This is a genomic window from Cellulosimicrobium sp. G4 BAM 1002, assembly GCF_057126935.1.
Genome location: NZ_CP182109.1, coordinates 4,053,926 through 4,109,942 on the forward strand (window position 1 = coordinate 4,053,926; position 56,017 = coordinate 4,109,942).

General features: G+C 73.8%; 51 protein-coding genes and 1 pseudogene (2 of these 52 cut by a window edge). 26 read left to right on the forward strand and 26 right to left on the reverse strand.

Annotated features, from left to right (window positions below; translation table 11 throughout):
* A protein-coding gene (locus ACMXGY_RS18050) for a sigma-70 family RNA polymerase sigma factor (RefSeq protein ID WP_483774342.1) crosses the window boundary here: on the reverse strand, window positions 1-1,439 show its 5' portion. 3,202 nt of this gene lie to the left of the window's left edge; 1,439 of the gene's 4,641 nt are visible here — the first part of the coding sequence; it begins with the start codon at window positions 1,437-1,439; its stop codon lies off the left edge, out of view.
* Window positions 1,440-1,648: 209 nt separating this feature from the next.
* Between ACMXGY_RS18050 and ACMXGY_RS18055 the strand changes: the two genes are divergently transcribed.
* Window positions 1,649-2,416 (forward strand): hypothetical protein, encoded by a 768-nt coding sequence (locus ACMXGY_RS18055; protein ID WP_483774343.1) that lies wholly within the window; start codon window positions 1,649-1,651, stop codon window positions 2,414-2,416.
* Window positions 2,417-2,510: 94 nt separating this feature from the next.
* Here the strand turns inward: ACMXGY_RS18055 and ACMXGY_RS18060 are convergent, their stop codons facing one another.
* The 7 genes from ACMXGY_RS18060 to ACMXGY_RS18090 all read right to left on the reverse strand — a co-directional run bounded on the left by ACMXGY_RS18060 (window position 2,511) and on the right by ACMXGY_RS18090 (window position 9,842).
* The gene (locus tag ACMXGY_RS18060; protein WP_483774344.1) at window positions 2,511-2,819 is read right to left on the reverse strand and encodes a DUF1540 domain-containing protein; all 309 of its coding nucleotides are present in this window, start codon (window positions 2,817-2,819) and stop codon (window positions 2,511-2,513) included.
* Window positions 2,820-2,998: 179 nt separating this feature from the next.
* A complete protein-coding gene (locus ACMXGY_RS18065; RefSeq protein ID WP_483776902.1) occupies window positions 2,999-3,400 on the reverse strand; it encodes a heat shock protein transcriptional repressor HspR in 402 nt (133 codons plus the stop codon).
* Window positions 3,401-3,468: 68 nt separating this feature from the next.
* Window positions 3,469-4,467 (reverse strand): DnaJ C-terminal domain-containing protein, encoded by a 999-nt coding sequence (locus ACMXGY_RS18070; protein ID WP_483774345.1) that lies wholly within the window; start codon window positions 4,465-4,467, stop codon window positions 3,469-3,471.
* A 186-nt stretch (window positions 4,468-4,653) separates the two neighbouring features.
* Window positions 4,654-5,325 carry a nucleotide exchange factor GrpE gene (gene grpE, locus ACMXGY_RS18075; RefSeq protein WP_483774346.1) on the reverse strand — a complete coding sequence of 224 codons (672 nt, stop codon included), beginning with the start codon at window positions 5,323-5,325 and terminating at the stop codon, window positions 4,654-4,656.
* Window positions 5,322-7,205: a molecular chaperone DnaK gene (gene dnaK / locus ACMXGY_RS18080; protein ID WP_483774347.1), complete on the reverse strand. Its 1,884-nt coding sequence runs from the start codon at window positions 7,203-7,205 to the stop codon at window positions 5,322-5,324. Before dnaK ends, grpE begins: the two co-directional genes overlap by 4 nt.
* Window positions 7,206-7,380: 175 nt before the next feature.
* Window positions 7,381-8,775, reverse strand: a complete 1,395-nt coding sequence (locus tag ACMXGY_RS18085; RefSeq protein ID WP_483774348.1) for an alanine--tRNA ligase-related protein — start codon at window positions 8,773-8,775, stop codon at window positions 7,381-7,383.
* 140 nt (window positions 8,776-8,915) lie between these two features.
* The gene (locus ACMXGY_RS18090) at window positions 8,916-9,842 is read right to left on the reverse strand and encodes a cold-shock protein (protein WP_483774349.1); all 927 of its coding nucleotides are present in this window, start codon (window positions 9,840-9,842) and stop codon (window positions 8,916-8,918) included.
* A 158-nt stretch (window positions 9,843-10,000) separates the two neighbouring features.
* On the opposite strand from ACMXGY_RS18090, the gene ACMXGY_RS18095 reads away from it, so the two are divergent.
* Both ACMXGY_RS18095 and ACMXGY_RS18100 read left to right on the forward strand, forming a co-directional pair.
* Window positions 10,001-10,486 carry a MarR family winged helix-turn-helix transcriptional regulator gene (locus tag ACMXGY_RS18095; RefSeq protein ID WP_483774350.1) on the forward strand — a complete coding sequence of 162 codons (486 nt, stop codon included), beginning with the start codon at window positions 10,001-10,003 and terminating at the stop codon, window positions 10,484-10,486.
* Window positions 10,479-11,345, forward strand: coding sequence for a haloalkane dehalogenase (locus tag ACMXGY_RS18100; RefSeq protein ID WP_483774351.1), 867 nt, complete (start codon window positions 10,479-10,481; stop codon window positions 11,343-11,345). Before ACMXGY_RS18095 ends, ACMXGY_RS18100 begins: the two co-directional genes overlap by 8 nt.
* A gap of 49 nt (window positions 11,346-11,394) precedes the next feature.
* Here the strand turns inward: ACMXGY_RS18100 and ACMXGY_RS18105 are convergent, their stop codons facing one another.
* Window positions 11,395-11,601 carry a hypothetical protein gene (locus tag ACMXGY_RS18105; RefSeq protein ID WP_483774352.1) on the reverse strand — a complete coding sequence of 69 codons (207 nt, stop codon included), beginning with the start codon at window positions 11,599-11,601 and terminating at the stop codon, window positions 11,395-11,397.
* Between the two features lie 201 nt (window positions 11,602-11,802).
* Here ACMXGY_RS18105 and ACMXGY_RS18110 point away from each other — a divergent pair, with 201 nt between their 5' ends.
* Window positions 11,803-13,092 (forward strand): APC family permease, encoded by a 1,290-nt coding sequence (locus tag ACMXGY_RS18110; RefSeq protein ID WP_483776903.1) that lies wholly within the window; start codon window positions 11,803-11,805, stop codon window positions 13,090-13,092.
* Between the two features lie 11 nt (window positions 13,093-13,103).
* Here ACMXGY_RS18110 and aspA read toward each other — a convergent pair.
* The 6 genes and pseudogenes from aspA to ACMXGY_RS18140 form a co-directional block, all read right to left on the reverse strand.
* A pseudogene (gene aspA / locus ACMXGY_RS18115) lies at window positions 13,104-14,504 on the reverse strand (aspartate ammonia-lyase); the annotation flags it as partial.
* A gap of 49 nt (window positions 14,505-14,553) precedes the next feature.
* Complete coding sequence (locus tag ACMXGY_RS18120) at window positions 14,554-16,158, reverse strand: glycoside hydrolase family 43 protein (protein ID WP_483774353.1); 1,605 nt, start codon at window positions 16,156-16,158, stop codon at window positions 14,554-14,556.
* Window positions 16,155-18,617 carry a beta-xylosidase/alpha-l-arabinosidase gene (locus tag ACMXGY_RS18125; protein WP_483776904.1) on the reverse strand — a complete coding sequence of 821 codons (2,463 nt, stop codon included), beginning with the start codon at window positions 18,615-18,617 and terminating at the stop codon, window positions 16,155-16,157. The genes ACMXGY_RS18120 and ACMXGY_RS18125 overlap by 4 nt, the downstream gene beginning before the upstream one ends.
* A 106-nt stretch (window positions 18,618-18,723) precedes the next feature.
* Window positions 18,724-19,617 carry a carbohydrate ABC transporter permease gene (locus ACMXGY_RS18130; protein WP_483774354.1) on the reverse strand — a complete coding sequence of 298 codons (894 nt, stop codon included), beginning with the start codon at window positions 19,615-19,617 and terminating at the stop codon, window positions 18,724-18,726.
* Entirely contained in the window at window positions 19,617-20,642 is a 1,026-nt protein-coding gene (locus ACMXGY_RS18135; protein WP_483774355.1) for a carbohydrate ABC transporter permease, read from the reverse strand. Before ACMXGY_RS18135 ends, ACMXGY_RS18130 begins: the two co-directional genes overlap by 1 nt.
* A gap of 8 nt (window positions 20,643-20,650) precedes the next feature.
* The gene (locus ACMXGY_RS18140) at window positions 20,651-21,937 is read right to left on the reverse strand and encodes an extracellular solute-binding protein (protein WP_483774356.1); all 1,287 of its coding nucleotides are present in this window, start codon (window positions 21,935-21,937) and stop codon (window positions 20,651-20,653) included.
* 197 nt (window positions 21,938-22,134) lie between these two features.
* Here ACMXGY_RS18140 and ACMXGY_RS18145 point away from each other — a divergent pair, with 197 nt between their 5' ends.
* The 3 genes from ACMXGY_RS18145 to ACMXGY_RS18155 all read left to right on the forward strand — a co-directional run bounded on the left by ACMXGY_RS18145 (window position 22,135) and on the right by ACMXGY_RS18155 (window position 25,154).
* Window positions 22,135-23,136 carry a LacI family DNA-binding transcriptional regulator gene (locus ACMXGY_RS18145; RefSeq protein ID WP_483774357.1) on the forward strand — a complete coding sequence of 334 codons (1,002 nt, stop codon included), beginning with the start codon at window positions 22,135-22,137 and terminating at the stop codon, window positions 23,134-23,136.
* Window positions 23,137-23,245: 109 nt separating this feature from the next.
* Window positions 23,246-23,665 (forward strand): transferase, encoded by a 420-nt coding sequence (locus ACMXGY_RS18150; protein WP_483774358.1) that lies wholly within the window; start codon window positions 23,246-23,248, stop codon window positions 23,663-23,665.
* A 208-nt stretch (window positions 23,666-23,873) separates the two neighbouring features.
* Window positions 23,874-25,154, forward strand: coding sequence for a PrsW family intramembrane metalloprotease (locus ACMXGY_RS18155; RefSeq protein ID WP_483774359.1), 1,281 nt, complete (start codon window positions 23,874-23,876; stop codon window positions 25,152-25,154).
* Here ACMXGY_RS18155 and ACMXGY_RS18160 read toward each other — a convergent pair.
* Window positions 25,118-25,822, reverse strand: coding sequence for a helix-turn-helix domain-containing protein (locus ACMXGY_RS18160; RefSeq protein WP_483774360.1), 705 nt, complete (start codon window positions 25,820-25,822; stop codon window positions 25,118-25,120). The two genes, ACMXGY_RS18155 and ACMXGY_RS18160, sit on opposite strands and share 37 nt — an antisense overlap.
* A gap of 86 nt (window positions 25,823-25,908) precedes the next feature.
* Between ACMXGY_RS18160 and ACMXGY_RS18165 the strand changes: the two genes are divergently transcribed.
* Complete coding sequence (locus ACMXGY_RS18165; RefSeq protein ID WP_483774361.1) at window positions 25,909-27,123, forward strand: benzoate/H(+) symporter BenE family transporter; 1,215 nt, start codon at window positions 25,909-25,911, stop codon at window positions 27,121-27,123.
* 70 nt (window positions 27,124-27,193) lie between these two features.
* Here ACMXGY_RS18165 and ACMXGY_RS18170 read toward each other — a convergent pair whose 3' ends face one another.
* Window positions 27,194-29,554, reverse strand: a complete 2,361-nt coding sequence (locus tag ACMXGY_RS18170) for an LLM class flavin-dependent oxidoreductase (RefSeq protein ID WP_483774362.1) — start codon at window positions 29,552-29,554, stop codon at window positions 27,194-27,196.
* Window positions 29,551-30,489: an LLM class flavin-dependent oxidoreductase gene (locus ACMXGY_RS18175; protein ID WP_483774363.1), complete on the reverse strand. Its 939-nt coding sequence runs from the start codon at window positions 30,487-30,489 to the stop codon at window positions 29,551-29,553. The genes ACMXGY_RS18170 and ACMXGY_RS18175 overlap by 4 nt, the downstream gene beginning before the upstream one ends.
* Window positions 30,490-30,582: 93 nt before the next feature.
* Between ACMXGY_RS18175 and ACMXGY_RS18180 the strand changes: the two genes are divergently transcribed.
* On the forward strand, window positions 30,583-31,170 hold the full coding sequence (locus tag ACMXGY_RS18180) for a MarR family winged helix-turn-helix transcriptional regulator (protein WP_483774364.1): 588 nt from the start codon (window positions 30,583-30,585) through the stop codon (window positions 31,168-31,170).
* 39 nt (window positions 31,171-31,209) lie between these two features.
* On the opposite strand, the gene ACMXGY_RS18185 is transcribed toward ACMXGY_RS18180, so the two are convergent.
* Together ACMXGY_RS18185 and ACMXGY_RS18190 are read right to left on the reverse strand one after the other, a co-directional pair.
* The gene (locus tag ACMXGY_RS18185) at window positions 31,210-31,383 is read right to left on the reverse strand and encodes a hypothetical protein (protein WP_483774365.1); all 174 of its coding nucleotides are present in this window, start codon (window positions 31,381-31,383) and stop codon (window positions 31,210-31,212) included.
* Between the two features lie 91 nt (window positions 31,384-31,474).
* Window positions 31,475-31,864, reverse strand: coding sequence for a VOC family protein (locus ACMXGY_RS18190; RefSeq protein WP_483774366.1), 390 nt, complete (start codon window positions 31,862-31,864; stop codon window positions 31,475-31,477).
* A 127-nt stretch (window positions 31,865-31,991) separates the two neighbouring features.
* Between ACMXGY_RS18190 and ACMXGY_RS18195 the strand changes: the two genes are divergently transcribed.
* The gene (locus tag ACMXGY_RS18195; RefSeq protein ID WP_483774367.1) at window positions 31,992-32,963 is read left to right on the forward strand and encodes a helix-turn-helix transcriptional regulator; all 972 of its coding nucleotides are present in this window, start codon (window positions 31,992-31,994) and stop codon (window positions 32,961-32,963) included.
* Between the two features lie 72 nt (window positions 32,964-33,035).
* Here the strand turns inward: ACMXGY_RS18195 and ACMXGY_RS18200 are convergent, their stop codons facing one another.
* The 3 genes from ACMXGY_RS18200 to ACMXGY_RS18210 are packed head-to-tail and all read right to left on the reverse strand — an operon-like array spanning window position 33,036 to window position 36,606.
* Window positions 33,036-34,442, reverse strand: a complete 1,407-nt coding sequence (locus ACMXGY_RS18200; protein WP_483774368.1) for an MFS transporter — start codon at window positions 34,440-34,442, stop codon at window positions 33,036-33,038.
* Entirely contained in the window at window positions 34,439-35,380 is a 942-nt protein-coding gene (locus ACMXGY_RS18205) for a polysaccharide deacetylase family protein (protein ID WP_483774369.1), read from the reverse strand. Before ACMXGY_RS18205 ends, ACMXGY_RS18200 begins: the two co-directional genes overlap by 4 nt.
* Entirely contained in the window at window positions 35,377-36,606 is a 1,230-nt protein-coding gene (locus tag ACMXGY_RS18210; RefSeq protein ID WP_483774370.1) for an ROK family transcriptional regulator, read from the reverse strand. Before ACMXGY_RS18210 ends, ACMXGY_RS18205 begins: the two co-directional genes overlap by 4 nt.
* 154 nt (window positions 36,607-36,760) lie before the next feature.
* Here ACMXGY_RS18210 and ACMXGY_RS18215 point away from each other — a divergent pair, with 154 nt between their 5' ends.
* From ACMXGY_RS18215 to ACMXGY_RS18245, 7 genes are all read left to right on the forward strand, one after another.
* Window positions 36,761-37,339, forward strand: coding sequence for a 1-acyl-sn-glycerol-3-phosphate acyltransferase (locus ACMXGY_RS18215; RefSeq protein WP_483774371.1), 579 nt, complete (start codon window positions 36,761-36,763; stop codon window positions 37,337-37,339).
* Between the two features lie 64 nt (window positions 37,340-37,403).
* Window positions 37,404-39,206 (forward strand): SLC13 family permease, encoded by a 1,803-nt coding sequence (locus ACMXGY_RS18220; RefSeq protein ID WP_483774372.1) that lies wholly within the window; start codon window positions 37,404-37,406, stop codon window positions 39,204-39,206.
* 112 nt (window positions 39,207-39,318) lie between these two features.
* A complete protein-coding gene (locus ACMXGY_RS18225) occupies window positions 39,319-41,007 on the forward strand; it encodes an AbgT family transporter (RefSeq protein ID WP_483774373.1) in 1,689 nt (562 codons plus the stop codon).
* 68 nt (window positions 41,008-41,075) lie between these two features.
* Window positions 41,076-42,575 (forward strand): leucyl aminopeptidase, encoded by a 1,500-nt coding sequence (locus tag ACMXGY_RS18230; protein WP_483774374.1) that lies wholly within the window; start codon window positions 41,076-41,078, stop codon window positions 42,573-42,575.
* A gap of 283 nt (window positions 42,576-42,858) precedes the next feature.
* On the forward strand, window positions 42,859-43,596 hold the full coding sequence (locus ACMXGY_RS18235; protein WP_483774375.1) for a lytic polysaccharide monooxygenase: 738 nt from the start codon (window positions 42,859-42,861) through the stop codon (window positions 43,594-43,596).
* A gap of 253 nt (window positions 43,597-43,849) precedes the next feature.
* Window positions 43,850-44,566, forward strand: coding sequence for a lytic polysaccharide monooxygenase (locus ACMXGY_RS18240; protein WP_483774376.1), 717 nt, complete (start codon window positions 43,850-43,852; stop codon window positions 44,564-44,566).
* Between the two features lie 311 nt (window positions 44,567-44,877).
* A complete protein-coding gene (locus ACMXGY_RS18245; protein ID WP_483774377.1) occupies window positions 44,878-45,747 on the forward strand; it encodes a hypothetical protein in 870 nt (289 codons plus the stop codon).
* A gap of 134 nt (window positions 45,748-45,881) precedes the next feature.
* Here the strand turns inward: ACMXGY_RS18245 and ACMXGY_RS18250 are convergent, their stop codons facing one another.
* Window positions 45,882-46,259 (reverse strand): RNA-binding S4 domain-containing protein, encoded by a 378-nt coding sequence (locus ACMXGY_RS18250; RefSeq protein ID WP_483776905.1) that lies wholly within the window; start codon window positions 46,257-46,259, stop codon window positions 45,882-45,884.
* Between the two features lie 189 nt (window positions 46,260-46,448).
* Between ACMXGY_RS18250 and ACMXGY_RS18255 the strand changes: the two genes are divergently transcribed.
* The 3 genes from ACMXGY_RS18255 to ACMXGY_RS18265 all read left to right on the forward strand — a co-directional run bounded on the left by ACMXGY_RS18255 (window position 46,449) and on the right by ACMXGY_RS18265 (window position 49,221).
* A complete protein-coding gene (locus tag ACMXGY_RS18255; protein ID WP_483774378.1) occupies window positions 46,449-46,718 on the forward strand; it encodes a GlsB/YeaQ/YmgE family stress response membrane protein in 270 nt (89 codons plus the stop codon).
* A 113-nt stretch (window positions 46,719-46,831) separates the two neighbouring features.
* Complete coding sequence (locus ACMXGY_RS18260) at window positions 46,832-48,013, forward strand: GNAT family N-acetyltransferase (RefSeq protein WP_483774379.1); 1,182 nt, start codon at window positions 46,832-46,834, stop codon at window positions 48,011-48,013.
* A complete protein-coding gene (locus ACMXGY_RS18265) occupies window positions 48,010-49,221 on the forward strand; it encodes a GNAT family N-acetyltransferase (RefSeq protein ID WP_483774380.1) in 1,212 nt (403 codons plus the stop codon). Before ACMXGY_RS18260 ends, ACMXGY_RS18265 begins: the two co-directional genes overlap by 4 nt.
* Window positions 49,222-49,235: 14 nt before the next feature.
* Here the strand turns inward: ACMXGY_RS18265 and ACMXGY_RS18270 are convergent, their stop codons facing one another.
* Together ACMXGY_RS18270 and ACMXGY_RS18275 are read right to left on the reverse strand one after the other, a co-directional pair.
* Entirely contained in the window at window positions 49,236-49,814 is a 579-nt protein-coding gene (locus ACMXGY_RS18270) for a dienelactone hydrolase family protein (protein WP_483774381.1), read from the reverse strand.
* A gap of 151 nt (window positions 49,815-49,965) precedes the next feature.
* A complete protein-coding gene (locus tag ACMXGY_RS18275; protein WP_483774382.1) occupies window positions 49,966-50,643 on the reverse strand; it encodes a TetR/AcrR family transcriptional regulator in 678 nt (225 codons plus the stop codon).
* A 109-nt stretch (window positions 50,644-50,752) separates the two neighbouring features.
* Between ACMXGY_RS18275 and ACMXGY_RS18280 the strand changes: the two genes are divergently transcribed.
* The 6 genes from ACMXGY_RS18280 to ACMXGY_RS18305 form a co-directional block, all read left to right on the forward strand.
* Window positions 50,753-51,628, forward strand: coding sequence for an alpha/beta fold hydrolase (locus tag ACMXGY_RS18280; RefSeq protein ID WP_483774383.1), 876 nt, complete (start codon window positions 50,753-50,755; stop codon window positions 51,626-51,628).
* A 97-nt stretch (window positions 51,629-51,725) separates the two neighbouring features.
* Window positions 51,726-53,453: a glucose-6-phosphate isomerase gene (gene pgi / locus ACMXGY_RS18285; RefSeq protein WP_483774384.1), complete on the forward strand. Its 1,728-nt coding sequence runs from the start codon at window positions 51,726-51,728 to the stop codon at window positions 53,451-53,453.
* Window positions 53,454-53,618: 165 nt separating this feature from the next.
* Window positions 53,619-54,455, forward strand: a complete 837-nt coding sequence (locus tag ACMXGY_RS18290; protein ID WP_483774385.1) for an STAS domain-containing protein — start codon at window positions 53,619-53,621, stop codon at window positions 54,453-54,455.
* Window positions 54,452-54,856, forward strand: coding sequence for an STAS domain-containing protein (locus tag ACMXGY_RS18295; RefSeq protein ID WP_483774386.1), 405 nt, complete (start codon window positions 54,452-54,454; stop codon window positions 54,854-54,856). The genes ACMXGY_RS18290 and ACMXGY_RS18295 overlap by 4 nt, the downstream gene beginning before the upstream one ends.
* A complete protein-coding gene (locus ACMXGY_RS18300) occupies window positions 54,853-55,269 on the forward strand; it encodes an anti-sigma regulatory factor (protein ID WP_483774387.1) in 417 nt (138 codons plus the stop codon). Before ACMXGY_RS18295 ends, ACMXGY_RS18300 begins: the two co-directional genes overlap by 4 nt.
* Window positions 55,266-56,017, forward strand: partial view of an ATP-binding protein gene (locus ACMXGY_RS18305; RefSeq protein ID WP_483774388.1) — the 5' portion only. It continues 289 nt past the right edge of the window; the window shows 752 of its 1,041 coding nt (coding positions 1-752); it begins with the start codon at window positions 55,266-55,268; its stop codon lies beyond the right edge, outside the window. The genes ACMXGY_RS18300 and ACMXGY_RS18305 overlap by 4 nt, the downstream gene beginning before the upstream one ends.

The window sequence follows — 56,017 nt, forward strand, 5'->3', positions numbered from 1 at the left end:
GTCGCGCCATCGCTCGGCGCCGCAGGATCCGTCGTCCCCGGGTCCGTGACGAGCGCGGGGTCCTCGGCGGGCGGGACGTTGGCGGGTGACGTGGGGTCGGTCGCGGCGTCGGTCGGTGCCGGTGTCGTGCCGCCCGAGGGGCTCGAGGTGGGTGACGGCTCCTGCGACGGCTCCGCCTGGGTGGACGGGGGCGGCGTCGGTTCGGGGGAGAACGCGCCGAGCGCCCCGGCGACACCGAGACCGGCCACGGCGAGGACGCCGACCGTGACCGCGGCCGCGGCGAGGGGGGCCGACGCCACGAGCGCGACGAGCCCACCGGCACCGGCGGCCGCCAGGGCCCCGGCGCCTCCCGCGGCGGCGCCGCCGGCGGCCACCGCCCCGGCGGCGGCCGAGCCTGCGGTGCCCGCACCAGCGGCACCTGCGCCCGCGGCTCCGGCCGTGCCCGCGGCACCCGCCGTCCCGGTGCCCGCTGCGCCGGCACCCGCCGCGCCGCCGGTACCGGCCGCACCCGCGCCGCCGGCCGTGGCGGTCGCGCCACCGCCCGCGGTGCCCGTGCCTGCCGCACCGGCGCCGCCCGACGACTCGAGGACGCCCGCCACGCCGGACCCGACGGCCGCACCGCCTGCGACGGGCAGCGCCGTCCCGACGAGGCCCAGCGCGCCGACGCCCAGGACGAGCGGCGCGATGACGGCGCGCATGCCGTGGGACACGTCGCCGAGCTCCAGCACGAGGCCGCGACACTCGCCGCACCCCTCGAGGTGGGTCTCGACCCGCGCGTTCTCCCGCTTGGCGAGTCCGCCGCGCACGTACGACCCGAGGAGCGCGTTGACGGTCCGGCACTCCTCGGCGGGGACGCCGCCGAGGTGCTGCTGGAGGTACGCCTGACGCAGGCCTTCGCGCGCCCGGTACGCGAGCGCCGACACCCCGTTGGCGGTGAGGCCGAGGATCGGGGCGATCTCTGCCGGCGCGAGGTTCTCGACCTCGGTGTACCAGAGCACGGCGCGCCACCGCTCGGGCAGCTCGTGGTAGGCGCGCGTGACGATGGACCGCTCGAAGCCCTCGAGCGTCGGGTCCTCGGTCGAGGCCATCGGCCCGAACGCGGACTCGAACGTGCGCTCGTCGTCGGTGGGCTGCGTGCGCCGGGCGCCGTTGACGAGGTCGTACGACAGCCGTCGCACCACGGTGAACAGGTATGCGCGGAACGTGACGTCGGGGCCACCACCGCCCTGGAGCACGGAGAGCGTGCGCGCGAAGGCGTCGGAGACCACGTCGTCGGCGTCGGCCGTGGAGCGCACGTACTGCCGCGCGACGGTGCGGGCAGCGGCGGCGTGGCGCTCGTACAGCGCGCCGTACGCGCTCGTGTCACCGTCTCGCACCGCCGTGATCAGCTCAGCGTCGCTCGACGCCTCGCTCCACACACGTTCCTGTGCTTCTGTCATGTCACCCGCCCCGGAGACCGCCTCGAGTCCGCGAGGCCTACGGGGGCCTATCGTAGACGCACGTCCAGGATCCGGGCAGTGCCTTTCCGGCGACAGAACGGAATCGGGGCCAGACGCCCCGGTTCGCCCTTTTTTAACCCGGACCAGCCGTCCCAGGAACTTTTTGCCGAACTCGCGTCATACAGCGGGCCCTCGCCCGTCTCCTCTACATGGACCTCCTCCATGGGTACGCCACGCCTGCCCCCGACGCGCTGCGGGAGCACTGGCGCGCCGCGAGCCTCGAGAGCGTCTGGCTCCGACCCGGCGACTGGTACCACCCAGCCGTGGACGCGCTCACGGAGGCCGTGTGCGAGCGCCGCGACGTCACACCTGCGGCGGAACGCCTCGGTCGCGTGCGCGGCGAGGCGGGCGTCGGGATCGGCGAGGCCATCGACGACGTCGCGTGCCTCTACCGTGCGCACGCCCGTGAACCGGACCTCGAGCTGCTGCGGGCCGTCGCGGTCGGGTGGACGGAGGGCTACGAGTCGGTGCCCGTGACGCCTGAGGTGCTCGACCCGGAGTCCGGGCTCGCGACCACGCAGTACCTCGTGCACCGGCTGCGCGAGACCTACGGCGTCGCACAGCGTGCGGGAGTACCGCCGGCCGAGACGCACGGTCTCCTCGTCGTCGACGTCGCGCTCGACGAGCTCACCGGGTGGCAGCGCTTCGCCCGGTCCGCCGCGATGGGGCGGGCGCTCACCCAGACGTTCGGCGACGGGCACCCGATGGCGTCGCTCGGCAACGGGCTGTTCGTGGTCCTGGGCGAGCGCAGCTCCGACGACGACGCGCTCCGGTCGGAGCTGCGGCACCGGATCGACCGGACGGGTCTCGCGCTCGGCGTCACCGCGATCCTGCGTCGGCCGCCACGCCTGTGGTTCGAACCACTCCCCCGGACCCATGCGGGCGTGGTCGACCTCCTCCACACGCTGGAGCGCTGACGCGTCTCGGGCGGTGCGCTCCGCGCACGACGAACGCCCCGTCCCGCGCGGGCGAGCGCGCGGTCCGGGGCGTCGTGGGTCGTCGCGTGAAGGGTCAGCGCGGCGTGAAGGTCAGACAGTCCGCGCTGACCTCGCTCGACGGCCCCGCCCCCACGCGGATCGACGGCGCCGAGCACTCGAGCGACGCGTTGTGGATGCACTCCGTGCGCTGGCAGGCGCCGACGTGGGCCAGGACCTTCTCGAGCCCGCCCTTGGTGCCCAGCGGGATGAAGGTGGCGCACTCGGCGTCCCCCAGGTGACCGGCGATCGTGACGGCACCGGCGTGGCACCCGTGGTCGTGGTTGTAACCGCACCCGTCGATGGAACACTCGACGACCTGGGGCATCTCCATGAGGCTGCTCATCGCGATCTCCTGTCTGGACGGAACTGGGGGCTGCGCTTCCCTCCACGATATTCCTGACAAGCAACGCTGTATAGCAAGGAAGGCCTTGCTAAGAATTGCGCGAAAGAATGCGAATTAGCGCACGGCATTCTTTCGAAATAATTTCGCCGCAGTGCGCGGGGCCCGCCGAAGCCGACCGGTCAGTCGCCGGAGTCGTCGGGCGCCGGGCGCCAGATGACCAGGGCGCGCGCCTCGGAGTGCTCGGCGAACGTCTCGCGCAGCGCCTCCTCGACGCCGCGGCGCACGCTGCGCCCGCGGGGCACCACGACGACGTCGCCGCTCGCCGCGGCCGCGAACACGCGCCCACCGGGCTCGACCCGCGCGGAGAGCGCCTCGATGCGCCGCTCGAGCCGCTCCACCTGGGACTCCAGGGCGAGGATGCGCTGGATGCCCGCGAGGTTGATGCCCTCGTCGTGGCTCAGCCGCTGGACCTCGAGGAGCTTGCCGACGTCACGCAGCGAGTACCGGCGCCCCCGGCCCGCCGTGCGGCGCGGCACGACGAGGCCGAGGCGGTCGTACTGGCGCAGCGTCTGGGGATGCATCCCCGCGAGCGCCGCCGCCTGGGAGATGACGAGGACGGGTGCGTCCTGGTCGACGTCGGCCACCGGGATCACTCCGTCGCCTGGCGGGCCAGGTCCGCTCGCACGTCCTCGCCGTCCGTCTCGGCGGCGAACGTCTCGACCGCCGCCCGCGCGGCCTTGGACAGCTTTTGCGGCACGGCGACCTGCACGGTGACGAGCAGGTCCCCGGTCGCCTTCGCGGTCTGCACACCGCGGCCCTTGACGCGCAGGGTGCGGCCCGACGGCGTCCCGGCGGGGACCTTGACCTTGACCGACCCGCCGTCCAGCGTCGGCACGCTGATGGTCGCACCGAGCGTCGCCTCGGCGAACGTCACGGGGACGGTCACGCGCAGGTTGGTGCCGTCGGCCGCGAACACGGGGTGCGGCGTCACGTGGACGGTGACGACGAGGTCACCGTCGGGACCGCCGCCCATGCCCGGACGGCCCTTGCCGCGCAGGCGGATCTTCTGCCCGTCACGCACGCCCGGCGGGATGCGCGTGGTGACGTTCCGGCCGTCGACGGTGAACGTGACGGTCGACCCCTCGACCGCCTGGCGGAACGGGAGCGTGGTGCTCGCGGCGACGTCCGACCCGGCGCGTGGGCGCGGACCGCCGCCGAACTGCTGGGCGCCGCCTGCGCCGCCGAACATCGAGCCGAGGATGTCCTCGAACCCGGCGGCACCCTGGCCGCCGGTGGAGTACCGCACCCGGGTGCCGCCCGGTCCGCCGGCACCGCCGAACATGCCGCCGAACAGGTCCTCGAAGCCCGCTCCCCCGGCGCCGCCGGGACCTGCGGAGAAGCGCGCACCGCCGCCCGCCATGGCGCGGATCGCGTCGTACTGCTCGCGCTCCTTGGGGTCGGAGAGGACGGCGTACGCCTCGCCGATCTCCTTGAACTTCGCCTCGGCCGCCGCGTCGCCCTGGTTCTGGTCGGGGTGGTACTGGCGGGCGAGCTTGCGGTACGCCTTCTTGATCGCGGCGTCGTCGGCGTCCTTGGGGACGCCGAGCGCGGCGTAGAAGTCCTTCTCCATCCAGTCCTGCCCGGTCACGGCGCCTCCCTCCTGTCGGTGGTCGTGGTCCTTGTCCTTCGTGTCGTGCCTGGTCGTGCGTGTGTGGCGTGGTGGGCCTGCTCGTGATCCTCGCGTGCCCGACGGCGAGGCGCACCTTCGCGCAGAAGGTGCGCCGCGCCGTCGGGCACGCCGGTGATGGTGCGGTGCGACCCGCCCGGAGCGGGACTACTCGGGCCCGACGACCGACACGCGCGCGGCACGCACGACGCGGTCGCCGATCCGGTACCCCGGCTCGATGACGAGGTTCACCGTCGCCGAGGTCGCCTCGGGGTCGGCCTGGTGCATGAGCGCCTCGTGGACGTTCGGGTCGAACTCCTCGCCGACCTTCCCGTACCGCTCGATCCCGAGCCTCTCGAGGCTCGCGTCGAGCTTGTCCGCGATCGCGGCGAACGGGCCGGTGAGCTCGCCGTGCTGGCGGGCGCGGTCCACGTCGTCGAGCACGGGCAGGAGCGCGGTCAGCACGTCCTCCACGCCCTTGGTGCGCGCGGCCTCCTGGTCGCGCAGCGCCCGGTTGCGGTAGTTCGTGAAGCTCGCGCGCTCACGCTGGAGCGAGTCGAGGTGCTGGGCGGCCTCGGCCTTCGCGGCGAGGACCGCCGCATCGACCTCCGCCTCCCCGGACGGCTCGAAGTCGAGACCCGCGAGGGGGTCCGTCTCCGCGTCGTCCCCGGCCGACCCGCCGGCCTCCCCGGGGGCCGCCGCCTCGCCCGAGGGGCGGGGCTGGGCGGTCTCCGGGTCGACCTTGCGCTTGTCGGTGAACTGGAAGGGCTTGTCCTCGGGACCCTGACCGGGCTCGCGCCCGGCCTGCTCCTCGGGGCCCCGGGCCTCGTCCGACGTCACTTCTTGTCGTCCTCGTCGTCCACGATCTCGGCGTCGACGACGTCCTCGTCCGGGGCGCTGCTCGCGCCCGCGGCCGCGGTCGCGTCGTCGGTCGCCGCGCCGGGGTTGCCGGCGGCCTGCTCCTGCTCGGCCGAGGCGTAGAGCGCCTGGCCGATCTTCTGCGAGGACGCGACGAGCTTCTCGTGCGCGGTCTTCACGGCGGCGGCGTCCTCGCCCTCGAGCGCGGACTTCACCGACGCGATGTCGGCCTCGACCTCGGTGACGACGTCGGCCGGGAGCTTCTCCTTGTTCTCGGAGACGAGCTTCTCGGTCGAGTACACGAACGCCTCGGCCTGGTTGCGGGTCTCCGCCTCCTCGCGACGCTTCTTGTCCTCGGCCGCGTGCTCCTCGGCCTCCTTGACCATGCGGTCGATGTCCTCCTTCGGCAGCGCGGAGCCGCCGGTGATGGTCATCTTCTGCTCCTTGCCGGTGCCGCGGTCCTTGGCGCCGACGTGGACGATGCCGTTCGCGTCGATGTCGAAGGTGACCTCGATCTGCGGCACGCCGCGCGGGGCCGGCGCGATGCCGGTGAGCTCGAACGTGCCGAGCGGCTTGTTGTCGCGCGCGAACTCGCGCTCGCCCTGGAACACCTGGATGAGCACGGACGGCTGGTTGTCCTCGGCCGTCGAGAAGATCTCGCTGCGCTTGGTCGGGATGGCCGTGTTGCGCTCGATGAGCTTGGTCATCACGCCACCCTTGGTCTCGATGCCGAGGGACAGCGGGGTCACGTCGATGAGCAGGACGTCCTTGCGGTCGCCCGAGATGACGCCGGCCTGCAGGGCCGCGCCGACGGCGACGACCTCGTCCGGGTTGACGCCCTTGTTCGGCTCCTTGCCGCCCGTGAGCTCCTTGACGACGTCGGTCACGGCCGGCATGCGGGTGGAGCCACCCACGAGCACGACGTGGTCGATGTCCGAGACGGACACGCCCGCGTCGGCGATGACCTTGTGGAACGGGGCCTTCGTCCGGTCGAGCAGGTCCTGCGTCATCTGCTGGAACTGGGCGCGCGTGAGCTTCTCGTCCAGGTGGATCGGGCCGTTCTCGCTCATCGAGAGGTACTGCATCGAGACGTTGGTGCTCGTCGCGGACGAGAGCTCCTTCTTCGCCTGCTCCGCCGCCTCACGCAGACGCTGGAGCGCGATCTTGTCCTTCGACAGGTCGACGCCCGAGCTGTTCTTCACCTGCTTGATGAGGTGCTCGACGATGCGCTGGTCCCAGTCGTCGCCGCCGAGGCGGTTGTCGCCCGACGTCGCGCGGACCTGGATCGTGGAGAAGTCGTCGTCGTCCTTGCCGACCTCGAGGAGCGAGACGTCGAACGTGCCGCCACCCAGGTCGAAGACGAGGATGAGCTCGTCCTCCTTGCCCTTCTCCAGGCCGTACGCGAGCGCCGCCGCGGTGGGCTCGTTGACGATGCGCGTCACGTTGAGGCCCGCGATCTGCCCGGCGTCCTTGGTCGCCTGGCGCTCGGCGTCGTTGAAGTACGCCGGGACGGTGACGACCGCGTCGGTGACGGGCTCGCCCAGGTACTCCTCGGCGTCGCGCTTGAGCTTGCCCAGGATGCGCGCGGAGATCTCCTGCGCGGTGTAGTTCTTGTCGTCGATCTCCACCGACCAGTCGGTGCCCATGTGGCGCTTCACCGAGCTGATGGTGCGGTCGACGTTCGTGACGGCCTGCCGCTTGGCGACCTCGCCGACGAGGACCTCGCCGGTCTTGGAGAACGCGACCACCGACGGCGTCGTGCGCGACCCCTCGGCGTTCGCGATGACCGTGGGCTCCCCGCCCTCGAGGACGGCGACCACCGAGTTGGTGGTACCGAGGTCGATCCCGACTGCTCGTGCCATGTGTGCTGCCTCCGTTGTGCTGTGGCCGCACCGGACCCGTGGCGCACGACGGCGCACGGTGCCCGGGCGGACCGGGTTGAGTCTGCTTCACTCAAGGTAGATCCGCGGTCGGCGCTCGCGCAACCTCACCCGGCTCAACTTGAGTCCACCAGGCTCAACCTTCACGCAACGCGCACTATTCCCCGCTCGCGGCCGCGCGTGACCGCGCCTGCTGGCGCGCACGCCGCAGCGCGTAGCCCTCCCGCCAGTCCCCGGCGAGAGTCATGTCGCGGCGGCGGGCCTCGTCGACGGACAGCTCGACGGGGAACCCCCAGGTGTCGGCGAGCACGAACAGGTGGTCGCCCGTGACGGTCGTGCCCTGGAGCTTCTCGAGCTCTCGGAGCCCCCGGTGCACCGTGCGCCGGAAGCGCGACTCCTCGTCCCGGAGCACGGTGCTCAGAACCTCGCGCTGCCCGACCAGGCTCGGGTAGGCGTCGCGGTACGTCTCGGCCACGACGCCGACGAGGTCGTCGACGAACCGGTCCTCCAGTCCGAGCCGGAGCGCGTGCACCACGGCCCGACGCACGAGCCGCCGCAGCACGTACCCGTGGGCCTTGTTGCTCGGCCGCACGCCGTCCGCGGCGAGGAACGTCGCGGCACGCGCGTGGTCCGCGATCACGCGGAACGGGCGCGGGTCGTCCTCGTACGCGCGACCGCTCAGGTCCTCCAGCCGGTCGACCAGGGGGCGGAGCAGACTCACGTCGAACACGTCGGGGGTCGGCGTCGCGGCCGCGGCGATGCGCTCGAGCCCGCCCCCGAAGTCGATGCTCGGCTCGGCGAGGAGGACGAAGCCCTCGCTCGTGCGGCGGTAGCGCATGAACACCTGGTTGCCGATCTCGACGAACCGTCCCCCCTCGCTCGCCGGGTGGGGCTCACCGGACGACGGGTCGTGGAGCTCCGGGCCGAGGTCGTAGAAGACCTCCGAGTCCGGTCCGCAGGGGTCGCCCACGGGCGTGCCCTCCAGGCCGCCTCCCCGGCTCCACCAGTTCTCCTCGGCGTCGTAGAGGAAGACGCGGCCGCCGCGCATCCCCTCGCGGTCGCCGTCCGCACGCGAGCCCATGTCCACGACCGGCGCCTCGATCCCGTGCTCGGCGAACACCGTGACCCAGGCCCGGGCCGCCGCCTCGTCCCGAGGGATCCCGTGCTCGGGCGACCCGCGGAAGCACGTGACGTACAGGCGCGAGAGGTCGACGCCGACGAGTGCGAGGAAGTCGGCGAACCACCGGACCTGTCGTTCCACGTCGGCAGACCCCAGGCTCCAGTTGCCCAGCATCTCGAAGAAGGTCGTGTGCCGCCGGTCCCCGACCTCGTCGATGTCCTGCGCCCGCAGGCACGGCTGCGAGTCGGCCAGGAGCCGCCCGGCGGCGTGCGGCCGCACGCCGAGCAGGTAGGGCATCAACGGCTGCATCCCTGCGCCCGTGAACAGGGTCGTCGGGTCCTCGTGCAGCACCAGGGGCGCTCGCGCGATCACGGCGTGCCCTCGGGAGGCGAAGAAGTCGAGGTAGGCCGAGCGGATCTCCTGGGCGTCCATCCCGTCGACCCTAGGGACCGGGACCACCGACTTCCAGGGCATTCCCCCGGTGCCCGGGGTGGACGGCCCGCGCCCCGCGACCACGTCGGGGCACAGCGGGGTACAGCGGGCGGCTCACCGGGAGCCGCGCCGCCCCTCGCTCAGATCAGCTCGACGCCGTCGGCCTGCGGCCCCCGGTCGCTCTGCCGGACCTTGTAGCGGACCCGGTCGCCCTCCTCGAGCTCCTCCCCGCCCCGCACGACGGACACGTGCACGAACAGGTCCTCGCCCCCGGCGTCGGGAGTGATGAAGCCGAAGCCACGGTCCGCGTCGTAGCGCGCGACGGTGCCCTCGCCGCCGCGCACGCGCCCACCGGACGCCGGGCGGCCCTGCCGCCCGCGGTCCGTGACAGGGCGCCCGCTCCCGGAGCCCCGCACGAGCTGCACGTTGCGGGCGTTCGGCCCCTTGTCGCCCGCGACGACGTCGTACGTCACGCGCGCGCCCTCGGCGAGCTCGGTCAGTCCCCGGCCCAGGGCACTGACGTGCACGAAGACGTCGTCCCCGCCTCCGTCGGGAGCGACGAACCCGAAGCCCTTGACGTCGTCGTACCAGGACACGGTGCCGTCGGCGCCGTCGGCCGCGGGCTGCGCGGCCTGGGCACCGAGCGGGAGCAGGTGGTCCGCCTGCGGGCCCTTCTCCCCCTCGACGACGAGGAACGCCACCCGCTGGCCCTCCGCGATCACACCGCCTCCGACGATCGCCGAGCTGTGCACGAAGATCTCGCCGCGACCGTCGTCGGGCGTGACGAAGCCGTACCCCTTGGCCGGCTCGTACCAGGAGACGGTGCCCAGCACGCCCAGGGGCGCATCGGGGGCCCGGTCGCCCGTGACACGGACGCGGCGCGCCTGCGGGCCGCGGTCGCCCTCGCCCACCTCGAACTCCACGACCTGCCCCTCGCGGAGCTGCTTCGGTCCGTCGTCGCCGACGATCTCGGACGCGTGGACGAACAGGTCCTCGGCCTCGTTCCCGAGGTCGATGAAGCCGAACCCTCGGTCGGCGTCGAACCATCGGACTGTTCCCTGGGGCACTGCAGACTCCTCGTTTTGGCAGATGTTGCTGTCACCAGTGTCCCCGACGCCGGGACGTGGTCCAGCAGGAGGGGCGCCAGGACGCCGGAAGGTCCCGGGGAGCGACTCGCGACCGCCAGACAGTTGTCATGTTTATTGACGCCATGTACGGTGACCCCATGCTCGCTGCACCTGGCGCCGCCGCCGGCGCGCTCGTCTGGAGGCTGTCCACACGGTGGCGCACGGCCGTCGACCGCACCGTGGGCGCCTACGGCCTCACGCACGCGACGTACGTCGTGCTCACCACCCTCTACTCGCTGTCCGGCGGTCACCGCCCCACGGACGGTGCCGAGGCCCCCAGCCAGCGCGTCCTCGCCGACGCGTCCGGCATGGAACCGATGTACGTCTCACGCCTCGTCCGCTCCCTGGAGTCCGACGGGCTCGTCACGCGTACCCGCGACGACCGCGACACCCGCGTCGTCCGGCTGCACCTCACCGAGCACGGGCTCGAGGTCGCCCACCCCGCGATGGACGCGGTCCAGGGCCTCCTCGAGCAGCTCCTCGCCCCGCTGGGCGGTCGCGGCAGCGCTCGTACCGCCGAGCTGGTCACCGCCCTGACCGAGCTCCTCGACGCACCCCTGGACCCTGGAGCCACCGATGCCTGACGTGCGCGTCCTCGACTCGAGCATGCACTTCCGCGAGGTCCGCGCCGACGAGGACGCCGGTGCCGCGCCCGTCGTGTTCCTCCACGGCAACCCCTCGTCGTCGCACACCTGGCGCCACGTGCTCCCGGCCGTCGGCCGGGGCAGGTTGCTGGCGCCCGACCTGATCGGCATGGGTCGCTCGGGCAAGCCGGACCTGGACTACAGGTTCGCCGACCACGCCCGCTACCTCGACGCCTGGTTCGACGCCGTGCTGGGGGACGAGCCGACGGTCCTCGTCGGGCACGACTGGGGAGGCGCGCTGGCGATCGACCGCGCGGCCCGGCACCCCGGCCGGGTGCTCGGTGTGGCGGCCCTCGAAGCGGTGCTGCGGCCCGTTCGTCCGGAGCACCTGTCCCCGCAGGCCCGCGCGCGGAGCGAGCGCATCGCGTCGCCCGAGGGCGAGGTGATGTTCCTGGACCACGACACGGCCGTCCGGCAGGCCTACCGCGCCGGCGTGCTCCACCCGGTGCCCGACCAGGACCTCGCGCCCTACCTGGCGCCCTACCCGACCCGCGAGAGCCGCCGACCGCTGCTCGCCTGGGCGCGCCAGCTCGCCGAGCCACCCGCCGAGCTGGTCGCGCGCCTCGAAGCGGCCGGGAGGTGGCTGGAGACGTCTGCCGACGTGCCGAAGCTCCTGCTCACCTTCGACGGCTCCGCGACCCTCCTGATCGACGACCGAGCGGTCACCTGGGCGCACGAGCACCTCGCCGCCGTCGAGGTCGAGCACGTGGGGACGGCGGGGCACCACGCCACCGAGGACAGGCCGGCAGAGATCGGGCGCGCGGTCGGGGCGTGGCTGGACCGTCAGAGCCTGCGCTGACCGTGCGACGGACCGTGGCCGGGATCAGCGGCCACGGCCCCCCGCGACGTCAGCCGTCTCCGTCGCCCCAGCTCCGCTCGTCGCCAGGGTCGACGTCGGTCGGGACGTCCGGGTCCTTCGGCAGGGACTCGTTCGCGAGCGCGGGGAACGCGCCCGCCGTCCCGATGTCCGGCGCGCCCTGCATCGCCTCCTCCTCGCCCCGCCAGTCCTGCTCCTCGCCGGTCCGGCGGGTGCTCTCCGGCTGCGACTCGCTCATGGCACGTCCCTTCGTCGGTCGGGCCGGCCGGGAGGGTCGGCTCCTTCCTCGAACGTAGGCCGGTCGCCGGGACCCACAACTCGGGCCGTTCACCGGGGCGTCACCCGCACCTGCCACCATGGGCGCGTGCCGCGCCCCGACCGTCCGAGCCTCGCCCGCACCCTGGGCACCGTCGACGCCGTCGTCATCGGTCTCGGCGCGATGATCGGCGCGGGCGTGTTCTCCGCGTTCGCCCCCGCCGCCGCGGCCGCCGGGACAGGGCTGCTGATAGGCCTCGGGCTCGCCGCCGTGGTCGCGTACGCGAACGCGACGTCGTCGGCCCAGCTCGCCACCCAGTACCCCACGTCGGGCGGGACGTACGTCTACGGGCGCGAGCAGCTCGGTCCGTGGTGGGGGTACGTCGCCGGGTGGGGGTTCGTCGTCGGGAAGACGGCGAGCTGCGCCGCGATGGCGCTCGTCCTCGCGGCCTACGCCGCGCCGCCCGGATGGGAGCGCCCGGTGGCTGCTGCCGCCGTCGTCCTGCTCACGGCGGTGGGCTACCGGGGCGTGACGCGCACTGCGCGGCTCGCCCGGGCGATCGTCGCCGTCGCGCTCCTCGCGATCGCGACCGCCGTCGCGGCGAGCCTCGCCGGGACGGCGCCGCGCTGGTCCGCCGTCCTCGACGCCGACGGCGCGCACGGCGGCTGGTACGGCGTCCTGCAGTCCGCGGGGCTGCTGTTCTTCGCGTTCGCCGGGTACGCGCGCGTCGCGACCCTCGGTGAGGAGGTGCGCGACCCGCGCCGCACGATCCCGCGCGCGGTCCTCGTGTCGCTCGGGGTCGTCGTCGTGCTCTACGCGGTCGTGGCGGTGACGCTGCTCGCGGTGCTCGGGCCGGCCGGGCTCGCCGCGTCCGCCTCGCCGCTGGCCGACGCGGTCGCCGCCGGGTCGTGGACGTGGGCCGGGCCGGTGGTGAGCGTGGGGGCGGTCGCCGCGAGCGCCGGCGCGCTCCTCGCGCTGCTCGCCGGAGTGAGCCGGACGGGTCTCGCCATGGCCCGCACGGGCGACCTGCCCGGGTGGTTCGCGGCCGTGCACCCGGTCCACCGCGTGCCGTACCGGGCGGAGCTCGCCGTCGGGGCGGTGGTCGTGGTGCTCGTGCTCACCACGGACCTGCGCGGCGCGATCGGGTTCTCGTCGTTCGGCGTGCTCGTGTACTACCTCGTCGCGAACCTGTCCGCGCTGCGGCAGACCGCGGGGCACCGGCTGTACCCGCGCGCGCTCCAGGTGCTCGGTGCGCTCGGGTGCGTCGCGCTCGTCGTCACGCTGCCGCTCCCGAGCGTCGTGGCCGGGACGGTCGTGCTCGCGGTCGGCGTCCTTCTGCGCGTCGTCCGCGGTCAATCGTCCTCGGGCTCGGGGTCGGACGGCGCCCCGACGGCGTCGTCGGACTCCGAGAGCCGGGACGACCCGCCCTCCCCGCCCGGCTCGGGGATGCCGCGCTCGTCCGGTGCGAAGTAGCGCCCCGTGTACTGGGGGCGCAGGAAGTTCTCCGTCGTGAGCAAGGCGTCGACCTCCTCGGGGAGGAGCAGTCCGCGCGCCACGACGACGTCGCGCACCGAGGCGCCCGTGCGCGCCGCCTCGGCGCCCACGAGGTCGCCGTTGCGGTGCCCGATGATCTCGTTGAGGTAGGTGACGATGCCGATGGAGTCGAGCACGTGCCGGCGGCACACCTCGACGTTGGCCGTAATGCCGACGACGCACTTGGTCCGCAACGCGTCGCACGCGTTGGTCAGGAGCCGCAGGGACTCGAACATGGCCTGCGCGAGCACGGGCTCCATGACGTTGAGCTGGAGCTGGCCGGCCTCGGCCGCGTGCGTGATGGTCACGTCGTTCCCCATGACCTTGAAGCACACCTGGTTGACGACCTCGGGGATCACGGGGTTGACCTTGGCGGGCATGATCGACGACCCGGCCTGCAGCTCGGGCAGGTTGATCTCCCCCAGCCCGGCGCGCGGGCCGGAGGACAGCAGCCGCAGGTCGTTGCAGATCTTCGACAGCTTGGCCGCCAGACGCTTGAGCGCGGAGTGGGCGGCGAGGTACGCGCCGTTGTCGTAGGTCGCCTCGACGAGGTTCTCGGCCGGGACGGTCGCGAGGCCGCTCACCTCGGCGAGCCGGCGCGTCGCGACCTTCGGGTAGCCGGGCGGCGTGTTGAGACCCGTGCCGATCGCCGTCGCGCCGAGGTTGACCTCGAGCAGCAGGTCGGCGGCGGCGGCGAGGCGCTTGACCTCTTCGCCGATGTTCACGGAGAAGCCGGCGAACTCCTGGCCGAGGCTCATGGGCACGGCGTCCTGGAGCTGGGTGCGGCCCATCTTCAGGACGTCCGCGAACTCCGACGCCTTCTCGTCGAACGCCCGCTCCAGCAGCCGGACCTCGTCCTTGAGCCGACCGACGAGCGCGTGCACCGCGAGCCGGAACCCCGTGGGGTAGGCGTCGTTGGTCGACTGCGAGCGGTTGACGTGGTCGTTGGGGTTGATGACGTCGTAGCGCCCCTTGGCGAACCCGACGAGCTCGAGCGCGAGGTTCGCCACGACCTCGTTCGTGTTCATGTTGACGCTGGTCCCCGCCCCGCCCTGGAACACGTCGACCGGGAACTGGTCGAGGCAGCGCTCGTGGACCAGGATCTCGTCGCACGCCGCGACGATCGCGTCCGCGATGTCGCGCTCGATCGTGCGCAGCTCCCGGTTCGCGAGCGCCGACGCCTTCTTGACGAGCACCATCCCGCGGATCATCTCGGGCACGTCGCTGACCGTCGTGCCCGAGATGCGGAAGTTCTCCGTCGCCCGCACCGTGTGGATCCCGTAGTAGGCGTCCGCCGGGACCTCCTTGGTCCCGAGCAGGTCCTCCTCGATCCTCGTCCCGGCGCTCGACATGCCCTGACCGTAGCGCCGCGCGCGGCCGGTCACTCGCCGAGCCGCCGGGTCAGCCGACCGGGACGTACTCGAACCGCTCCACGCGCACGACGGACGTCGTCGGGCGGCCCTCGCTCGTGGCGTGGACGCCGAGCCAGAGGCCCAGGAACCCGCCCGCGGCGGTGGAGTCGAGCGTCCGGCCGTCGACGGTCGCCACGAGCGTCGGCTCGCCGTCGTCGCCCGGTCCCGCGACCAGCCCGTAGTCCTGCTCGCGCACCCGCAGCCCGACGGCGACCGGCGCGCCGGGCGGCGCCGGCACCGTGACCTCTCCGACGACGTGGTCCTCCCCCGCGCGCCGGTGCACGGCGACGACCCGCCGCGCCGCGCCGCTGTCGGACGTGGCGCCCGCCGTCCCGCCTTCGACGAGGAGCCGCACGTGGTCCTGCTCCGACTGGCGCACGACCACGCCGGCCCACTCCCCTGCACCCTGCGGCGGGTGCACGGTCACCGTGACGTCGACGTCGCGGTGCTGCTGGCGGAGCCCGAGGAACGCGGGCTCATGGGGCTCGGCCAGCGTCGTCGGCCGCACGGGCAGGTCCCAGCCCTCGCCCGCAGGGGTCGCGACGTCGCGCGGGAGCGCGCGCACGGCGGTCCACCGCGGGTCGTCGGGCCCGACGACGCCGCTCGCACCGCCCTGGATCGCGGCCCGGTGCGAGGCGCCCGCGAACGGGACCTCGACGGCGTCGGGCACGCGGCCCTCACCGGGCGCGAAGACCGGCCACCCGTCCTCCCACGCCACGGGGACGAGGAACGTCTCGCGACCGAGCGGGTAGTGGTAGCCGCCGTAGGTGCGCATCGCGAGCAGCACGGCCCACCACGAGCCGTCGGGCGCCTCGACGAGGTCGGCGTGCCCGACCCCCACGACGTCGACCCCGCGGCCGAGGTGGCGGTGCGTGAGCACCGGGTTGGCCTTGTTCCCCTCGTACGGACCGGTGACGGCGGACGCGCGCGCCACCGAGATCGCGTGGTGGAAGTCCGTCCCGCCCTCGGCCGCGAGCAGGTAGTACGTGCCGTCGACCTTGTACAGGTGCGGGCCCTCGGCCCACACCGCACCGCGCACCGCACCGGTCCACACGACGTGCTCCGGCCCGACGAGGGTCTTCGTCCTCAGGTCCAGCTCACGCACCCAGACCTCGGTCTGGTGGAACCACTCCGGGTCTTCCGCGAGCCGGGTGCCGTGCAGCCACGCGCGGCCGTCGTCGTCGAAGAAGATCGACGGGTCGATGCCCGCGACGCGCTCGCCGTCCTCGTCGCGCAGCCACACCGGGTCGGACCAGGGGCCCGCCGGGTCGCTCGCGGTCATGACGAAGTTGCCGCCGCGCGACCCGTCCTGCGGGTCGACGAGCGTGCACACGAGCCAGAACGTGCCGTCGTGGTGGCGCAGCGTCGGCGCGTAGAGCCCGCCCGACGAGCGGATGCCGTCGTAGTCGAGCTGCCCCGACCGGTCCACGACGTCCCCGACGTGCTCCCACGTCGCGAGGTCGCGGCTGCGCAGGACCGGCAGGCCCGGCAGGTACTCGAACGTCGACGTGACGAGGTAGTAGTCGTCGCCCACGCGGCACACCGACGGGTCGGGGAAGCAGCCGGGCAGGAGCGGGTTCTCGACGCGCGTCACCGGCCCGCCCCCGCGACCGGGCCCGAGACGTCGACCGCGACGAGACGCTCGTCCGCCGCCGTGACCGCGTGGACAGATCCGGTGACCGCGATCCGCGCGCGCGGCGTCGCGGCGCCGGGCACGACGCGCCGCTCGGCCGACGCCGACTCGTTGACGATGGCTCCGCCGGTCGTCGCGCCCAGGTCGTCGGGGCTGGGGACCGCGTCCACCGCCCCCGCGTGAGCGCCGACCCACACCTCGACGTCGCCCGGCTCGACGATGCGGACCAGGCGCCGGTCGGAGAACGCGAGGCGTGCCGTCGGGACGTCGAACGTCACGCGCCGGGACTCGCCCGGGGCGAGGTCCACGCGCGCGTAGCCCAGGAGCTGGGCGACCGGTCGCGGCACGGACCCGAGGACGTCGCGCGCGTAGAGCTGCACGACGTCCGTCCCTGCGACGTCGCCGGTGTTCGTGACGGTGACCGCGGCGGCGAACGTGCCGCCGGCCGCGACGGCCGCGTCGACCTCCAGGTCCGCGTACGCGAACGAGGTGTACGACAGCCCGAAGCCGAACGGTCGCACGGGCGTGGGGTCGGCGGACGTCACGTCGGACGGGCCACCGAGCACGGGGTGCAGGTAGGAGTAGGGCTGCGCACCGCCGGCGCGCGGCAGCGACACGGGCAGGCGCCCGGACGGGTTGACCGCGCCGGTGAGGACGTCGGCGACCGCGCGGCCGCCCTCCTCGCCGGGGAAGAACCCCTGCACGACGGCGGCCGGCCGGCCGGCACCGGGCGCGCCGGACCCGTCGTCGAGCGCCCAGCCGATCGCGTACGGGCGACCGGTGAGGAGCACGAGCACGACGGGCGTGCCCGTCGCGACGACCTCCTCGACGAGCCGCCGCTGCACGCCCGGGAGCTCGAGCGACTCGACGTCGTTGCCCTCGCCGACCGTGCCACGCCCGAACAGCCCCGCCTCGTCGCCGACGACGACGACCGCGACGTCCGAGTCCCGCGCGGCGGCGACCGCGTCGGGCAGGCCCGTGAGGTCGTCGCCGTCGACCGCGCACCCGACCGCGTGCGTCACCTCCGCGCCCGTGCCCGCGAGCGCGTCGCGCAGCGACTCCAGGACCGTCGGCAGGGCGATGCCCGCCGGCGTGCCGGGGTGATGCGCGAGCACGTGGTTGACGAACGAGTAGCACCCCATGAGCGCCTCGGACGAGTCCGCGTTGGGGCCGACGACGGCGACGCGCCGCGGGGCGGGCTGCGTGTCTCCGGCGCCGCCGGGGTGCCGCGGTACGAGCGGCAGCACGCCGTCGTTCGCGAGCAGCACGAGCGACTCCTGGGCGAGCCGGCGCGCGGTCGCGCGCTGCTGGGGGGTGTCGAGGTCGATCGCCGTCGGGGGCTCGTCGGCGTATGCGCCCGGGTCGAGCAGGCCGAGCTCCTCCTTCTGGCCGAGGAGGCGCAGGACGGCGCGGTCGACCCACGCCTCGTCGAGCGCGCCGGAGCGCACGCGCTCGGCGAGAGGCTCGAGATAGGCGTCGCCCGTCGGCAGCTCGACGTCGAGGCCGGCCTGGAGCGCCTGCGCCGCAGCCTCGCCGCGGTCGGCCGCGACGCGGTGCATCACCTCGAGGAACGCGACGCCGAAGTAGTCGGCGACGACCACGCCGTCGAACCCCCACCGCTCGCGCAGGATCTCGGTGAGGTACTCCGTGCTGCCGTGCAGCGGAACGCCGTCGACGTCGACGTACGACGCCATGACCGACCGGGCTCCGCCGTCGCGCACGGCCATCTCGAACGGCGGCAGGTAGACGTCGGCGAGCTCGCGCGGACCGGCGCTCACCGGCGCGTGGTTGCGGCCCGCGTGCGAGCCGGAGTACCCGACGAAGTGCTTGAGCGTCGCGTGCACCCCCGCGTCCTGCAGACCGCGCACGTACGCCGTGCCCACGGTGCCCACGAGGTACGGGTCCTCGCCCACGCACTCGTCGACGCGGCCCCAGCGGGGGTCGCGCACGACGTCGAGGACGGGCGCGAGGCCCTGGTGCACGCCGAGCGCGCGCATGGACTCGCCGACCTCGTGCGCCATCTCCTCCACGAGCGCCGGGTCGAACGAGGCGCCCCACGCGAGCGGCGTCGGGTACGTCGCCGCCCGCCAGGCGGCGAGCCCGGTGAGGCACTCCTCGTGCACGATCGCCGGGATGCCGAGCCTCGTCTCGCGCTGCAGGCGGCGCTGCTCCGCCCACAGCCACGCCGCACGCTCCGCCGGGTCGACGGGACGCGTCCCGTAGACCCGGGTGTAGTGCCCGATCCCGTGCTGCGTGATCTCCGGCAGCAGGCCCGCGTCCTGCTGGCCCGCCGTCATCTCCGACTGCATCGGCGCGACGGTGCCGTTCTGGTCGAGCCAGTAGCCCACGAGCTGGGCGAGCTTCTCGTCGAGCGTCATGCGGGCGTGCAGCGCGCGGACGCGCTCCGAGACCGTGGGCATCTGCGAGGGCAGCTGTGCGGGCTCGGTGGGTGCCGTCGGGACGGCAGGGGCGACGTCGGTCACGGACAGTTCTCCTTGTGCAGTGGGGCGGCGGACAGGGCGGGGGTCAGCCCTTGACCGCGCCGGTGAGGCCGCCGACGATGCGCCGCTCGAACAGCGAGAAGAAGACGAGCGCGGGAATCATCGACAGGGACGTGAAGGCGAGCACCCGGGCCGTGTCCACCGAGTACTGCGACGCGAACGCCTGCACGCCGAGCGGCAGCGTGTACGACGTCTCGTCGTTGAGGATGAAGAGCGGAAGCATGTAGCTGTTCCAGCTCGCGACGAACGCGAGGATGCCGACCGTGACCACGCCCGGGAGCGACAGCGGCACGACCATGCGGAAGAAGAAGCCGAGCCGGCTGGCGCCGTCGATCGCCGCGGCCTCCTCGAGCTCGCGCGGGATCGCCCGCAGGAACGGCACGAGGATGATCACGGTCGTCGGGAGCGCGAACGCGATCTGCGGCAGGACGAGCCCGCCGATGCTGTTCATCAGGCCGAGCGACCGGATCATGATGTACAGCGGGGTGATCGCGACCGTCATGGGGAACATGAGCCCCGCGGCGAACAGCGAGTACATCGCGGCGCGGCCGAGGAACGAGTACCGCGCGAGCACGTAGCTCGCCATGAGGCCGAGGACCACGACCCCGATCGTCGTGAGCAGCCCGGCGACGACCGAGTTCCCGAGCTGCTGCCAGAACAGCGAGCCCGTGAGGACGTCGACGTAGTTCGAGACCTGCCAGGGCGACGGCAGCCCGGACGGGTCCGCCGTGATCTGCGCGTTGGTGCGGAAGCCGCCGATGACGATGTACGCGATCGGGGCGAGGCACAACCCGACGAACAGGTATGCCACGACGTACGTGAGCGGGCCGCCCTTGCCGAGGCCCGAGCCGCGGGAGGGCTTCGGGGCCGAGGCGCCCGGGGCGCGCGCGGGCGTGGGTGCCGCGGTGACGGTGGCCATCACTTCTTCCCTTCCGTGAGCGCGCCCTCGGTGTCACGGCGCAGGACGAACCGCTGGTAGACGAGCGCCACCGCGAGGGAGATGAGGAACAGAACGACGGCGACGGCGCTGCCGAAGCCGTAGTTCCCGGCGAGCCGGCCGCTCCCGACCATGTAGGTCGCCATGGTCGACGTCCCCGCGGTCGAGGCCACGTACTGGCCCCAGATGATGAAGACGAGGTCGAAGAGCTGGAGCGAGCCGATGATCGACAGGAACGCCCAGATCCGCAGCGTCGGGCCGAGCAGCGGGAGCGTGATGAACCGCTGGGTCTGCCAGTACGTCGCGCCGTCGATCGCCGACGCCTCCGACAGCTCGTCAGGGACCCCCTGGAGCCCGGCGAGGAAGAGGATCACGGCGAAGCCGATGTACTTCCACGAGATGATCAGCAGGAGCGTCCAGATCGCGACGTCCGGGTCGGCGAGCCAGTCGACCGTCAGGAACGACAGGCCGATCTTGTCGAGCAGGTCGTTCACGGCGCCGTTGGTAGCGAGCATGAGGCTGAAGCCCGTGCCGACGATCACCTCGGACACCACGTACGGGACGAACACGAGGACGCGGATGATCGAGCGCCCGCGGATGCGGCGGTTCAGCAGGAGCGCGACCGCGACCGCGACCGGGCCCTGCACCACGAGCGACATCACGACGATGAACGCGTTGTGGCCCAGCGCCGCGATGAACTCGGCGTCCTGGAAGATGATGCGGTAGTTCTCGAAACCGACGAACTCGGTCGGCGGGCCGAAGCCCTTCCACTTGAAGAAGCCGTAGTAGCCCGCCATCACCACGGGGACGATGACGAACGTGACGAAGACGACGAGCGCCGGCCCAGCGAGGACGGCCACCTCGGCGCGCTGCTGCCAGCGCCCGTGCCGTCCTCGCCGGGGCCGCTCGGACCGGGCCGAGGCCGGTGCGTCAGCACCGCCCCCGGACCCGGCCCTGTCCTCGGGCGTCGTCGTGCTCGGCGAGATCTCGCCCTGGGACACGCTCATGGCTCGAGCTACTCCTTGGCGGCCGCGTCGTTGACGGCCGTGACGATGTCGTCGGCCGTGCCCTGCCCCGCGAGGAGGTTCACGACGGCCGTGTTGAGCGCGTTGCCGATGTTCTGGCCGTAGAGCGTGTCGAGCCAGACGGAGACGTAGGGCGCCTCGTTGTAGGCCTCGAGGATCGACACCAGCGCCGGGTCGGTGACGACGCCCTGCGCCTCGGTGCTCGCGGGGAGCGTCTGGAAGGCCTCCGCGTAGGCCTCCTGCGAGCCCTTCGTGAGGGCGAAGTTGAGGAAGTCGACGCACGCGTCCGGCGCGTCCACGTAGCACGAGTAACCGTCGACGCCGCCCATCATGGCGCCCGGCTCGCCCTCACCGCCGTCGACGGCGGGGAAGGGGAACCACTGCAGGTCGGGCAGCGGCTTCTCGTCGGGCGTGAGGGACGCGATCTGGCCCGGGTTCCAGGCGCCCATGAGCTCCATGGCGGCCTGGTGGTTGGCGATCATGCCCGCGGACGAACCGGCGCCCTGCTGTGCCGACGTCGTGAGGAAGCCCTCGTTGAAGGGCTCGGTCGCGGCGAAGTCGGCGAGGGCCTCACCGGCCTCCGTCCAGCACGGCGCGTCGAACGTGCGGGTCTCGGCCGCCTCGTTCATGGTCTCCTGCGAGCAGTACCGCAGGGCGAAGAAGTAGTACCAGTGCGCCGCGGGCCACGCGTCCTTGGCACCGAGCGCGATGGGCGCGATGCCGGCCGCCTTGAGCTGGTCGTTCGCGGCGACGAGCTCGTCGATCGTGGTCGGGTTCGCGGCGACGCCTGCCTGCTCGAACAGGTCGGCGCTGTAGAACATGCCGCCCGGCAGGATCGAGACGGGCAGGCCATAGACCTTGCCGTCGACCGACATGGCGCTCAGCGAGCCGCCGACGGCCTCCTCGACCGCGGGGTCGACGAGGTCCGTGAGGTCCTTGACCTGTCCGGCCTCGACGACGTCGGCGAGCTTGCCGCCGCCGCGCGCCATGAAGATGTCGGGCGCGTCGCCGGAGTTGAGGGCGGTCTGGAGCTTGCCGTCCATGTCCTCGTTCTGGATGGCCTGGATCTCGACCGTGACGCCGGGGTTCGCCTCCTCGAACGCGGCGGCGGTGTCCTCCCAGTACGCCTTGCCGGGGCCGGTGGTGGAGTTGTGCCAGAAGGTCAGCGAGGTGTCGCCGTCACCCGAGCCGGACTCCCCTCCGCCGCCACAGGCCGTGAGCACCATCGCGCTCGCCATCAGGGCGGCCGATGCCGCCAGGAACTTCCGAGACCTCATGATTCGTCCTCTTCGTCGAGCCGCACGGGCGCGCGCTCCTTCGAGCGCACCGGGGGCGTCCATCTCGGTGGACGCTGGGGCGACTCTTTCAGGTGCCGCTCCGCGATGTCAATCGATGTCGATAACGGTTTCGAAACATTCGACGACGTCCTGGCCACCGCGCGTCGCAGGGCCCGCCAGGCATTAAGGTCATCCTCATGCGACCGTCCGGGAGAGTGACCATCGGGGACGTCGCGCGCACCGCGGGCGTGTCCGTGGCCACGGTGTCCAAGGTGATCAACGACCGGTACGGCGTCGCGCCCGAGACGTCCGCCCGGGTCCACGAGGTCATCGCCGACCTCGGCTACGAGTCCTCGATCGTCGCCCGCAGCCTGCGGAGCCGCCGCACGAACGTGATCGGCATCCTCGTGGCAGAGTTCGAGCCGTTCTCCACCGAGCTGCTCAAGGGCATCTCCGAGGCCGTCGAGGGCACGGGCTACGAGCTCCTCGCCTACTCCGGCGGGATGGGGCGCAACGACCGGGTCGGCTGGGAGCAGCGCTACCTCTCGCGCCTCGCGGGCACGCTGATCGACGGCGCGGTCCTCGTCACCCCCACCGTGGTCAACCCGCGCAACACGGTCCCCGTCGTCGCCGTCGACCCGCACACCGGCCCCTCGGGCCCGCCGACCGTCGACTCCGACAACCTCGGCGGCGCGCGCGCCGTGACCGAGCACCTCGTCCAGCTCGGGCACCGGCGCATCGGCTTCCTCGGCGGGCGCCCCGACCTCGAGTCCGCGCGCCTGCGCGAGAAGGGCTACCGGGAGGCCCTGGAGGACGCCGGGATCCCGGTCGACCCGGGCCTCATGCGGGTCGGCGGCTACCGCCCCGACACCACGGACTCCCCCGCGCACGAGCTGCTGACCCTGCCCGACCGCCCGACGGCGATCTTCGCGGCGAACGACCTGTCCGCGATCCGCACCATGGAGGTCGCGCGCGAGCTCGGGCTGCGCGTGCCCGACGACGTCTCGGTCGTCGGGTTCGACAACGTGCCCGAGTCCGCGCTCACCGACCCCCCGCTGACGACCGTCAGCCAGCCCATCCACCAGATGGGCGCCGAGGCCCTGCGCATGGTCGTGGACCTCATCCAGGGCACACCGCGCGACGCCCATCTGCGGCTGCCGACGAGCCTCGTCGTGCGCGGGAGCACCGCGCGCCCCTGAGCCCGCCCCGGGGCCGGCGGCTCGACCGAGCAGGAACCGGCCTGGAATCCTTGCCCGCCCTCCGACGTTATGTCAGGCAGAAACCTGCCGACAGACCCCAGGAGGTCCCGTGGCCCGCCTCTCACGCCGCGTCCAGGTCGAGAACGACTACGGCGAGATCATGCACTACGACCGTCACACCGGCGGCGGCCTCGTGTCGCCGCGCGCCAACGTCCCCGAGCCCGTCCCCGTCGGGACCGGCACGTACGTCGAGGCCGGCGTCCGCGTCGGCCCCGGCTCGCGCATCGGCGAGGGCAGCTGGCTCGACCACGACGTCGTCGTGGGCCGCGACGTGCGGATCGGCGACAACGTCCGCCTCGCGCCCGAGTGCCACGTCGGAGACCGGGCCCGCGTCGGGAGCGGCGCGCGTGTCGGCCGGCGCGTCCTCGTCGAGCCCGGCGCCGTCGTCGAGCCGGACACGGTCGTCGCCGACGACGAGACCGTGCGCCGCCGGTCGGGCGCGCGCACGGGGTACGACGTGGCGGCCTGACCCCACCGCCGTCGCCGAACCCGGGGACACGCGTCACCTGAGCCGCCGAACGACCCGCAACCCCGGGTTCGGCGCGGACAGCTGCCCCGCAGACCCGGGTTCGGCGGCCGGCCGTCCGACCGAGGCGCCTGACCGAGGCGCCTGACCGAGGCGCCGGAGCCGTGGACGCCTTCCCCGGGACGCGCGCGGGTGCGTAGCATCACGCCCCGTGACGACTCCGCCCGGCCCGCCCCCCGGTCCCTCGCAGTACCCGCCACCGGGAGCGCACGCGTCCACGCCCCACGACGCGTGGGCGCCGCAGGGCGCTCCTGCACCGCAGGCGCCACCGCCCGCCGCGCTCGACCCGCGCGCCGTGCTCGACGGCCGCCCCCCGGGCCGCCCGCGCGTCGGCCTGATCGTCACGATCGCCGTCGCGAGCCTGTGCCTGCTCGTGGGCCTCGTCCTCGCGGCGCTCTCCGGCGTGGGGACGTTCGGCGTCGGGCTGCTGCTCTCGCTGGTCCCCCTCGGGATCTGGCTGCCGGTGGTGCTCGCCCTCGACCGTCTCGAGCCCGAGCCGCCGAGCGCGCTCGTCGTCGCGTTCCTCTGGGGCGCCGGCATCGCGACCCTCGTCGCAGGCATCCTCAACACGCTCGGCCTCGAGCTCCTCACCGCGCCGCTCTTCGGCGAGGAGCTCGGCTGGTACCTCGTGGCGTCGTTCGGCGCCCCGGTCGTGGAGGAGCTGCTCAAGGGAGCCGTGCTGTTCGGCCTCCTGTGGTTCCGCCGCCACGAGCTGAACGGCTGGACGGACGGCGTCATCTACGCGGCGATGGTCGCGCTCGGCTTCGCGGCGGTCGAGAACGTCACGTACTTCATCCAGGCGGCCCAGACGGACACGCTCGGCCCGACGTTCGTGCTGCGCGCCCTCGTCACGCCCCTCCTGCACCCGCTGTGCACCGCCCTCACCGGGCTGGGCGTCGCGAGCGCCGCGACGAGCCCGCCCGGCCCGCGCCGGGTCTGGGCACCGATCGGCGGTCTCGCTGCGGCCATCGCGCTGCACATGCTCTGGAACGCGTCCACGGGCTTCGGCATGCTCGCGCTCGGCGTCGCGTACGTCGCCGGGCTCGGCGTGCTGGTCACGCTGGTCGTGGTGCTCGTCCAGGACCGACGCCGCACGGTCGCGACGATCGGCACGCAGGTGGCCCGCTATCTCCCCACGGGCCTCGTCACGCCCGCGGACCTCGCGATGCTCTCGACGCTCGGCGCGCGCAAGCAGGCCCGGGAGTGGGCCCGCCGCACGGGGGGCGCGGGCGCCGCGCACGCGATGCGCGACTACCAGCAGGCGGCCACCGAGCTCGCGCTGCTGCACGACCGGGTCGCCCGCGGAGCCGTCGAGCCGTGGCGCGTCGAGGGGCAGCGCCAGGCGCTGGTCCAGCTCATGGACCTGACGCGGCGGGCGTTCCTCGCGCGCGTGCCTCAGGCCGTGGGCCCGGGCGGGCTCGCGGGCGCCTGAGCGGACCCGGAAGGGGTCCGGATGACGAGCACCGCGTCGACCGACCGGCCGTCGAGCGCGCGGTAGGAGTGCTCGACGTCGGACACCCACCGCAGCTCGTCGCCCGGCCCGACCGCGGCCTCAGCGCCACCGCGCCCCGCGCGCAGACGGCCGTGGGTGACGAGCAGGTTCTCGACGACGCCCGGCCCGTGCGCGGGTGACGTGCGGTCCGCGTGGGGGTCGAGATGGAGGTGGTACACCTCGACCGCGGTGCCGTCGGGCAGGTGGTGCGCGTCGAGGAGCCGGGCGGTGACCCCCTCCGAGGCGACCTGCGACCCGGCGCGCTCCGCGAGCAGCACGGCCAGCGGGACGCCCAGCGCACCGGCGAGCGCGTAGAGCGTCGCGAGGGTCGGGTTGCGCGCGCCGTGCTCGATCTCGGACAGCGAGCCCTTGCCGATGCCGGCGAGCGCCGCGAGCGCCGACAACGACAGCCCCCGCTGCGCGCGCAGCGTGCGGATCTGCTCGGCGACGGCGGCAAGGGTCTCGGCGTCGTTGCGGCGCGGCGACCACGCGGGCGGGGCGACGGTGCTCTGCTCCACGCCGTGCCGTGCGACCTGCCCCCTGCCGCGTGCGGCGTCACGCGCGACACCCGTCGTCCGGTGCCCGGCGAGCCCTCCGCGGTCGTCCATGCTCCCGAGCGTACCGGCGTTCTGTTCGTGGAACGCGCGTGATACCGTTCCGGTCACAGAACGCTGCCGACACCGCCGGGGGAGCCATGTCCACGTCGACCTCGAGCCTCGCGCGGCCGGTCCTCGCGGGGCTCGTCACCGCGCTCGTCGGGTTCACGAGCTCGTTCGCCGTCGTCCTCGCGGGCCTGCGTGCCGTCGGGGCGTCCCCCGAGCAGGCCGCCTCCGGGCTCCTCGCGCTGTGCGTCACGCAGGGCGTCGGGATCCTGTGGCTCACGAACCGCCACCGGACACCGATCACGCTCGCCTGGTCGACGCCCGGCGCAGCCCTGCTCGTCAGCACCGGCGCGGTCGCCGGCGGCTGGCCAGCCGCCGTGGGAGCGTTCTGCGTCGTCGGCGGGCTGGTCCTGCTGACCGCACTCTGGCCGCGCCTCGGCGATCTCGTCGCCGCCATCCCGGCGTCCGTCGCGCAGGCGATGCTCGCCGGCGTCCTGCTGACGCTGTGCCTGGCGCCCGTCCGTGCGTTCGTCGACCTGCCGCTGCTCGTCGCTCCGGTCGTGCTGGTGTGGCTCGTCCTGCTCCGGCTGTCCCCGCGCTGGGCGGCGCCGGCGGCGCTCGTCGTGACGCTCGGGATCGTGGCCTACGAGGCGGTGCAGGGCGGCACGCTCGCCTGGTCCGACGCCGTCCCCCGCCTCGACCTCGCCGTCCCGACGCTGTCGTGGCAGGCCGTCGTCGGGATCGCGGTCCCGCTCTACGTCGTGACGATGGCGTCGCAGAACGTCCCGGGCGTCGCCGTCATGGCGTCGTTCGGGTACCGCGTGCCGTGGCGCGAGACCATGACGGTCACCGGCCTGGGGACGCTCGCGGGCGCCGCGGCGGGCGGCCACGCGATCAACCTCGCCGCGATCTCCGCCGCGCTGGCCGCAGGACCCGAGGCCGACCCCGACGCCCGACGCCGCTGGGTCGCCGCCCACACCGCCGGCTGGGCCTACCTCGTGCTCGCCGTCGCCTCGGCCGGCCTGGCCGCGCTCGTCGCCGCCGCGCCCGACGGCCTGGTCGAGGCCGCGGCCGGGCTCGCGCTCGTCGGGACGCTCGGGGCCGCCGTCGCGGGCGCCGTCGCCGAGCCGCGCGGGCGCGAGGCGTCCGTCGTGACGTTCCTCGTCGCGGCGAGCGGCGTCGTCGTCGCCGGCATCGCCGCCGCGTTCTGGGCGATCCTCGCGGGCCTGGCCGTCCACGCGGTGCTCGGCGTGCGCCGTCGGGCACCCGCACCAGCTCCGAGGGAGAACCCCGGCTCCACGACCTGAGCCCACACCTGGGGTTCCGCGAGGTGGAACGCTGGTCAGGACCAGGGTTCTACCTCGCGCCACCAGGGTTCTACCTCGCGCTACCGGCGTTCTCTCTCGCTGGCACGACGGCGTCGGCGAACTCGTCCACCGGGTCCGGGCCGAGCACGGAGAAGTTGTCGCGGAAGAGGTTCGTCGGGTCGACGCGGCGCTTGAGCGCGCGCAGGCGCTCGAGCGTCGCGGGCGGGAAGGCGTCCGCCACGCGCTCGGGACGCCGGTCCGTGTCGAAGCTCAGGTAGAGGCCCGAGAACACGTCCGCGAGCGCGTCCCAGCGCGCGTCGAGACGCGCGCGGCTCGCGCCCATCGCACTGACGACGAACTGCGCGGAGCGGTGCGCGTAGGCCGTCGCGTCGGCCGGGACGTCCGACGCCGCGCCTCCCGTCGAGCGGATCTGGAAGAAGTAGGTGTCGCCGCTCGCGACGAGCCCGGCGAGCCGCGCCGCCGCCTCGGGCGAGACGTGCTCCAGCAGGCCCGCACGCGCGACGGGCTCGCCCTCGCCCCCGTGGGCGCCGGGCGGCGGCGCGGACACGACGGCGTCGTACGGCACGATCTGCGCGGTCGCCTGCGCGAGCAGCGGCGCGATCGCGGCGAACGGCTGCAGGCGTGCGAGCACCGTGTCGGGGTCGTCGGAGTCGACCATGGTCATGGTCTGCGCGACGACCGGCTGCCCCGGCCGGGGACGTCCCATGAGGAGGAAGCTCGTCGTGTCGCGCGGCGACGCCTCGACGACCGCCCCCCAGCGCTCGAGGAAGCCCGCGGTGTCCGAGGCGTCGTGCACGAGCTGCGCGAAGCCGACGGCCGCCACCTCGTCCGCGACGAGCTCGAACGACGTGACGACCCCGAGGTTCGCCCCGGCACCGCGCACGCCCCAGAACAGCTCGGGGTTCTCGTCCGCGCTCGCGCGGACCACCGAGCCGTCCGCGAGGACCATCTCGACCGCACGCACGTGGTCGATCGTCAGGCCGTGCGCGCGGCCGAGGAAGCCGACGCCGCCCGTGGTCGCCAGGCCCCCGACGCCCACGCCGCCGAAGTCCCCCGAGGTGATCGCCCATCCTCGCGGGGCGAGCGCCGCCGCGACGTCGCCCCAGCGCGCGGCGGGCCCGAGCCGGACGAGGCGCGCGGCGTCGTCGAGCACCTCGATCGTGTCGAGCGCGCCGAGGTCGACGACGATGCCGCCGTCGTTCGTCGAGCGCCCGCTGATCCCGTGCCCGCCCGAGCGGACGGACAGCGGCACGCGCTGCGTGACGGGCTGCCGCCGCGCGAACGCGAGAGCCTCGGCGACCTGCGCCGTGTCGCGCGGGCGCAGCACGAGCCCCGGGGAGCCGCCGCGCAGGTAGGTCGAGCGCACGGCCGCGAACGCGGCGTCGCCCGGTTCCACCGCGCGGTCGGCGAGCGAGTCCGGGATCTCGTCGTAGGCGATGCCGTCCCGACGGCGCGCGCGCACCGCGAGCGGGACGGGCCTCGACGTGTCGGTCCCGCGGGACGCGCGCTCGGCCGCGACGGCCTCGCGCAGCGCGGGCGCCACCTCCTCGGCGAACCGCCGGGTGGTGCGCTCGTCGTCGGTCGCGAGGATCAGCGTCGAGACGCCCTCGTCGAGGACGAGCGGGACCAGCCCGTCGACCCACTCGGCCGGTCCGCCCCGCAGGTCGGGCGTCCCGCCCAGGCCCGACGCGCCGTCGGTCCCGTCGAACGAACCGGACACGTTGAGCAGGCGCGTGACCTCGCGCGGGTCGCGCCCGACGGCGGTCGCGGCCTCGTCGATGCGGGCGTTGCCCGCGCGCAGCCCGTCCCGGCCGACGCGGCCCAGCGACGGGAGCCAGCCGTCCGCCTTCTCACCGACGAGGCGCAGCATGCGCGGGCCGAGGGCGCCGAGCCACACCGGGATGCGGCGCGTGGTGCCGGGGCCCGGTGCGGCGCCGTCGAGCCGGTGGTGTCGGCCGGGGACGAACAGCCCGCCCGGGCCGTCCTCGCCCCAGATCGCGCGGACCACGTCGATCGCCTCGGAGAGCGCGTCGACCGACTCGCCCGGGGTGAGGCGGCGGGCACCCATCGACTCCATCGCGTCCCAGAACGCACCCGCCCCGAGCGCGAGGTCGAGGCGGCCGTCGGAGAGCAGGTCGAGGCTCGCGGCGGCGCGTGCCAGGACGGCGGGGGGTCGCATCGGGACGTTGACGACGTCCGGCGCGACGTGGATGCGCTCGGTCGCGGACGCGACGTAGGAGAGCAGCGTCCACGTGTCGAGGAACCGCGGCTGGTACGGATGGTCCTGGAACGTCACGAGGTCGTAGCCCAGGTCCTCCGCGAGGCGGGCGAGCCCGACCGTCGTCTCCGGGTCCTGCGCGGACGGCGTGACGAAGGTGCCGAACCGGAGCGGGTGGCCGTAGTCGGTCATGCGCGCACCTCGCTGCCTGCCGTGGCGCCGTCGCCCGCCACGGAGCGCTCGGCCGCGACGAGCTCGCGCGCCGCGGGGGCTACCTCCTGGCCGACGACCGCGAGCATCGCGGGGTCGTCGGCCGCGACGACGTACGTGGAGACCCCGTGCTCGAGCGTCAGCGCCGCGACCTGCTCGGCCCACTGCTGTGGCGGCCCCTGCAGGAACGCCCCGCCACGCTCGGCCGTGAAGCGCCCGCCGACGTTGAGCAGACGACGCACCGCGGACGGCTCCCGCCCCGCGGCACGAGCGGCGTCGTCGATCGCCGCGTTGCCCCGCGCGAGCGCCTCGAAGCTCTGCAGGTAGGCCAGCGAGGGGAGCCAGCCGTCCGCCTTCGCGCCGACGAGCCGCAGCATGCGCGGCTTGAGCGCGCCGACCCAGATCTCGACGTCGTGCGCGGGCGCGGGGCCGCGCTTGGCGCCGTCGACGTGGTGCTGCGCGCCGCCCGCGACGAGCCGGTCGCGCGTCGAGACGTCCCACAGCCCGCGGATCACGTCGATCGCCTCGTCGAGCGCGTCCACGCTCTCCCCCGGCGTGAGACGGTCGCCGCCCATCGCGACGATCGGGTCCCAGAACCCGCCCGCACCCAGCCCGAGCTCCACACGGCCGCCCGACAGCCGGTCGAGGCTCGCCACAGAACGCGCGAGGACCGCCGGCGGGCGTAGCGGCAGGTTGAGCACGTTGCCCGCGAGGCGGATGCGCCGCGTACGCGCCGCGGCCCAGGACAGCAAGGTCCAGGTGTCGAGGAATCCCGGCTGGTACGGGTGGTCCTGGAACGTCACCACGTCGAGCCCCACCTCCTCGGACGCCACCGCCAGGTCGACGACGTCCCGGGGGGATGCCGCCGCCGGGGTGATGAACGACCCGAAGCGCAGGTCGTGGCCGTAGTCGGGCATGGTTCCTCACGATCTCGGAGATGTGCTGCTGAACAGAACATATCCAGAACAGAAAGGTGGTGCAACCGCATTCCCGGGACTATCGTGGGTGCCATGAGCACGACGACCACTCCCTCGGCCGCAGCGCTCTCCGCGGACGCGTCGTCGGCAGCGCCGACGGACAGCCCCGCGGCGGGGCTGCACGCCGCCGACGACCGGCATGCCGACCTCGGCTGGCACCTCGGCGTGCTGCTGCGCGCCTACCACGCGACCGTCGGCGAGGCGCTCGCGGGTGTTCCGCACGGCCCGCGGGGCTACCAGGTGCTCGTCAGCGTCGCGGAGGGCGACCAGCCCACGCAGCTCGCGCTCGCCGAGCGGCACGGCATCGACCGCACCGTCATGACCTACCTCGTCGACGATCTCGTCGCGGCGGGCCTCGTCGAGCGCCAGCAGAACCCCGCCGACCGCCGAGCCCGCCGCGTCGTCGCGACGCCCGAGGGCCGTCGTCGGCTCGCCGCGTGGGCGCGCGACGTGCACGACGCCGAGGAGCAGCTCCTCGAGTCCCTCTCGCCTGAGGACCGCCGCGCGTTCCGCTCTCTCGCGCGCCGCGTCGCGTGCGACCTGCGCGACGTCGACGCCGACGCCGACCCGTGCACCGTCGCCGAGCACGCGCTCGGAGCCGCATCGTCATCCCCGGGGTAGGACCCCCGGGGGCGCGGCGCCCCGGTACCAGGGGCTCGCTCAGTCGCGCGTCGCGAGCGCGGCGACCGCGTCCGCCAGGCTCTCGACCGATGCCACGAGACCTAGGAGGACGGCGGTGGTGGAGGTGTCGATCGCGGTCGACCGACGCGCGTCGTCCTCGGCCTGCCGAGCGAGGTCGCGGGCGCGGGTGACCAGGTCGTGCACGTCGTCCATGCCGTCACGCTAGCCGGGGACGGCCACCCAGCGCACGCGCCACCGGCACCGACCTCGCGCGACGGACCTCCGACCCGGCGCGATCCCCGCGCTACGAGGTCGCGAGCATCGCGAGGTAGTGCGGGTTCTGCATGATCCCCAGGACGTTCCCGAACGGGTCGACGACCGACGCCGTCACGAAACCCTCCCCGTTGCCGCGCTCGGTGACGCCCTCGTACTCGGTCGCGCCGAGCTCGAGCAGCCGCGCGAAGGCCGCGCGGACGTCGTCGACGTGCCAGTTGACCACCGCGCCGCCGGGCTGCGCCGGCTGCGGGTGCGGCGAGTAGCTGCGCGCGATGATGCCCAGCTCGTCCTCGCGGTCGCCGACGCGGAACTCGACGTACCCGCCCGGGATCACGTAGTACGGCTCGGTCCCGAGCACCTGGGTGTACCAGTCCTTCGCGGCGTCCAGGTCGTCGGCCCACAGGTTCAGCGTCGCCATCCCTCGCAGCATGGTGCTCTCCTCACGTTGTCGGTACCTCGGCGGTACGGCCTCTCCGTCCCGCTGCACACGACGTTACGGCCCATCGCGGAACGTGCAGTTCCTCGATCTACGCCAGACTGGACGGGTGCTCGACACCTCCGTCCGCCTCCTGCGCCTCCTGGCGCTCCTGCCGACCCGCGCCGACTGGCCTGGGCCGGAGCTCGCGCGCCGCCTCGGTGTGACGACCCGCACCGTGCGCAACGACGTCGAGCGCCTGCGCCTGCTCGGGTACGAGGTGCGTTCGACGCCCGGCGTCGCCGGCGGCTACCGGCTCGGTGCAGGTTCCGCGCTGCCGCCGCTCCTGCTCGACGACGAGGAGGCGACCTCCGTCGCGCTCGCCCTGCAGGCCGCGGCAGGCGGGACGGTCGCGGGCGCGGAGGAGGCCGCGCTCCGGGCGGCGACGAAGCTGGACACGGTCCTGCCGACGCACGTCCGGCGGCGGGTCGACGCGCTGCGCACCGCCGTCGTGAGCGTCGCGCCCGGTGGCCCTGCCGTGGACCCGCAGGTGCTCGGGGAGATCGCCGCGGCCGTGCGCGACCGCACGGGACTGCGGCTCGAGTACACGGCGTCGGACGGTGCGGTGAGCCTGCGGGCGGTCGAGCCGCACCGCCTCGTCCACACGGGCCGGCGCTGGTACCTCCTGGCCTACGACACGGGGCGCGACGACTGGCGCACGTTCCGCGTCGACCGGCTGCGTCTGCGCACGCCGGGCGGCCCCCGATTCGCGCCGCGGGACGTCCCGGGCGGCGACGCCGTCGCGCACGTGCTGCGCGGCGCCGGCTCGACCGCGTGGTCCCATCCGGCACGTATCCGCCTGCACGCGCCCGCGGCGGCCATGGCGGAGCGGCTCACCCCCGCCGCGGGCGTGCTGTCCGACGACGGTCCGGACGCCTGCGTGCTCGAGACCGGCGGGTCATCGATGGCGCACCTCGCCGGGTTCCTGCTGAGCCTCGACGTCGAGATCGAGGTTCTCGACCCGCCCGAGCTGCGCGCCGTCCTCGCCCGGGCGGGCGAGCGCGCCGCCCGGGCCGCACGACCGCCGTCGGGCACGAGCTAGACCGAGGCTCGCCCTCGACCGACCGGCGTTCTACCTCGACCAACCACGGTTCTACCTCGGCCGACCGGGGTTCTACCTCGGCAGGGGGTCTGCTGCGGTGGGAGACGCGTCCGCCTCGCCCAGCAGGTGCACGGTGTCCTCGTCGTCGCGACCGCGCAGCGGGTAGAGCCAGAAGCACACGAACGCGAGGGCGGCGAGCACGACGGGCACGCCCCCGAGGAGGAGCCGCACGCCCGTCGCGACGCTCTCGGGCTGGGCTGCGGAGTCCCCCGCGCCCTCGACGTACCCGCTCGCGCCGAGCACCCCCGCGACGAGCACCGCCTGCACGATGACGGACCCGCGGACGACGAACCCGTTCGCGCCGAAGTACATGCCCTCGCGGCGCAGGCCCGTGCGGCGCTCGTCGTCGTCGATGACCTGCGCGAGCGCGACCTCGAGCACCTGCATCAGCCCGGCGACCCCGACGCCCACCGCGAGGCCCGCGAGCGCCGCGCCGAGCACCGTGGAGGGGACCAGGTACAGGCACGTCGAGAGGCCGTAAACCGCGACGACGGAGAGCATCGCCGAGCGCGGCCCCACCCGGCGCACGACCCAGGACCACCCGAAGATCGCGGGGATCGCCGCGACGAAGATCGGCGCGAGCAGGAACGTCGCGTCGGCCTCGGCCCCGCCCACCACGTACCGGACGTAGAACGGGATCGCGGCGAGCACGATCGCCGTCGTGCTCTGCAGCAGGAGCGAGCCGAGGACGTAGGTGACGAACGCGCGGTTGGCGAACGTGTAGCGGAGCTGGTCGTGCAGGCCGACCGCGGCCTCGCGCTCGCGGACGACGGCCTCGTCCACCGGCCGCTCGACCATGCCCACCATCGACCAGACGAAGAACCCGAGGCTCACGACGGCGAGCAGCAGCGCCATCCACGTCCACCCCGGACCGCCGTACAGCAGCGGCGCGCCGGCGGTGCCGAGGATCATGCCGACGAGGCCGAAGATCTGCCGCGGCGCGTTGCCGCGGGCTCGCTCCGCCGTCGTGCGGAAGATCTCGGGGAACAGCGCGGAGACGTTGAGCACGACGACGACGTACGCGACGTCGTACACCGCGACGACGACGAGGAACCACACGACGAGCCCCGTCGCGCTCAGCGCGGGCGGCATCCACACGAGCGCGAACGCGACGACGAGGGGGACGATGCCCAGCCCGATCCACGGCACGCGCCGCCCCCAGCGCGTGCGCCGGCGGTCGGACGCCGCGCCCACGAGCGGGTTGAGGACCGCGTTGAGGATGCCGTGCGCGATCATGGCGCCCGCGACCCAGCCGGCCGGGACGCCGAGGTGGTCGACGTAGAAGTAGACGACGAACGCGGAGAAGGTCTGCAGCAGGAGGTTCGCGGGGAACGCCGAGGCGCCGTACGCGATCGTCTGGGCGCGCGTCGGCGCCCCGACGAGGCGCCGGTCGCGCACGCGGTCGAGCAGGCGGCTCACCGCTCGCCCCGCTGCACGGCGCGCAGGTCGCGCCAGCCGACGCGCACGAGCCCCTGCTCCGCGATCACGGCCGACACGTCGGGGTCGGCGAGCAGCCGGCGCTCGAAGCCCCGCTTCGCGACCGAGTGGTCGGCGACGTCGCCGAGCTCGTCGTCGTCGAGCATGGGGTGCAGGTAGATCTCGGTGACCCCCGGCCGCACGCGCCGCAGGAGGTCGAGGAAGCCCGCCTTGACGTCCGCGTAGTCCTCCTCGCCCGGCGTGCCCTCCCCCGCGAGCTCGAACGGGTGCGTCCACAGCCGGTCGACCACGACGACGCCCAGGGCGTCCGCCGCGGCCGTCGCCTCGTCGAGGACCGGCTGGAGGTCACCCGGAGGCAGGACCATGCCGTCCGTCGTGCGCGGGAGACGGAACGGCAGCCCGTGGCGCGCCGCGAGCTCGAAGACCTGCGGCAGGAAGGTGCGTCCCGTCTCGAGCCCGTAGACCGAGCCCATGTGGTTGTCGAGGTGCGACACGTCGACGCCGGCGGCGAGCGCCGCCTCGAGCTGCGCCGCGAGCTCGGCCGCGACGTCCTCGTCGCGCGCCTGCCGCTCGACGGTGGCGACGTCGCGCGGGAAGTACCCGGCGTCGTCGACCAGGGACGTGCCGGTCCCCGTGAGGGGGCGCCAGCGGTACCGGGTCCACTCGCTCGTGAGGACGAGGTGCACGCCCACGTCCACGGGGTGCGCGGTCGCGAACGCGAGCGCGTCGGGCGCCCATGCGCACGGGACCATGACGGTCGCGGAGTCGATCCGGCCCGCGAGCAGCAGCTCGCCGATCGCTCGGTTCGCCGCGCGGCACATGCCGAGGTCGTCGGCGTTGAGGATGATCGCGCGCGCGTCCGGCGCGAGTCCGAGGCGCGTCGTGAGGTCGGACGGCGCCGCGGGCACCTCCGCGGTCACGACGCCTCCTGGTCGCGGGCGTCGGACGTCTCGTCGTCGGTCGACGCTCCCTCGACCGGCCCGCCGGGCCGGTCTGCCGCCGCACGGAAGACCTCGTCGCGCAGCGCGTCGCTCGCCGCGCGCGCGGCACCCACGACGACGGCGTCGCACGTGAGCTCCGACGCGACGACCCGCAGCGGCAGCACGGCGATCTTGTCGGCGAGGAACCGCTTCACGCGGTCCGCGAGCGGAGCACGTGCCGCCTGGTTGGTGAGCACGACGAGCTCGGGCTCGACCACGAGGGCGACCGACGCCGCCACGACGGCGATGCGCTCCGCGATCTCGTCGAGCGCGTCCCCCGAGGCGCCGTCGCCGTTCTCCGCGCGGTCGACGATGTCCTTGACGGTCACGTCCTCCGCCAGGCCGTTGTCCTTCGCGACGACGGCGAGCGAGGACGCCCCGAGCGTCTCGGCGCCGAGGGGACGCCCGGGGTGGGGCAGGAACGACACCTCTCCCGCGCCCCCGGCCGCGCCCCGGTGCAGGCGCCCGTCGAGCACGAGCCCCGCACCGAACCCGGAACCGAGGCCCAGGACGACGAACGAGCGCACGCCGGCGGCGACGCCGTCGCGCTGCTCGGCGAGCGCGGCCAGGTTGAGGTCGTTCTCCAGCGTGACCGGGCAGCCGAGAGCGTCCACGAGCGCGTCGTGCAGCTCCGTCCCGCCCTTCTCGTAGCCGGGGACGCGGCGGATCGTCGCGTGGTCCGCGCCGACGATCGCGGGGACCGCCGCGACGGCGCGGGTGACCTCGACCGTGGCACCCCCGCCGAGCCGGGCCTCGACGTCCGCCGCGCACGCCCGCGCGAGCTCCGTCGCGACCCGCGCGCGCGCCGTCGCCGTCGCCGGGACGTCGCGACGCTCGGCGCGTGCGCGGACCGCCCCCGTCACGTCGACGAGCGCGACGCGCACGCGATCACGCGCGACGTCGATCCCCAGCCCGAACGCGTGGTCGGGGTCGACCCGGTAGAGCGTCGCCGCCGGACCACGCCGGTCGTGGTCCAGGCCCGCCTCGACGACGACGCCGGTGTCGACGAGCGCGCGCAGCGTCTGGCCGACCGTGGTCTTCGACAGCCCCGTCGAGGCGACGACGTCGGGGCGCGCGACCGGAGACCCGGTACCGAGGACGTCGAGGACGGCGCGCGCGTTGAGCGAGCGGAGGAGGGCGGGGGTACCGGGAAGGAAGGCGTCCATCTGGTCTCCGTCGAGCAGTCGGTGTTCCCGTCGCGGTCAGGTAGGTCGCGGGTAGGGCGGGAAGTTCCCTACGTCGGTCGGAGACTAGCCAAGCGCGCCGTCGGTTGTCGACGGCAACCGGGTGGATCCCGGGCACACCCGGTACCGTGACGACGTGATCCGCCGAACCCTCGCCCGCCTCTACTGGGCGACCAGCCGGTGGACCCTGCGCTCCGAGCCCTACGACACGGCGCGCCCGACGCTCCTCGTGGGCGCCCCGCACACGTCCAACTGGGACTTCGTCCTCATGCTCGCGATCGCGTGGAGCACGGGGATCCACGTGCGCTGGCTCGGCAAGCACACGCTCTTCGCGGGCCCCGCCGGGCCGCTCATGCGCGCGCTCGGCGGCATCCCCGTCGACCGGCGCGACCCGAGCCGGGTCGTCGCCGACGTCGTCGCGCGTCTGGCCGCGGGCGAGGTCTTCTCGCTCGTCGTGACGCCCGAGGGCACCCGCGGCGCGGGCACCTACTGGAAGTCCGGCTTCTACCGCATCGCCCGCGACGCGGGCCTCCCCGTGACGCTCGGGTACGTCGACCGCACGACGATGACGACCGGCCTCGGGCCGACCGTCGAGCTCACCGGGGACGTGCGCGCCGACATGGACGTCGTGCGCGCGTTCTACGCCGACAAGTCCGGGCTGCGCCCGGCGCTGCGCACCGAGCCCCGGCTGCGCGAGGAGGACGCGGCGGCCTGAGCCGCGGGAGCGTCGCGGGCACCTCCGGGAGACGCGGCGGGCCCCGCCCGTTAGCGTGCCCCTCATGTCCGACGCCGCGCTGAGCCTCGTCGTCCTCGCGGGGGCCGTCGCCCTGTTCGTGTGGAACCGGCTGCCCGTCGGAGCGGTCGCGATCCTCACCGCGCTGGCGCTGTACGCGACCGGCGTCGTCGACTCCGCGACGGCCCTCGGCGGCTTCGGCGACCCCGTCGTCATCTTCATCGCGACGCTGTTCGTGCTCAGCGAAGGACTCGAGTCCTCGGGCGTCACCGCGTGGGCGGGCCAGGTGCTGCTCGAGCGCGTGGGGGCGGCGCGCGCGGGCCTGCTCGTCGCCGTCATGCTGCTCGCCGCCCTGCTGGCCGCGCTCGTCACGCCCAACGGCGCGGCCGCGGCGCTCATCCCCGTCGTCGTCCTCGCGGCACGGCGCGCGGGCCTCGCGACGTCGCAGATGGCGATGCCGCTCGCGTTCGCCGCGAGCGGCGGCGCGCTGCTCGCGCTGAGCGGCAGCACCGTCAACGTCATCGTGTCCGACGCGCTGCGCGACGCCACGGGCGACGGTTTCGGCTTCTTCGAGTTCGCGGTCGTCGGGATCCCGCTCGTCGCCGTGACGGTGCTCGTCGCAGTCCTGGGCGGACGGCGCCTGCTGCCCGTGCGCACGCCCGAGTCCCTGCCCGGGGACTTCTCCGAGCACGTCGGCACGCTCGTCGAGCACTACCGCCTCGACAACGGGTTCTTCCGGCTGCGCGCCGAGCCGTCGTCGCGCACCGTGGGTCGCGACCCCGCGACGCTCCACCTGCCCGAGGACGTGCACGTCATCGGCGTGCAGGACGCGAGCGGCAGCCCCGCGCGCCCCGGCGAGCCGGTGCGCCCGGGCGACGTCCTCGTCGTCACCGGGCCGAGCGAGGGGATCGCGCGGTTCGTCGACGACGACGGGCTCGCCGTCGTGCGCACACCCCTGACGCGTGCGACGCGCGCCGCGCTGCTCGGCCGAGAGGTCGGGGTGGCCGAGATCGTCGTGCCGCCCCGGTCGTCCGTGATCGGGCAGACGTTCTTCCCCGGCCTCGTGCGGTCCGGTGTGACGGTGCTGGCGATCCGCCGCCTCGGGCGGGACGAGTGGCCGCGCCCGGTGACCCTCGCGGAGGGCGACACGCTGCTCGTGCACGGCACGTGGCCCGCCGTCGAGGCGCTGTCGCACGACGACGACGTGCTCGTCGTCGACAGCCCCGAGCTCGTGCGGCGGCAGACCGTGGCGCTCGGCCCGACGGCGTGGCGCGCCCTCGCGGTCCTCGCCGCGACGGTCGCGCTGCTCGCGTCCGGCGCCGTCTCCCCCGCGATCGCCGGGCTGCTCGGCGCGACCGCGATGGTGCTCACCGGCGTCGTCTCGGTGCCGCAGGCGTACCGCGCGGTCTCCTGGCAGACGGTCGTCCTCGTCGGCGGCCTGATCCCCCTCTCGGTCGCGATCCAGACGAGCGGGGCGGCCGACCTGGTCGCGGACGTCATCGTCGGGCTCGTCGGGGACTCGAGCCCGCACGTCCTGCTCGTCGCGCTGTTCGTCCTCACCGCGGTGCTGGGGCAGATCGTCAGCAACACCGCGACCGTCCTCATCGTCACCCCGATCGCGGTCTCCTCGGCGGCGGAGGCGGGCGTCTCGCTCGCGCCGGTGCTCATGCTCGTCGCCGTCGCCGGCGCGGCGTCGTTCCTCACGCCCATCGCGACCCCGGCCAACATGATCGTCATGGGGCCGGCCGGGTACCGGTTCGGGGACTACTGGAAGCTCGGGCTCGTGACCATGCTCGCGTGGCTCGCCGTCGCGGTGCTGCTCATCCCCGTCGTCTGGCCGGTCGGCTGACCGCACCGGCGGCGGCGCTCCCCGCGCGGAACCCGGTGCGCCTGGCTACGCTCCCGACCAGCGACGTGCCGCGGCACGGCGTCCGAAGCCTTCATGCAACGGGGAGCAGCGGATGAGCGAGACGGCGGTCGTGAAGAGGTCCGGGCTGCAGCGCGTCCTGGACGGCATCGAGAGGGCCGGGAACAAGGTCCCCCACCCCGTCATCATCTTCCTCGTCCTCATCGCGCTCATCATCGTGCTCTCGCACGTCTTCTACCTCGCCGGCTCGTCCGTGACCTTCGAGCAGGCCGCGGTCTCCGAGCAGGTGGAGCCGAGCGGCGAGGAGCTGATCGGCGACGAGGAGTACCAGAGCCCCGACCCGGAGGTCGAGCAGGTCACCGTCGAGGCCCAGAGCCTGCTCACGGCCGACGGGATCCGATTCATCTTCACGTCGCCCGTGGCGAACTTCAACGGGTTCGGCGTGGTCGGGCTCATCATGGTCGCGATGATCGGCGTGGGACTCGCCGAGGAGGTCGGCCTCATCGGCGCCTTCATCAAGCGGCTCGTCAAGGTCACGCCGCGCCGGTTCGTCACGTTCAGCATCGTCCTGCTCGGTGTCCTGTCCTCGATCGCGACCGACGCCGGGTACCTCGTCCTCATCCCCCTCGCCGCCGCGGTCTTCCACTCCCTCGGTCGCCACCCGTTGGCCGGGCTCGCCGCCGCCTTCGCGGGCGTGGGCGGCGGGTTCGGCGTGAACCTCCTCATCACGCCCGTGGACGGGATGCTCGCCGAGATCACCAACGAGGCGATCGCCGACCCCGCCCAGCACGTGTCGATCACCGGCAACCTCTACTTCTCCATCGTCTCGACGCTCGTGGTGGCGGTCGTCGCGACGATCCTCACGGAGAAGTTCGTCGAGCCGCGGCTCGGCGTCTACCGCGAGGACGAGGAGCTGCCCGACGGCGTCCCCGCCGAGGCCGCGGGCGTCCCCGTGGGCGCGGAGCCGGTGGCGAGCACCGACCCGGGTGCCGACGGCGGAGCCGCGTCCGGCGAGCTCACGGCCGCCGAGCGGCGCGGCCTGCGGTTCGCGTTCTGGGGCCTGCTCGGCGTCACCGCGTTCGTGCTGCTCCTGACGCTCCCGTCGTGGGGCCCGCTGCGGAACCCGGAGACCGGGAGCCTCGTCGAGGACTCGCCGCTCATGGGCAGCATCATCTTCCTCATCCTGCTCTACTTCTTCGTGATGGGGCTGTGCTACGGCAAGGGCGCGGGGACGATCAACGGGTCCATGGACGTCATCAACCCGATGACCAAGACCGTCGCGGGGCTCGCCGGCCTGTTCTTCCTGCTGCTGGTCATCAGCCAGTTCATCGCCTACTTCACGTACTCCCAGCTCGGCACCATCGCCGCGGTCAACATGGCCGACGCGCTCGAGAACGCCGGCCTGCCCACCGTCTGGCTCATCGTCGGGCTGATCCTCGTCACGGCCGTCATCGACATCTTCATCGGCGGCGTCGTGCCCAAGTGGGCGATCTTCGCGCCGATCTTCGTCCCGCTGTTCGTCCAGCTCGGGATATCCCCGGACGTCGCCGTGGCGGCGTACCGCGTCGGCGACTCGCCGATCAACATCGTCACGCCGCTCATGCCGTACTTCGCGCTCATCGTCATCTTCGCCGAGCGGTACCGCAAGAAGGTCGGCGTCGGATCGATCATCTCGCTCATGCTGCCGTACACCGTCGTGCTCCTCGTGGTGTGGACCGCGCTGCTCGTCGTCTGGTACCTGCTCGGCATCCCGCTCGGTCCGGGGAGCACGATCTACCTGTGAGCCTCCACGCCCGCCGCCGGTGACCGCCACATGACCACCTCTGACCCGCCACCCGGAAGGACCCCGCCATGCGCACGACACCGTTCGACCCCGTCCCGTCCGCGACCTCCGTGCCCGCCGTGGTGGTGCGCGTCGTCGCGACCGGCACCGAGGAGCCGACCGTGCTCGGCGTCCCGGTGGCGGCGTCCGGGGACGTGCCGGCCGCCGTCGGGCTCACGCGCGAGACGCTCGCCGCCTGGGGGTTCGCGGGCAAGCCCGGCCAGACGCTCGCCCTGCCGCGCGACGACGGGGCCACGCTCCTCGTCGGCGTGGGCGACGAGCCCGCCGCGTCCGACCTGCGCGACGCCGCGGCGGCCTTCGCGCGTGCCGCCGCGCGTGAGCCCGTCCTCGCCACGACCCTCGCGGACGCCGGCTCGCTCGACGCCGCCGAGGCCGCCCAGGCCGTCGTCGAGGGCGTCCTGCTGGGCCGCTACCGCTACGACGAGCTGCGCTCCCCCGCTCCCGACGCGTCCCCCGCCGTGCAGGAGGTCGTGCTGCTCGTCGCCCCCGACCGGGTCGAGGACGCCGCGCACGGTGCGGCGCGGGGACACGTCCTCGCGCGTGCCGCCGCGGTCTCGCGCGACCTCGCGAATGCGCCGGGCGGCTACCTCAACGCCCCGGACCTCGCCGACGTCGCCGTCCGGCTCGGCGCGGACGCCGGACTCGACGTGCGCGTCTACGACCGCGCCGAGCTCGAGGAGATGGGCTGCGGTGGTCTGCTCGGGGTCAACGCCGGGTCGGTCGTCGAGCCGCGCATGATCCGGATCTCCTACACGCCGACGACCGGCGCGGAGGGGACGCGCCACCTCGGCCTCGTCGGCAAGGGCATCACGTACGACTCGGGCGGCATCAGCCTCAAGCCTTCCAACGCGATGCACGCCGCCATGAAGATGGACATGACCGGCGCGGGCGCGATCCTCGCCACCATGACCGTGCTGCGCGAGCTCGAGGTGCCCGCCCGCGTCACCGCGTACCTCGCGTGCACGGACAACATGCCGTCCGGCTCCGCGACGAAGCTCGGCGACGTCCTCACGACCCGCACCGGGAAGACGATCGAGGTCGTCAACACCGACGCCGAGGGCCGCCTCGTCATGGCGGACGCCATCGCGCTCGCGAACGAGGACGGCGTCGACGCGATCGTCGACATCGCGACCCTCACCGGGGCGGCGCTCATGGCCCTCGGCCCGCTCACCGCGGGGCTTCTCGGGAACGACGACGACCTGCAGGCCCAGGTCGAGGCCGCGGCGCGCGCGACCGACGAGCGCGTCTGGCGCATGCCGCTCGACGACCGCTACCGCCCCTGGCTCGACTCCGAGATCGCCGACATCAAGAATCTCGGGGGCGAGTCCGCGGGCACGATCATCGCGGCACTGTTCCTCGCCGAGTGGGTCGGCGACACCCCGTGGGCCCACCTCGACATCGCCGGGCCGATGCGGTCCGACAAGGACGACGCCTGGCGCACCCGGGGCGCGACCGGGTTCGGGGCGCGGCTCCTCGCGGAGGTCGCGGCCGCGTACGGCGCGCGCTGAGGAGCCGCGTCGGCCCGGGAAGGGGCTCTTCACGACTACGTGTTCCCCACACGATTTCACCCGGGACCCGGCGTGCGCCGGCTCGTACCGGGGTCAGGTGTCGCCCGATCCGCCCCGTCCTGACGGTGGGACGACCCCACGTACGGGACATCCCCTACGTGGGCCGGACGCGTCGCCACGCGTTGATCCGGACGGCTCCGCTGCCTACCGTCGGCCAGGTCACCGCCGACTGTACGGACTCCGTACGAATGTCGGCCCTCCCGACACAGAGAGCGAGTCCCCCATGAGACGACTCCGCGCGGCGCTCGTCGCCGTCGCCGTCGCCACCGCGGCGCTGGTCGCCCCGATCGCGATCGCCCCCAGCGCCTCGGCGCACGGCTGGATCACGTCCCCGCCGAGCCGCCAGGACCACTGCGCGAAGGGCACCACCTCCTTCGACTGCGGCTCGATCGAGTACGAGCCGCAGAGCGTCGAGGCCCCCAAGGGCTCGATGCAGTGCTCCGGCGGCAGCGGCTACGCGATCCTCGACGACGCGAGCAAGCCCTGGCCCCGCACGACGACCGGGCGCGACGTCACGTTCCAGTGGAACCTCACCGCCAACCACGCCACGAGCGTCTGGGAGTACTTCGTCGACGGCAAGCTCTTCGCGTCGTTCGACGGCGGCGGCGTCCAGCCGCCGAAGGACATCTCGCACACGCTCAAGGGCCTGCCCGAGGGCAACCACACCATCCTGGCGCGCTGGAACGTGTCCAACACGGTCAACGCGTTCTACAACTGCGTCGACCTGACGGTCACCGCGAACGGCACCGACCCGGGCGAGCCGGACCCCGACCCCACCGACCCGCCCGTCGACCCGGAGCCCGGCGAGTGCACCGACGCCGCGTGGTCGGCGACCGCCGTCTACACCGGCGGCGCCAAGGTCTCGCACGACGGCAACGTCTACGAGGCCAAGTGGTGGACCCAGAACAACACCCCCGGGGCCGAGGCGTGGGGCCCGTGGAAGCTCGTCGGCGCCTGCTGACGCCGTGACGCGTCCCGACGCCGGGTGGCACGGTCCGCGGACCGCGGCACCCGGCGTCGGGCCATGCACGGCGCGTTCCGCCCCCGCAGGGGCAGGGCGGAGCGCGCGGCTACGCGGATCCCCGTACGGGCTTCACCCAATTGTCCGCACTCCTCACGGTTCGTAGCGTCGAAGGGTCCGATCCGAGCGCCGGCCCGCAGCGAAGCGGGCCTGCGAGGACCCACGCACCACCGGATGGAGAGCGAGACACCTCATGCGAAGACTCAGAGCGGTACTTCTCGCGGCCGTCGTCGGCGCGGTCGCGATCATCGCACCCGTCGCGATCGCCCCGAGCGCGACCGCGCACGGCTGGATCACGTCCCCGCCGAGCCGTCAGGACCATTGCGCGAACGGCACCACGTCGTTCGACTGCGGTCCCATCAAGTACGAGCCGCAGAGCGTCGAGGCCGCCAAGGGCTCGATGCAGTGCTCCGGCGGCAGCGGCTTCAGCATCCTCGACGACGCGAGCAAGCCGTGGCCCCGCACCCAGGTGGGGTCGTCGGTGACGTTCCAGTGGAAGCTCACCGCGGCGCACAACACGAGCACGTGGGAGTACTTCGTCGACGGCGTGCTGTTCAAGACGTTCAGCCAGGGCGGCGCCCAGCCACCGAGCAACATCTCCCACACCCTGACCGGCCTGCCCCAGGGGAACCACACGATCCTCGCGCGCTGGAACGTGTCGAACACGCCCATGGCGTTCTACAACTGCGTCGACCTCACGATCGGCACCGGCGGTGGCGGGCCGACCGACCCGCCGGACCCGGAGCCGGGCGACTGCACGGCAGCGGCCTGGTCCGCGAGCGGCGTCTACCTGGGCGGCGCGCGCGTGTCGCACGAGGGCAAGAGCTACGAGGCGAAGTGGTGGACGACGGGCGAGAACCCCGCCCAGAGCGGTCAGTGGGGCGTCTGGAAGGACCTCGGTCCCTGCTGACGGCCTCGCGAGCGCCCGACTGATGCACCGTCGGTCGAGTGATGCACGCAGGAGTGCGTCACTCGACCGAAGGTGCATCACTCGATCCGACGGGGGCCGGCTCTCGGGTGCGGACGGGCGCACAAGGGCGGACGTCGTCCACAGACAGACGTCGGCGCCGCCCGTCCACAGCGTCGCCGACCGTCGCCCCGCGGGACGTCAGGTCGCTGGCACGCTGCCCCGATGGCCGCCACCACTCCACGACCGACCGCAGGCCCGCGGGCACGGCTCGTCCTCGCCGGCGACGTCCCCGGGAGGTCGTCCGCGACGTCGTGCGGCGCGGGACGGGCGTCAAGGTGCGCCGCGGCGCCTACTACCTCGACGCGGCGGTCCCCGGACCCGCGGAGCACGACGCCCGCCGTCGGCTCGAGATCGTCCGCCTCGAAGCGGTCTCGCGCCAGCTGCCCGGAGAGCACGTCTTCTCCCACACCAGCGCGGCGCTGCTCTGGGGCCTGCCGCTGTGGAGCGCACCGACGGCCGTCGTGCACGTGGTGCAGCAGCACGTCCCGGGCGAGCGGCGGGCGCGCGACGTCGTGCGGCACCGGGCCGCCCTCGACCCGTCCGAGGTCGTGACGATCGGCGGTCTGCCGGTCACGTCGCGCGACCGCACCGTGCTCGACTGCGTGCGGACGCTCGGTGCGCGGGACGGTCTCGTGCTCGCCGACGCAGCCCTGCGCGCGGGAGCCGGTCTCGACACGCTCCGCGAGCGCCTCGCCCGCACGACGGGGCGCGGGCTCGTCCGCGCTCGCGCGGTGCTCGACGCTGCCGATCCGGGTGCCGAGTCGCCCGGCGAGTCGGTGGTGCGGTTCGAGCTCCTGCGACACGGGCTCCCCACCCCTCGGACGCAGCTTCCGGTGCGCACGCGCCTGGGACGGTTCCGCGCCGACATGGGCTGGGACGAGTGGCGCCTGCTCGTCGAGTTCGACGGGCTGGTCAAGTACCGCGAGCTGGCGGGCGGCGAGCCGGCCCGCGTGCTCTACGAGGAGAAGCGCCGCCAGGAGGCCATCGAGGAGGAGGGCTGGCGGGTGCTCCGGGTGACGACTCCGGACGTGCGCGACGGTGCGGCGCTCACCGCGCGGGTCCGTCGCCAGGTACCGCGGGGCGCGGAGGTCCCGCTGCACCGGCGCCCCGGGCTGTGGTGATCGGCCACGAGCGCCCGACTGATGCACCTTCGCTCGAGTGATGCACGCAGGAGTGCGTCACTCGACCGAAGGTGCATCACTCGAGAGCGCTCCCGCGGCTTCGTCGGGAGATCGCCGCCTCGCAGGCGACCGCGTCAGCCGCGGCCGCGCAGCCGGTCGATGTCGCGCCGCTCGCGCTTCGTCGGGCGGCCGGCCCCGCGCTCGCGGACGGCGACCCGGACCGTGAGCTCCTTCGGCGGCGGGGGCGGGCTCTGGTCGAGCACCGCCTGGGCCGCGACGGTCGCCGAGACACGCTTCACCAGGATCCGCTCGACGACGAGGATCCGTTCGACGGGGCCGCCGCGCACGACGACACGGTCCCCGACCTTCACCGCCGTCGCGGGCTTCGCGCGCTCGCCGTTGACGCGCACGTGCCCGGCCTTGACGGCCGCCGTCGCCTGGGAACGACTCTTGAAGACCCGCACCGCCCAGAGCCAGCTGTCGACGCGTGCGCTGGACGCCTCGGTGGTCACCACGACCCGAGCCTAACCAGCCGGGGGCCCCTGCCGAGGTGGTCCGACGCGGCGCACGTGCCGCACCGACCCTTGGTGAGCACCGCTTCCACGTGCGAAACACCGCGCGCCGTGCCACCGTGAAGGATGCCATTCGGGGCAGCCGTCCCGGTATGGAGAGTTTCGTCCCCTCAAGAACGGAGACGTGGGATGAGTATCATCGGCTGGATCCTCATCGGCCTCATCATGGGTGCGATCGCTCGCGCGGTGCTCCCGGGCAAGGCCGCCGGAGGCTGGATCGTCACGCTGATCGTCGGAGTCCTCGGAGCCCTCCTCGGCGGGTGGATCGGCGGCGCGCTGTTCGGCGCCGACGCGAACGACGAGTTCTTCTCGCTCACGACGTGGTTCTGGGCGTTCGTGGGATCTCTGCTGGTTCTTCTCATCTGGGGCGTGATCTCGCGGCGCTCCGCACGCAAGTAGTCGGAGCCCGGTCGACCCGACCGGCCTCGACCACGGCCCGGCCTCCTGCGGGAGGTCGGGCCGTCGGCGTATTCCCGTGGACGCCCGGGGACGCCCGGGACCACGCTGGGCCCATGAGCAGCGCCGCCCTTCCCGCCCTCGAGGTCCCCCTGCCCGCAGGGCTCGCCCTCGTCGAGGCACCGCACCCCGCGAACCTCGACGAGGACGACGCGTGGGCGTACCACGCCGTCGCGGACATCGACCACGAGCTCGAGCTGGAGACGCACGGGTACGACGACCTCGCTCTCGAACCGCGCGACGTCTTCTCCGGCATGGCCCACCAGGAGTACGCGGCGAAGCGCCGCTTCGTCGTCGTGCGCGCCGCGTCCGGTGCGGTCCCAGGTGCCGGTGCGCCGCCGAAGGTGCACGACGTCGTCGCGCACCTGTTCGTGTGCCGTCCGGTCACGAGCAACGAGCACCTGGGCGAGGCGTACGCGTTCGTCCGGCCCGGGGAGCGCGGCCAGGGCATCGGGTCGGCCCTCCTCGCCCTGGGCGAGCGGCTCAATCTGGGCGCCGGGCGCACGGTCCTGTTCTCGGCGACGCAGCACGGTGAGGAACCGCCCCCCGGGCCGGGAGCGCTCGGGGCGACGACGGGCTCCGGGCGGGTCCCCGCCGACGCACCCGGCCCACGTCTGCTGCGCGCACGGGGCTACGCGCTCGAGCAGGTCGAGCGGCACTCCGTCCTCGACGTCCCCGTCGCGCCGTCGCTGCTCGGTGCGCTGCGTGACGACGCCAGGGCCCGGGCGGGTGGCGACTACCGCCTGCACACCTGGACCGACGAGGTCCCGGAGGCCTGGGTCGACGAGGTCGCCGTGCTGTTCACCCGCATGAGCACCGACCCTCCGACCGGTGGCGTCGACTACCGCGAGGACCCCTGGGACGCGCAGCGCGTCCGGACCTGGACGGGCGAGCAGGTGGAGAGTGGGAAGGGTTTCCTCCTCACCGCGGCCGAGCACGTACCGTCGGGCACGCTCGCGGCGTTCACGGTGTTCGTCTACCCGCGCGACCGTCCCGAGTTCGCGTTCCAGGAGGACACGCTCGTCGTGCGCGAGCACCGCGGACGGCGTCTCGGGATGCTCGTCAAGGCGGCGAACCTCGACGCGCTCTCGGCCGAACGGCCCTCGACCCGGCGCGTCCACACCTGGAACGCGCAGGAGAACGACCACATGCTCGCCATCAACGTCGCGCTCGGCTTCCGGCCGGCCGGCACGTGGGCAGCGTGGCAGCGCAGGACCGACACGAAGGACGGCGAGTGAACACCTCCCCCACGAACGCGACCGGCACGACCGGCACGACGACGGCACCCGTGGCCGTGCGGATCGAGCCGGTCGCGGTACCGACCGACCTCGACGCCCCCGAGGCCTGGGGCGTGCACGGGACGGTCCTGGTGGGCGACGCCATCGACCGCGAGATCTACGGCCACACCGACCTCGCGCTCGACGCGGCGACCACCGCGACGAGCATGGCGAGCGGCGACTACCGCCGCGTGCTGCGGTGGGTCGCGGTGCTCGACCGCGCGGACGACCCCACGGCCGCCGACGCGCGGCACCCCCGCCCCGAGGACGTCGTCGGGCGCTCGATGGTCGCGCTGCCGCAGCAGGGCAACACGCACGCCGCGGTGGTGTACGTGGGGGTGGACCCCGAGCACCGTCGCCGCGGCATCGGCACCGCGATGTGGGAGGCCGCGCTCGCCGTCGCCCGCGCGGAGGGGCGCCGGGTCATCATGTCCGACTCGTCGTTCGCGACGGAGCCGCCGCCCGGCCCGGACGCGCTCGAGTCCCCGACGGGCAGCGGTCGCGTGCCGCTGCACGACGACGCGACCGCCTTCGCGCTGCATCGTGGCTTCACGCTCGAGCAGGTCATGCGGCACTCGACGCTCACCCTGCCGGTGCCGCCCGAGGTGCTCGACCCGCTGCGCGCCGCGGCGGTCGAGCGCTCGGCCGGCTACCGGGTGCACCTGTGGACGGACGAGGTGCCCGACGAGTGGATCGACCAGTTCGCGGTGCTCGAGACCCGCATGAGCACCGACGCACCGACGGGCGGCCTGGAGCTCCAGGAGGACCCGTGGGACGCCGAGCGCGTGCGCACGGCGTCGCGCGACTTCCACGACCGCGGACAGGGCTACGTCATCGCGGCGGCCGAGCACACGGCGTCGGGCACGCTCGCCGCGTTCTCGATGGTCGCGTACCCGCACGACCGGCCCGAGGTCGTGTTCCAGGAGGACACGCTCGTGCTGCGCGAGCACCGCGGTCGCAGCCTGGGGATGCTCGTCAAGGTCGCGGTGCTCGACGAGCTCGCGCGGGCCCGCCCGTCGTCGCGACGCGTGCACACGTGGAACGCGCAGGAGAACGCGCACATGCTCGCGATCAACGTCGCGCTCGGTTTCGCGCCCGCGAGCGTCGACGCCGAGTGGCAGCTGACCCTCGAGCCGGAGGCGGACGCCGCTCCGGGCGTCACCGCCTGACCCGGCGGTCGCGCTCAGCGGATGCCGTCGAGGAACCGGACGAAGCGTTCGGTCGCGAGCGCCGCGGCCTCCGGCTCGTACGACGGCAGGCTCGGGTCGGTGAACAGGTGCCGGTCTCCCGGGTAGAGGAACAGCTCGGCGCCGGGCGTGGAGTCGACGAGCTCGCGTGCGGCGTCGAGGTCCCCCTCGCCGGCGAACGACGGGTCCGCGTCCATGCCGTGCACCTGCACGGGGACTCCGTCCGGCCACGCCTCGCCGAACTCCGACACGGGGACGAACGCCTCGAGCAGCACGGCGCCCTTCGCGCCCGCGCGCGTCTGGGCGAGCATCTGCGCCGGGAGCACCCCGGCCGAGATCCCGGCGTAGACCACCGTGGCGTCGAACCCGTCTGCGGCGGCCCGGCCGCGCTCCAGCACGGTCCCGAACCCGAGCTCCCGCACGAACGCCATGCCCTCGTCGAGGGTCTCGAACGTGCGTCCCTCGAACAGGTCCGGCGTGTGGACCACGTTCCCCGCGCCCCGCAGCGTCTCCGCGAGGGTCCGCACGCCGTCCGTCAGTCCCTGCACGTGGTGGAACAGCACCACCTCGGCCATGGTTCGTCTCCGATCGTCCGCTCCTCGTCCGACGACCTGCCGCCGTCGGCGTGCACGCCCGACGGCGCACGCCCACCATCGTGGCCCCGACCACCCACGCTCGCCCCACCGGGAAGCCGTCCGGCACCGGCCGCTGCGCGGTCGCGGCACCTCACGACCGCGGCGTCGGCGCCCCCTCGCCCGCTGGGAGGAGGTGGTCGAGCAGCCGCTCGGCCACCGCGAGCGCCTCCTGCGGATCGAGGTGGCGCGCGACGACGGACTGCGTGAGACCGGCGAGGGCCGCGAGCACGAGCTCGGCGTCGCGCAGCGTGCCCACGTCGGGACGGGCACCGATCCCGCGGCCCTCAGCCTGCGCGGTGCCGGGTCGTGCGCGGTCGAGCTGAGCCGCGACCACCTCGACGAGCGCCCGGGGCGCGGGCAGGAGCGCCTCCTGGGCGACGTCGCCACGTGTCAGGGCGGCGGCGTGGAACGCCGCGAGGACGACGGCGTCCGCGCGCCGCTCGTCGTCGAGCGGCAGGAGCGCGGCGGCGATGCCGCGCAGCACGTCGCGCGGCTCAGGCGGCTGAGCCGTCGCCTGAGCCGGCTCAGGCCCGGGAGCGGGCCGGCCCGGGCCGAAGCGCGCCGCCGAGGCGTCGATCACCGCGCGGTGCGTGGCGGTGAGCAGCCCGCCCTTGTTGCCGAAGTAGTACTGGACGAGCCGCACCGACACGCCCGCCTCGGTGGCCACCGCCTGGAACGTCGCGGCCTCGAGCCCGTCGCGACCGATGACGCGACGCGCGGCGTCCGTGATCTGCGCCCGCCGCTCCGCGTGGTCGACCAGTCGCGGCATCCTCTCCCCTTCGTCCCGCGGTCCCGGTCGGGTGCCGCCCTCGTACCGACTTGATGATATGCCCGTACCACCGTTATGATACGCACATATCATCAACGAGGAGGTGCTCATGCCCAGCCACATCGGCACGTTCCGGGACGACGCGGCACACCAGGCCTACGACCGCACGTACGACGACCTGGCGGCGCTCTGGCCGCTGCCGTCCACCGAGACCGTGGTCCCGACGGCCTTCGGTGGCACGCACGTGCGCACGTCCGGCTCGGGGACGCGTACCCCGCTGGTGCTGCTGCACGGGCTCAACGGCACCGGCCTGAGCTGGCACGCCGTCGTGGCCCGGCTCGCCGCGGACCGGGTCGTCCATGCGCCCGACGTCGTCGGGACAGCGGGTCGGAGCGTGCAGAGCGCCCCGCTGACCAACCCCGCCGACTACGGCGCCTGGGGCGAGCAGCTGCTCGACGGGCTCGGGCTCGAGCGTGCCCACGTGCTCGGGTACTCGGAGGGCGCGTGGTTCGCTGCCCTCCTCGGCGCGCGAGCCTCGGACCGGCTCGCGAGCCTCACGCTCGGTGAGGGGATCACGACGCTGGTCAAGCCGTCCCCGAGGGTGGTCGCGCGGATGGTCACCACGTCGCTGTGGCCCACCCAGAGGCGGTTCGTCCGGCTCGACGCGTGGCTGAGCCCCGGCGCGGACCCCACCGACCAGGACCGGGCGCTCGCCCGCGCGGCGATGCGCTACCGCCGCCGCACCCCCTGGCCCAGCCCTCTCGGCGACGCGGAGCTCGCCGCGGTCACCACGCCGACGCTCGCGTTCTTCGGCGCCGAGACCCGGCTCGGCGACCCGCACGCCGCAGCCCGGCGCGTCCTCGACCACGTGCCGCAGGCCGAGGTGCAGATCGTGCCCGGAGGCGGGCACGGCGTGCTCTGGCAGCTGCCCGACCGCGTGCTCCCCGTCGTCCAGGAGTTCGTCCGCCGGCACGACGCGGAGTGACAGGGTCCGACGGCGGTCGTTCGTCAGGCGAGCGACCCACCGACCGGAGGCCGGTCGGGGTGGGCGAGCGCCGCCGTCGGTCACTAGGTTGGTGCGCATGACCAGCCAGCCCGTGCCGCCCCCGATCGACCCCACCACCACGCCGTCCTGGACGGCGCTCACCGTGCACCGCGACATGGTCGAGCCGGACCTGCGCACGTGGTTCGCCGCCGACCCGGACCGCGCGCGCCGCCTCACCCACCAGGCGGCCGACCTCACGGTCGACCTCTCGAAGAACCTCGTCACGGACGAGACGATCGAGCTGCTCGTGCGCCTCGCGGACGAGGTCCACCTCGACGACCGTCTCGAGGCCATGTTCACGGGCGAGCACATCAACGTCACCGAGGACCGCGCCGTCCTGCACACGGCCCTGCGCCGCCCCACGCCGCTCGGCGACGACGAGCACCTCGTGGTCGACGGGCAGGACGTCGACGCGGACGTGCACGCGGAGCTCGCGAAGGTCTACGACTTCGCCGACAAGGTCCGCTCGGGCGAGTGGACGGGCGTCACGGGCGAGCGCGTGCGGACGGTGGTCAACATCGGCATCGGCGGGTCGGACCTCGGCCCGGTCATGGCGTACGAGGCGCTGCTGCCCTACAAGCACCAGGACATCGAGGTCCGCTTCGTCTCCAACATCGACCCGACGGACGTCGCGGAGAAGACCGCGGGCCTCGACCCGCGGACGACGCTGTTCATCGTCGCGTCCAAGACGTTCGGCACGCTCGAGACCCTGACGAACGCGCGCCTCGCGCGCGACTGGCTGTGGACGGAGCTCGCCGCGGTCGGCGCGCTGGCGGACACGGACGAGGCGCGGCAGGGCGCCGTCGCCCAGCACTTCGTCGCGGTCTCCACCGCGCTCGACAAGGTCGCGGCGTTCGGCATCGACCCCGCGAACGCGTTCGGGTTCTGGGACTGGGTCGGCGGCCGGTACTCGGTCGACTCGGCGATCGGCACGTCGCTCGCGATCGCGGTCGGCCCGGACCGCTTCGCCGAGCTGCTCGCGGGCTTCCACGCCATCGACGAGCACGTGCGCCGCACCCCGTTCGAGCGCAACGTGCCTGTCCTCATGGGCCTGCTCAACGTCTGGTACGTGAACTTCCTCGACGCGCACACCCACGCGGTGCTCCCCTACGCGCAGTACCTGCACCGCTTCCCGGCGTACCTGCAGCAGCTGACGATGGAGTCCAACGGCAAGCGCGTGCGCTGGGACGGCTCCCCCGTGACGACGGAGACGGGCGAGATCTTCTGGGGCGAGCCGGGCACCAACGGCCAGCACGCGTTCTACCAGCTGATCCACCAGGGCACGCGCCTCATCCCGGCGGACTTCATCGCCGTCGCGAACCCCGCGCACCCGCTCACCGACGACGTCGGCGACGGCGGGGCCGTCCAGCCGGGTGCGGACGTGCACGGGCTGTTCCTCGCGAACTTCTTCGCGCAGACCAAGGCGCTCGCGTTCGGCAAGACCGCGGACGAGGTCCGCGCGGAGGGGACGGACGAGGCGCTCGTCTCGGCCCGGACCTTCCCCGGCAACCGCCCGACGACGTCGATCCTCGCCCCGGCGCTGACGCCGTCGGTCCTCGGCCAGCTCATCGCGCTCTACGAGCACATCACGTTCGTCCAGGGCGTCGTGTGGGGCATCGACAGCTTCGACCAGTGGGGCGTCGAGCTCGGCAAGAAGCTCGCGCTCGAGATCGCGCCCGCCGTCGCCGGTGACGAGGACGCGCTCGCTGCGCAGGACCCGTCCACCGCGGCCCTCATCGACCGGTACCTGGACCTGCGCAACTGACCCGTCCGCCCCGTCACGACCGGGCGGGGCCGTCCGCGCGCACGGCCCGTCCGCCCCCGCACGGGGGCGGACGGGCGGTCTTGCGCGCCCATCCGCGATGCGTACACTGAGCGCGCAGCCACCCGTGCCCGTCGGTGGCCGCATTCATGTGGAAGGACCTTCGCGATGCCCCCAGAGGCCACCGACAACCTCGTGACGACGCTCATGGACAACGCGGACCTGGTCCGCGCCACGTGGCTCGACACCGCCGCCGCCGAGCTGCACGGCAGGACGTCCCGCGGCGAGCTCGAGCGCGAGCAGAGCGACATCTTTGACGCGCTGCTCGACGGCCTGCGCGCCGGGGGCACCGCCCTCTCCGACGCCGCCTTCGACCAGCTCCGCGGCATCCTCGCGGACGTCTCCGCGGTCCGCGCTCGCCTGGGCTTCACGCCGCGGGAGACCGCCATCGGGGTCTTCGCGCTCAAGGAGGGCCTGTACCGTCTCTCGTCGCAGTCGGACGAGGCGCTCGACCTCGCGCCGGTGCTGCGCCTCGTCGACGACCTCGGCCTCTTCACGTTCGAGACGTTCTCGTCGGCCCGCGAGGTGATCATCGCGGAGCAGTCCGAGCAGCTCCTCGAGCTCTCGACGCCCGTGGTGAAGCTGTGGGACGGCATCGTCGCCGTGCCGCTCGTGGGGACCCTCGACTCGGCCCGCACGCAGGTCGTCATGGAGAAGCTGCTCAACACGCTCGTGGACACGGGCAGCGAGCACGCGATCATCGACATCACGGGCGTGCCCGCGGTGGACACGCAGGTCGCGCAGCACCTGCTCAAGACCGTCGTCGCCGCGCGCCTCATGGGTGCGGAGTGCACCATCAGCGGCATCCGGCCGCAGATCGCCCAGACGATCGTCGCGCTCGGGATCGAGTTCGGTGACATCCGCACGCGCGCGTCGCTCGCGGACGCGCTCGTCGACGCCCTCCGCTCCGGAGGACGTTCCGCGGCGGCCGGGATCCCCGCGTGAACGACGGCGTACCGATCCTCAAGATCGGCTCGACGCTCCTCGTCTCGATCCAGGTCGACCTGCAGGACGACACCGCGCTGCGGCTCCAGGAGGACCTCGCCGAGCGCATCACCGCGACCGGTGCCCGAGGCGTGATCATCGACATCTCCGGGCTGGAGATCGTCGACAGCTTCATCGGGCGCATGCTCGCGTCCGTCGCGGCGATCTCGCACGTCCTCGACGCCACCACGGTCGTCGTCGGGATGCGCCCTGCGGTCGCGATCACCATGGTCGAGCTCGGGCTCTCGCTCGGGGACGTGCGCACCGCACTGGACGTCGAGCGCGGCCTCGCGCTCCTCGCCCCCGAGGAGCGCACCCCGGAGGAGATCCTGCTCGCCGCCGCCGAGCGCGAGCAGAGATGACGACGACCACCGCCGACGTCCTGCAGCGGCTTCCCGTCCGCACCGACTCGGACGTGGTCAAGGTCCGCCAGCTCGTACGGACGCTGGCTCAGCAGGCACGTCTCTCGCTCGTCGACCAGACGAAGCTCGTGACGGCCGCGAGCGAGCTCGCGCGCAACACGCTCGTGTACGGCGGCGGCGGCGAGGCGGAGGTCGAGCTCGTCACCGACGGCGCCCGGACAGGCGTGCGGGCGGTGTTCACGGACGAGGGCCCCGGCATCCCCGACCTCGACCTCGCCCTCACGGACGGCTGGACCAGCGGAGGCGGTCTCGGCCTGGGCCTCTCCGGGTCGCGGAGGCTCGTGCAGCACTTCGCGATCGACACGGCCCCGGGCCAGGGAACCCGCGTGGAGATCGCGACCTGGTCACGATGACCGCTCCGGACGACGTCCTCGCCGGCCGGCGCACGGTGACGGACGACGGGACGTGGTACACGATCGACCACCCCTCGGCCGTCGGCGGGGTCCGGCGCGCCGCGAGCGCCGTCGCCGTGCGACTCGGGCTGGGTGAGGCCCGTGCGGCCGAGGTCGGTCTGGTCGTCTCCGAGCTCGCCACGAACCAGTGCCGCCACGCCGGGTCCGGCTCGCTGCTCCTGCGCGTCACGCGCTCCGCCGACGACGCCGTGCTCGAGGTCCTCGCCGTCGACTCCGGCCCCGGCATGCGCGACATCACGGCCGCGATGCGGGACGGGGTCTCCAGCGGGGGGACGCTCGGCATCGGGCTCGGCACGCTCCCGAGGCTCAGCTCGGGCTGGGACGCCTGGACCGCGCCGGGAGCCGGGACGGTGGTGTCCGCCGCGTTCGCCGCGCGGAGTGCGGCTCCTGGCACGCTCGCCACGTCAGGTGCGACCCGGCCGATGACGGGCCAGTCGGCGTGCGGCGACGCCTTCGCCGTGCGGCGCGACGACGGGGTCACGACCCTGCTGGTCGCCGACGGCCTCGGGCACGGCCCGCTCGCCGCGACGGCGTCCGAGGCGGCGGTCCGCGCGTTCCTCGCCGCGCCCGCCGGGGGCCCGGCGGATCTGCTGCAGCGCGTGCACTCCGCGCTCGGTGGGACCCGCGGCGCCGCGGTGGCCGTGGCGCAGCCGACGGGCGACGTGCTGCGGTACGCCGGCCTGGGCAA

Coding starts and splice junctions, on each gene's coding strand:
- ACMXGY_RS18240 (WP_483774376.1), top strand. CDS start 43,850: ATGCGAAGACTCAGAGCGGTACTTCTCGCGGCCGTCGTCGGCGCGGTC.
- ACMXGY_RS18230 (WP_483774374.1), top strand. CDS start 41,076: ATGCGCACGACACCGTTCGACCCCGTCCCGTCCGCGACCTCCGTGCCC.
- ACMXGY_RS18110 (WP_483776903.1), top strand. CDS start 11,803: ATGATCGGCGCGGGCGTGTTCTCCGCGTTCGCCCCCGCCGCCGCGGCC.
- ACMXGY_RS18210 (WP_483774370.1), bottom strand. CDS start 36,606: ATGGACGCCTTCCTTCCCGGTACCCCCGCCCTCCTCCGCTCGCTCAAC.
- ACMXGY_RS18270 (WP_483774381.1), bottom strand. CDS start 49,814: ATGGCCGAGGTGGTGCTGTTCCACCACGTGCAGGGACTGACGGACGGC.
- ACMXGY_RS18170 (WP_483774362.1), bottom strand. CDS start 29,554: ATGACCGACTACGGCCACCCGCTCCGGTTCGGCACCTTCGTCACGCCG.
- ACMXGY_RS18065 (WP_483776902.1), bottom strand. CDS start 3,400: ATGCATCCCCAGACGCTGCGCCAGTACGACCGCCTCGGCCTCGTCGTG.
- ACMXGY_RS18105 (WP_483774352.1), bottom strand. CDS start 11,601: ATGAGCGAGTCGCAGCCGGAGAGCACCCGCCGGACCGGCGAGGAGCAG.
- ACMXGY_RS18100 (WP_483774351.1), top strand. CDS start 10,479: ATGCCTGACGTGCGCGTCCTCGACTCGAGCATGCACTTCCGCGAGGTC.
- dnaK (WP_483774347.1), bottom strand. CDS start 7,205: ATGGCACGAGCAGTCGGGATCGACCTCGGTACCACCAACTCGGTGGTC.
- ACMXGY_RS18190 (WP_483774366.1), bottom strand. CDS start 31,864: ATGGCGACGCTGAACCTGTGGGCCGACGACCTGGACGCCGCGAAGGAC.
- pgi (WP_483774384.1), top strand. CDS start 51,726: ATGACCAGCCAGCCCGTGCCGCCCCCGATCGACCCCACCACCACGCCG.
- ACMXGY_RS18175 (WP_483774363.1), bottom strand. CDS start 30,489: ATGCCCGACTACGGCCACGACCTGCGCTTCGGGTCGTTCATCACCCCG.
- ACMXGY_RS18290 (WP_483774385.1), top strand. CDS start 53,619: ATGCCCCCAGAGGCCACCGACAACCTCGTGACGACGCTCATGGACAAC.
- ACMXGY_RS18280 (WP_483774383.1), top strand. CDS start 50,753: ATGCCCAGCCACATCGGCACGTTCCGGGACGACGCGGCACACCAGGCC.
- ACMXGY_RS18235 (WP_483774375.1), top strand. CDS start 42,859: ATGAGACGACTCCGCGCGGCGCTCGTCGCCGTCGCCGTCGCCACCGCG.
- ACMXGY_RS18055 (WP_483774343.1), top strand. CDS start 1,649: ATGGACCTCCTCCATGGGTACGCCACGCCTGCCCCCGACGCGCTGCGG.
- ACMXGY_RS18145 (WP_483774357.1), top strand. CDS start 22,135: ATGCGACCGTCCGGGAGAGTGACCATCGGGGACGTCGCGCGCACCGCG.
- ACMXGY_RS18180 (WP_483774364.1), top strand. CDS start 30,583: ATGAGCACGACGACCACTCCCTCGGCCGCAGCGCTCTCCGCGGACGCG.
- ACMXGY_RS18095 (WP_483774350.1), top strand. CDS start 10,001: ATGCTCGCTGCACCTGGCGCCGCCGCCGGCGCGCTCGTCTGGAGGCTG.
- ACMXGY_RS18165 (WP_483774361.1), top strand. CDS start 25,909: ATGTCCACGTCGACCTCGAGCCTCGCGCGGCCGGTCCTCGCGGGGCTC.
- ACMXGY_RS18275 (WP_483774382.1), bottom strand. CDS start 50,643: ATGCCGCGACTGGTCGACCACGCGGAGCGGCGGGCGCAGATCACGGAC.
- ACMXGY_RS18255 (WP_483774378.1), top strand. CDS start 46,449: ATGAGTATCATCGGCTGGATCCTCATCGGCCTCATCATGGGTGCGATC.
- ACMXGY_RS18125 (WP_483776904.1), bottom strand. CDS start 18,617: ATGCCCACGGTCTCGGAGCGCGTCCGCGCGCTGCACGCCCGCATGACG.
- ACMXGY_RS18140 (WP_483774356.1), bottom strand. CDS start 21,937: ATGAGGTCTCGGAAGTTCCTGGCGGCATCGGCCGCCCTGATGGCGAGC.
- ACMXGY_RS18220 (WP_483774372.1), top strand. CDS start 37,404: ATGTCCGACGCCGCGCTGAGCCTCGTCGTCCTCGCGGGGGCCGTCGCC.
- ACMXGY_RS18160 (WP_483774360.1), bottom strand. CDS start 25,822: ATGGACGACCGCGGAGGGCTCGCCGGGCACCGGACGACGGGTGTCGCG.
- ACMXGY_RS18060 (WP_483774344.1), bottom strand. CDS start 2,819: ATGAGCAGCCTCATGGAGATGCCCCAGGTCGTCGAGTGTTCCATCGAC.
- ACMXGY_RS18185 (WP_483774365.1), bottom strand. CDS start 31,383: ATGGACGACGTGCACGACCTGGTCACCCGCGCCCGCGACCTCGCTCGG.
- ACMXGY_RS18225 (WP_483774373.1), top strand. CDS start 39,319: ATGAGCGAGACGGCGGTCGTGAAGAGGTCCGGGCTGCAGCGCGTCCTG.
- ACMXGY_RS18085 (WP_483774348.1), bottom strand. CDS start 8,775: ATGGACGCCCAGGAGATCCGCTCGGCCTACCTCGACTTCTTCGCCTCC.
- ACMXGY_RS18260 (WP_483774379.1), top strand. CDS start 46,832: ATGAGCAGCGCCGCCCTTCCCGCCCTCGAGGTCCCCCTGCCCGCAGGG.
- ACMXGY_RS18300 (WP_483774387.1), top strand. CDS start 54,853: ATGACGACGACCACCGCCGACGTCCTGCAGCGGCTTCCCGTCCGCACC.
- ACMXGY_RS18135 (WP_483774355.1), bottom strand. CDS start 20,642: ATGAGCGTGTCCCAGGGCGAGATCTCGCCGAGCACGACGACGCCCGAG.
- ACMXGY_RS18130 (WP_483774354.1), bottom strand. CDS start 19,617: ATGGCCACCGTCACCGCGGCACCCACGCCCGCGCGCGCCCCGGGCGCC.